The 57671-nt window shown below is 41.4% G+C and carries 40 protein-coding genes, 1 tRNA gene and 2 pseudogenes (2 of these 43 cut by a window edge); 15 read left to right on the top strand and 28 right to left on the bottom strand.

Features of this window, described 5'->3' with window-relative positions:
• From J4856_RS10685 to J4856_RS10665, 5 genes are all read right to left on the bottom strand, one after another.
• On the bottom strand, nt 1–854 hold the 5' end (the start) of the coding sequence (locus J4856_RS10685; RefSeq protein ID WP_025838258.1) for a DEAD/DEAH box helicase family protein. 955 nt of this gene lie to the left of the window's left edge; only the first 854 of its 1809 coding nucleotides appear in the window; it begins with the start codon at nt 852–854; its stop codon lies off the left edge, out of view.
• A gap of 52 nt (nt 855–906) precedes the next feature.
• A complete protein-coding gene (locus tag J4856_RS10680) occupies nt 907–1392 on the bottom strand; it encodes a hypothetical protein (protein WP_044081115.1) in 486 nt (161 codons plus the stop codon).
• Between the two features lie 316 nt (nt 1393–1708).
• Nucleotides 1709–2635, bottom strand: coding sequence for a hypothetical protein (locus J4856_RS10675; protein WP_025838263.1), 927 nt, complete (start codon nt 2633–2635; stop codon nt 1709–1711).
• 124 nt (nt 2636–2759) lie between these two features.
• Nucleotides 2760–4028 (bottom strand): phage integrase SAM-like domain-containing protein, encoded by a 1269-nt coding sequence (locus J4856_RS10670; RefSeq protein WP_025838265.1) that lies wholly within the window; start codon nt 4026–4028, stop codon nt 2760–2762.
• A gap of 240 nt (nt 4029–4268) precedes the next feature.
• Nucleotides 4269–4342, bottom strand: a tRNA-Ile gene (locus J4856_RS10665).
• A 38-nt stretch (nt 4343–4380) separates the two neighbouring features.
• Between J4856_RS10665 and J4856_RS13350 the strand changes: the two genes are divergently transcribed.
• The 3 genes from J4856_RS13350 to J4856_RS10655 are packed head-to-tail and all read left to right on the top strand — an operon-like array spanning nt 4381 to nt 6316.
• The gene (locus J4856_RS13350) at nt 4381–4509 is read left to right on the top strand and encodes a hypothetical protein (RefSeq protein WP_262502747.1); all 129 of its coding nucleotides are present in this window, start codon (nt 4381–4383) and stop codon (nt 4507–4509) included.
• A complete protein-coding gene (locus J4856_RS10660; RefSeq protein ID WP_025838267.1) occupies nt 4506–5477 on the top strand; it encodes a bifunctional riboflavin kinase/FAD synthetase in 972 nt (323 codons plus the stop codon). The genes J4856_RS13350 and J4856_RS10660 overlap by 4 nt, the downstream gene beginning before the upstream one ends.
• Nucleotides 5478–5488: 11 nt before the next feature.
• A complete protein-coding gene (locus J4856_RS10655) occupies nt 5489–6316 on the top strand; it encodes a CPBP family intramembrane glutamic endopeptidase (protein ID WP_065367733.1) in 828 nt (275 codons plus the stop codon).
• Between the two features lie 218 nt (nt 6317–6534).
• Here J4856_RS10655 and J4856_RS10650 read toward each other — a convergent pair whose 3' ends face one another.
• From J4856_RS10650 to J4856_RS13475, 5 genes and pseudogenes are all read right to left on the bottom strand, one after another.
• Nucleotides 6535–7614 (bottom strand): DUF4876 domain-containing protein, encoded by a 1080-nt coding sequence (locus J4856_RS10650; RefSeq protein WP_025838269.1) that lies wholly within the window; start codon nt 7612–7614, stop codon nt 6535–6537.
• 132 nt (nt 7615–7746) lie between these two features.
• Nucleotides 7747–9153, bottom strand: a complete 1407-nt coding sequence (locus J4856_RS10645) for a hypothetical protein (protein ID WP_065367734.1) — start codon at nt 9151–9153, stop codon at nt 7747–7749.
• A 16-nt stretch (nt 9154–9169) separates the two neighbouring features.
• Entirely contained in the window at nt 9170–10627 is a 1458-nt protein-coding gene (locus tag J4856_RS10640) for a hypothetical protein (protein ID WP_025838270.1), read from the bottom strand.
• 16 nt (nt 10628–10643) lie between these two features.
• Nucleotides 10644–13067, bottom strand: a complete 2424-nt coding sequence (locus J4856_RS10635; protein ID WP_025838272.1) for a TonB-dependent receptor — start codon at nt 13065–13067, stop codon at nt 10644–10646.
• Between the two features lie 1067 nt (nt 13068–14134).
• Nucleotides 14135–14328: pseudogene (locus tag J4856_RS13475) on the bottom strand (IS4 family transposase); the annotation flags it as partial.
• A 531-nt stretch (nt 14329–14859) separates the two neighbouring features.
• On the opposite strand from J4856_RS13475, the gene J4856_RS10630 reads away from it, so the two are divergent.
• From J4856_RS10630 to J4856_RS10620, 3 genes are all read left to right on the top strand, one after another.
• A complete protein-coding gene (locus tag J4856_RS10630) occupies nt 14860–17166 on the top strand; it encodes an outer membrane beta-barrel family protein (RefSeq protein WP_025838276.1) in 2307 nt (768 codons plus the stop codon).
• A gap of 14 nt (nt 17167–17180) precedes the next feature.
• On the top strand, nt 17181–17345 hold the full coding sequence (locus tag J4856_RS10625; RefSeq protein ID WP_081764315.1) for a cysteine peptidase family C39 domain-containing protein: 165 nt from the start codon (nt 17181–17183) through the stop codon (nt 17343–17345).
• 91 nt (nt 17346–17436) lie between these two features.
• Nucleotides 17437–19557, top strand: a complete 2121-nt coding sequence (locus tag J4856_RS10620; protein ID WP_025838278.1) for an outer membrane beta-barrel family protein — start codon at nt 17437–17439, stop codon at nt 19555–19557.
• 107 nt (nt 19558–19664) lie between these two features.
• Here J4856_RS10620 and J4856_RS10615 read toward each other — a convergent pair.
• Nucleotides 19665–20165, bottom strand: a pseudogene (locus tag J4856_RS10615) (transposase family protein); the annotation flags it as partial.
• A 145-nt stretch (nt 20166–20310) separates the two neighbouring features.
• On the opposite strand from J4856_RS10615, the gene J4856_RS10610 reads away from it, so the two are divergent.
• From J4856_RS10610 to J4856_RS10600, 3 genes are all read left to right on the top strand, one after another.
• A complete protein-coding gene (locus tag J4856_RS10610) occupies nt 20311–21090 on the top strand; it encodes a peptidase associated/transthyretin-like domain-containing protein (protein ID WP_065367735.1) in 780 nt (259 codons plus the stop codon).
• Entirely contained in the window at nt 21056–22615 is a 1560-nt protein-coding gene (locus J4856_RS10605; protein ID WP_065367736.1) for a TonB-dependent receptor domain-containing protein, read from the top strand. Before J4856_RS10610 ends, J4856_RS10605 begins: the two co-directional genes overlap by 35 nt.
• A gap of 198 nt (nt 22616–22813) precedes the next feature.
• The gene (locus J4856_RS10600) at nt 22814–25108 is read left to right on the top strand and encodes a TonB-dependent receptor (protein ID WP_025838284.1); all 2295 of its coding nucleotides are present in this window, start codon (nt 22814–22816) and stop codon (nt 25106–25108) included.
• A 193-nt stretch (nt 25109–25301) separates the two neighbouring features.
• Here the strand turns inward: J4856_RS10600 and J4856_RS10595 are convergent, their stop codons facing one another.
• From J4856_RS10595 to J4856_RS10530, 14 genes are all read right to left on the bottom strand, one after another.
• A complete protein-coding gene (locus J4856_RS10595) occupies nt 25302–28124 on the bottom strand; it encodes a M16 family metallopeptidase (RefSeq protein ID WP_044081109.1) in 2823 nt (940 codons plus the stop codon).
• A gap of 201 nt (nt 28125–28325) precedes the next feature.
• A complete protein-coding gene (locus tag J4856_RS10590) occupies nt 28326–29927 on the bottom strand; it encodes a DUF6850 family outer membrane beta-barrel protein (protein ID WP_234967270.1) in 1602 nt (533 codons plus the stop codon).
• 45 nt (nt 29928–29972) lie between these two features.
• Nucleotides 29973–31094 carry a DUF4876 domain-containing protein gene (locus tag J4856_RS10585; RefSeq protein ID WP_025838289.1) on the bottom strand — a complete coding sequence of 374 codons (1122 nt, stop codon included), beginning with the start codon at nt 31092–31094 and terminating at the stop codon, nt 29973–29975.
• A gap of 31 nt (nt 31095–31125) precedes the next feature.
• On the bottom strand, nt 31126–31641 hold the full coding sequence (locus tag J4856_RS10580) for a T9SS type A sorting domain-containing protein (RefSeq protein ID WP_025838291.1): 516 nt from the start codon (nt 31639–31641) through the stop codon (nt 31126–31128).
• 38 nt (nt 31642–31679) lie between these two features.
• On the bottom strand, nt 31680–32060 hold the full coding sequence (locus J4856_RS10575; protein WP_025838293.1) for a hypothetical protein: 381 nt from the start codon (nt 32058–32060) through the stop codon (nt 31680–31682).
• Nucleotides 32060–35014 (bottom strand): TonB-dependent receptor, encoded by a 2955-nt coding sequence (locus tag J4856_RS10570; protein ID WP_065367739.1) that lies wholly within the window; start codon nt 35012–35014, stop codon nt 32060–32062. Before J4856_RS10570 ends, J4856_RS10575 begins: the two co-directional genes overlap by 1 nt.
• 737 nt (nt 35015–35751) lie before the next feature.
• Nucleotides 35752–36876, bottom strand: a complete 1125-nt coding sequence (locus tag J4856_RS10565) for an acyltransferase family protein (protein ID WP_025838297.1) — start codon at nt 36874–36876, stop codon at nt 35752–35754.
• Nucleotides 36877–37160: 284 nt separating this feature from the next.
• A complete protein-coding gene (locus tag J4856_RS10560; RefSeq protein ID WP_025838299.1) occupies nt 37161–39455 on the bottom strand; it encodes a RelA/SpoT family protein in 2295 nt (764 codons plus the stop codon).
• Between the two features lie 42 nt (nt 39456–39497).
• Nucleotides 39498–40520, bottom strand: a complete 1023-nt coding sequence (locus tag J4856_RS10555) for a lytic transglycosylase domain-containing protein (RefSeq protein ID WP_244885756.1) — start codon at nt 40518–40520, stop codon at nt 39498–39500.
• Nucleotides 40521–40665: 145 nt separating this feature from the next.
• Complete coding sequence (locus J4856_RS10550; protein ID WP_211817820.1) at nt 40666–42033, bottom strand: DDE transposase; 1368 nt, start codon at nt 42031–42033, stop codon at nt 40666–40668.
• An 81-nt stretch (nt 42034–42114) separates the two neighbouring features.
• On the bottom strand, nt 42115–42321 hold the full coding sequence (locus J4856_RS10545) for a hypothetical protein (RefSeq protein ID WP_072904680.1): 207 nt from the start codon (nt 42319–42321) through the stop codon (nt 42115–42117).
• A gap of 40 nt (nt 42322–42361) precedes the next feature.
• On the bottom strand, nt 42362–43141 hold the full coding sequence (locus tag J4856_RS10540) for a DUF5683 domain-containing protein (protein ID WP_025838308.1): 780 nt from the start codon (nt 43139–43141) through the stop codon (nt 42362–42364).
• A gap of 171 nt (nt 43142–43312) precedes the next feature.
• A complete protein-coding gene (locus J4856_RS10535) occupies nt 43313–44218 on the bottom strand; it encodes a ParB/RepB/Spo0J family partition protein (protein ID WP_025838310.1) in 906 nt (301 codons plus the stop codon).
• Nucleotides 44219–44362: 144 nt separating this feature from the next.
• Entirely contained in the window at nt 44363–45130 is a 768-nt protein-coding gene (locus J4856_RS10530) for a ParA family protein (protein WP_025838311.1), read from the bottom strand.
• A gap of 114 nt (nt 45131–45244) precedes the next feature.
• Here J4856_RS10530 and surE point away from each other — a divergent pair, with 114 nt between their 5' ends.
• The gene (gene surE / locus J4856_RS10525; RefSeq protein WP_025838313.1) at nt 45245–46018 is read left to right on the top strand and encodes a 5'/3'-nucleotidase SurE; all 774 of its coding nucleotides are present in this window, start codon (nt 45245–45247) and stop codon (nt 46016–46018) included.
• 12 nt (nt 46019–46030) lie between these two features.
• Complete coding sequence (gene lpxB / locus J4856_RS10520) at nt 46031–47278, top strand: lipid-A-disaccharide synthase (protein WP_065367742.1); 1248 nt, start codon at nt 46031–46033, stop codon at nt 47276–47278.
• Between the two features lie 158 nt (nt 47279–47436).
• Here lpxB and J4856_RS10515 read toward each other — a convergent pair whose 3' ends face one another.
• Entirely contained in the window at nt 47437–48969 is a 1533-nt protein-coding gene (locus J4856_RS10515) for an ATP-dependent DNA helicase (RefSeq protein ID WP_025838315.1), read from the bottom strand.
• A gap of 23 nt (nt 48970–48992) precedes the next feature.
• Nucleotides 48993–49877, bottom strand: a complete 885-nt coding sequence (locus J4856_RS10510; RefSeq protein WP_025838318.1) for a DNA/RNA non-specific endonuclease — start codon at nt 49875–49877, stop codon at nt 48993–48995.
• A 1091-nt stretch (nt 49878–50968) separates the two neighbouring features.
• Here J4856_RS10510 and J4856_RS10505 point away from each other — a divergent pair.
• Genes J4856_RS10505 through J4856_RS10490 form a run of 4 tightly spaced genes read left to right on the top strand, consistent with a single transcriptional unit; the run spans nt 50969 to nt 53872 of the window.
• A complete protein-coding gene (locus J4856_RS10505; RefSeq protein WP_025838321.1) occupies nt 50969–51790 on the top strand; it encodes an ABC transporter ATP-binding protein in 822 nt (273 codons plus the stop codon).
• A 20-nt stretch (nt 51791–51810) separates the two neighbouring features.
• Entirely contained in the window at nt 51811–52662 is an 852-nt protein-coding gene (locus J4856_RS10500; RefSeq protein WP_025838323.1) for a GIN domain-containing protein, read from the top strand.
• Between the two features lie 19 nt (nt 52663–52681).
• The gene (locus J4856_RS10495; RefSeq protein ID WP_025838326.1) at nt 52682–53485 is read left to right on the top strand and encodes a hypothetical protein; all 804 of its coding nucleotides are present in this window, start codon (nt 52682–52684) and stop codon (nt 53483–53485) included.
• A gap of 27 nt (nt 53486–53512) precedes the next feature.
• Nucleotides 53513–53872: a GntR family transcriptional regulator gene (locus J4856_RS10490; protein WP_025838328.1), complete on the top strand. Its 360-nt coding sequence runs from the start codon at nt 53513–53515 to the stop codon at nt 53870–53872.
• 274 nt (nt 53873–54146) lie between these two features.
• Here J4856_RS10490 and J4856_RS10485 read toward each other — a convergent pair whose 3' ends face one another.
• Nucleotides 54147–57671, bottom strand: partial view of a DEAD/DEAH box helicase gene (locus tag J4856_RS10485; RefSeq protein ID WP_306302197.1) — the 3' portion only. It continues 456 nt past the right edge of the window; the window shows 3525 of its 3981 coding nt (coding positions 457–3981); its start codon lies off the right edge, out of view; it ends in the stop codon at nt 54147–54149.

Here is a 57671-nt window from a genome sequence, read left to right as displayed (position 1 = left end):
ATAGCATTGTAAAAACGGCTTGTCATCCAGTTGTATTTTGCCATGTATTTCTTCTCCCAGTTTTCGTGTGCGTTGCTAAACTTCTGTGATTTCAGTTTATCCACACTGTCGGCAGAACAGAATACCGCTGATTGATCCCTTAATCCAAGTTGTTCCATCATAGCAAGGATAATGTCCGTGGAGTTTACGAAAAAGAAAACTGGTCGCTCGTCCAGTTGTAGTAACAACTGCCGTGTTCTCTCCAGTACATTGTTGGTGGTACAAACCGTTATCGTTTTTTTGTAGTTGAAGTCGGGTTGGATGATGAGAATATCAAAATTCTCAAACCGTGAGTCTGCAAACTCTGATGGAGGTGTAGCAGAAACCATAGCTTTGTCTTGACACTCAAAGAAGAAATCCATTGGCAGTGATATGTTTTTACGATAGCCACAGTCTTTAACAATCTTCTGGCACTCATCGAACAATAGGAAATAACCGTCTGTCCGAATATCTATCCCCATCTGTTCAAATGCTGTTCTCACCTTGTAGAAGCTCTCGGGAGTGGTCAGTATCTTTATCTTCTTGTTCATGTCTTGAGATTTTATGATGTAGTTAACAATGTCTTGGGTATAGATGCCCTCGTAAACTCCAAACAGATTGTCATTTTTATGTTTTGGGGCACGACACTTCCCATATATAACAGGTCTGTTCGGCTCTATGATGATAGAGTTTCTGGCAGACCGAATTTCTCCGTAAGTTGCTCCTATGCCAGTAAGTGTCTTGCAAAGGATTGTATTTGTTAGAATCAATGGCAGGACTTCTGAAAGATGTTGTACCTTGCCGTAACTCACTGAGATTTCAAATTTCTTCTCCATATTTAATTTTTTATTATGGAGGAGGGAATTTAAGCCCTCCTCCTATTCCTGTTTAGATGGCTACATTGTAATCTCGTAGTAATTCTATATTTTCTTCCGTCCTTGGAATTTGGAAATATATTTTTCCTTTCCACAACACTTTTTGAGCTGTAATGTAGTTAGACCTTCCTCTGAAAAGAGGTGTGAACTGGATGCCCCAGTCTTCTTCCAGCATCAACTTCAGCACTAAGAGGGCATAATTGGTTCCCTCTTTCAAAGGCTGAACTTTCATAGGCGAAGAGTCAAAATCAGTAACCTCACCTGATATGAGGTAGTTCATCAAACCTTTAAAACTTGTGTCTTTAAGTTCGTACCTAAATCCTGCCACTTGCTTACTCTCAATCCAAGCACATGGCTTGTTGTCCTTTCCTGTATAGAATTTGACAGATAACTTCTGCCCTGCTTTCATCATCGCTTGGAGTTGGTTGTAAGCTCCAATGTTGTCATACTGGTTTTGTGCTTTCTGTGAAGTCGGTAATGTGAATGTTTCTTTACTCATGCTTTCTTTGTTTTGAGTTACTGTACTTGCAGATGTCTCTGCATTGATTATTTCTAACTTGGATTTATTTACTAACATATTATAAAATCACTTAACCTTTACAGCGATAGGTTCTAATTTGCCAATATATTTTCAATATTGACACCAACACGTATTAAAGGAATAAGGGATTTTTACTGTCATATTCTTTGTCCCTTGTAGATAAAGATGAAGTTTGGTACAACGAACAGATAATCTCTATAATAAAGTACTGACACAAAAAAAGGAAATGACGTTCTAATTTGTCATTTCCTTTGAAAAAGTATGTAATCGTATGCTATTTTATAATATCAAAGTTACACCTGTATTCTCTTTCCTTTATATGCTTTTGAATGGGATTATTTTTGCCACTTAATAGACTTTTGATAGTTGATTGTAGGTTGTTAATTTGGTAGTTCTTGTCTTGTTTATCAAGAATCCCAAAGGTTGTTAAGTACTTCTGCAAAAAATTGCATTGTGCTATTGTAACTTTGTCTTTATCTTGAATTAAAAACTTGCGTATATAAAGAAAAGAACCCAGCATGAAATAATTGAGGTGAGGATCAGTACTTTTTCGCCCACGTTCATCAGAGTATAACTCCTTTAACTCTTTTTCAGCTTTCTCTACGGTAATATCTCCTAAATCTTTCCGTAATATTTCGAATAATTTTTGGGAGAGCCACCATTCATAATTACCCAAAAATACAGGGCTATTATTGCCAACAGATATTTTAATATTATCCCACGTCCTTTTACGTCCTTTACACAGTTCAATAAATAGCTTTAATTGGTCTGGGCGAATTCTACGTGAATAAACAAAATAGTCATTCATAATATCCTCGTGTATTTCGGAGAAAAGATGATGTTTGTCCCTATAATAGATTGCAGCCATTAGACACAGTGCTTCATAATAAATAGCACTACCGTCTAATTCAGGAATGAAAACAGATGAGAAAATGGAATAAAAATCTTTCACTTGCTTTGCAAATTCTGTTGTTATGGGAATGGCAACGCAATCGTTAGTTTCTAAAGCAAATTTCTGTATATCTACTTTACCTTCTTCGGTAGTTGCTTTAGCAAGTATTTCAGCTTCGTGCTTAAAGGGATAATGTTGCTGGAGTATCAAAGAAAACTCTTCGCTAAGTTCACTATAATCGAAACCATAGCATTCATGCAAACCTGCATACAATCGTTTTAAATCTATGATGGGAAAATCTAATGTCATTTGTCTTATTTTTCTTGCAAAGGTAATAAAAAGACTCCACCTGCATTAGAGCCGATGGAGTTTTCTTTGGGTGACATTTTCTAAACAAGGGGTATAAAACTTTTTTTCGTTATATTCTGTCACATTATTTCCCGAACACGTATTTTACGACTTTTGCATTTGCCTTATTCTCATTCGAGAAATCACGCTCAATGTAAATGTCGGTTACTCGCATAGATTCGTCAATATGATTGAGGGCTTCGTGTACCACGTATTTGCTTACTCCAACTTTGTTAAGGGCAATGGTAGCCCAAGAATGGCGTGCAGCATAATATTCTAAATCCTCAATTTTAAGAATACTACCAATCTCTTTCAATCCCTTGTTGATGGCTTTGTTAAAGGCTTTCTCATTGACATAATTCTGGTAGAAATTGAATATCCGTTTGCCTGTTGTATCCTTGTACTTCTCAAATAAAGGATGCAATATCTTAGGAACTGTTACTATCATCTTAGCTTTATCCATTCTCCTGTCTCTCGTCTTAGTACGATAGTAAGTAAGCGTATTGCCATCATATTCGGTTGCGTTAAATAAATCCACAGAATTTATTCCTATCATGCAAAATGAGAGGATAAAACAATCCTTTGCGAGATTGAAGCGGTTGGTGTGATGTATGCCTTTATAAACTGTCTGATACGGTAACTGCTCTATCTTACGGATTAATTCTGCTGTGATAGCTCTTTTTCGTGTTGCCTGCTGTTTGGGGATTTGGAAATAAGCAAATGGGGTATTCTTGATACGGATTAGCCCTTGGTCTGGCTTGTTGTATTGCTTTACAGCCTCCTTAAACAATCTACGAATGCCCATCAAGTAAAGGGAGGTGCTGCGAGTAGAGGGAACACGCTTGCCTTTCTTTTTCAATTGTTCCGCTCGTTCTTTGCTTTCATTGAGTAAGAATGCCATAAACTCTTGCAGAAAATCACTTGTAATTTGATGCGTGTACAGCTTCTCACTTTTGTTGAATCGGATGAGGCTGTTAAGTGCGGAGGTATAGTTGACTGCTCCCTTTAACGTGGAATTGGCAATCCATTCCTTAGCGAACAGGATAAAATCTACTGGTTTGTCGCTTTTGTCCCTGCTGTTCAGTCGTTCTACAATCTCGTTTACGTCAAGCGGCTCTGTTTCTAAGTGCATTTCATTAAACATCTTACGGTAATGCAGGATAAGTATGTCCGCTTCCTGCTTGATAAGAGAATCTTCCTTGATAGTAAACCTGTCAGTTAAATCGGATTTTGTTGCAAACAAACTTGTGGAAATACGCTTTACCTTACGGTCCTTCGTAAACCTGATGCGGACATTGTAACTACCATCTTGCCTTAACTTGTCTCTCTGAATTTCTGCTTTAATTGTCAGCATAATCTCTCGTTTTGAGGTCAACCTCGGGTCAACAATAGGTCAACAGGAGGTCAACAAGTGGATAAATTAGCTGAAATTTTGCTCAAAATAGCGTGATATGTGCGTTCTAAACTAAGGAGAAGATAGAGGGATTTTACAACAAATGAACCGTTATAGCCATCATAACCTACTGATGAAACTACTTGATTACCAACAAAAAAGAGCCTTACAGTATAGTGTAAAGCTCTTCTTTTCCCTTTGTGGACCAGCCTGGGCTTGAACCAGGGACCTCCAGATTATGAGTCTGTTGCTCTAACCAACTGAGCTACAAGTCCTGAATTTTACAAATTCGGGTGCAAAGATAATGAAATAAATGGAAAAAGGAGAAAAGATAGTAAGGAAATTTAATGTTTTAACACATTTTGAATGCGATAGCGTGGGTTTGTGGCTGATTTGGAGTACCTTTGCAGGTAATAAAGAATTTTTAAGACAAGAAGTTTGAATACTATATATATTAAACAGGGCGAGGAGTACGAGCTGGGTGGACAGGTGACTACCATTGGTTTTTTTGATGGTGTGCATCGTGGACATCAGTTCTTGATTCGTCGTGTCATTGATGAGGCTGAACGAGTAGGGATGGCGTCAGCTGTCATCACCTTCGACCAGCATCCGCGTCAGGTGTTGCAGACTGATTACCAACCAGAATTACTTTCGACACTCGATGAAAAGTTGTTGCTACTCTCGAAGACGCATATTGACAATGCTTTTGTGTTACATTTTGATGCTGCGTTAGCATCACTCTCTGCGTATGACTTCATGCAGGAGGTGTTATGCAAACAGTTGAATGTGAAGAAACTTGTCATTGGTTACGACAATCGTTTCGGGCATAACCGCTCTGAACGTTTTGAAGACTATGTTCAGTATGGTAAGGCGTTGGGCATTGAGGTTATCGGTGCCGATGCCTTCCTGCCGGATGATGAGAAGGTAAGTTCATCGATCATAAGAAATTACCTTCGTGAGGGAGAGATTGAGGCAGCCAATCGCCTTTTAGGTTATCATTATTCGATAGAGAGTCGCATTGTGACTGGCTATCAGAATGGGCGTAAGATGGGTTTCCCAACAGCTAATCTCGATGTGAATGATTGTCATCAACTCCTTCCTGCGCCGGGTGTTTATGCTGTGATGGTACGTCTGAAGGATTCTGTAGGCTGGAAACGAGGGATGATGAATATTGGAAGGCGTCCAACCTTTGATGGCACAACGTTGTCGGTTGAGGTGAACCTCTTCAATTTTACGGGCAATCTCTATGGGCAAGAGGTCATTGTTAGCTTCGTCAGCAAGATTAGGGATGAGCATAAGTTTGACTCCTTGGAGGCTTTATCAGAGCAGTTGAAGCAAGATAAAGACCATATCAACCGCTTATTTGATGAAGCTTATAAGATAGAAGAGAATATTATTAATAAGCAGTAAGATTCGTAAAAATGAATAATAAAAACGTGTTGAGCGCAGCGCTCTATATCATCTTATTTGTTTCGCTTTTTGTCTTGATACAAAGCCTTTCTCTGTTTGCAGGGAGTCAGTTCGTCAGTCTGTTGAGAAGTCCGCAGGCTACGAACGGCGTTGACATGATAAAGGATGGTGAAAGCCTTGCAATGACTGCGGTTGTCAGTAGTCTGATAACGTTTGTCTTATTTGTTGCAACAAAGTGGGCACCCGTCTCTCGCAACTATTTGAAAACGCGTCCATGGGGCGTATTCATTTGGTCGGGCTTACTGGCTTTAGGTTCTATTCTTCCCATGGAGTTCATCGTTGAAAAAATAAACCTTACGATGCCCGAAGGAACACAGGCGATGTTTGAAAGTATCATGAAGGTTTCGTGGGGATATATCGCTTTGGGCATCATGGTTCCAATAGCGGAGGAGATTGTCTTTCGTGGAGCCATTCAGCGGGTTCTGCAAAATGCACTGGGTGAGCGGAACCGATGGATAGCAATTGTCATCCCAGCACTCATCTTTGGCGTTATCCATCTGAACTTAGCACAGGGTCTGCATGCTTTTGTTATCGGTTTGTTGTTGGGTTGGCTGTATAGTCGTACGAATAGTATCCTTCCAGGTCTTGTCTTGCATTGGGTAAACAATAGTGTGGCTTACCTCATGTTCAACCTCATGCCACAGATGAATGATGGAAAGCTCATCGACTTCTTTCATGGCAACAACCGTATGATGTACGGTGGTTTGTTCTTCTCGCTCTGCATCTTTGTGCCTGCGCTGTTCCAACTGTGGAAAGAAACAGATAAAGGTAAAAAGTAAAAGAGCTTCGGGAAAAGTAAACAAGTGGTATAAAGGACATCATAGCATCACATTAAATTCCGGAAGATCTTAAAGGATTCCATGATGCAAATGAAAGAAGCATTTCCCCTTTCTTGCTAAGCTACGAAAAAGGCTGTATTAAACCAGGAGCAACCTGTTTTAATACAGCCTAATTTCTTTCTCAATATTTAATCTTTTCGATTTTTATCCTTTTACTTTTACTTTACCGGGTTGCCCTTCTCATCTTTTCTTGATAGCGAAGCAACTTTCACTTCAAAGTCGGCGGTTGTGTTGTTGTCATCCACGAATTTCTTACCATCCCATTTTCTGATTAGCGCCAGACCAGAAGAGATGGGGTAATCGCTTTGCTTTAAGCTAGAGAAGGACACGTCAGTGACAGCATTGTAGCCTCTGTCGAGCTTACTTGGTCGCATCTGGAACATACGACGAGGACAGATGGTGATACAGTCGATAACACATTCGAATGGTATTTCGATAGCATAGAAGTCGCCGAACGCACTACTTGTCACGGTGATGTAATGCAGGTAACCCTTGCCATCCTTTGTGTCAGCATAGTTCTTCTTAAACTCCTCTGGTGTCCACGGCAGTTTTATCAGGGCAATACCATTACTCTCAGAGATGTGAGAGAACTCGTAAGCAGGACCAATGTTGCCACGCGAATCAGTTGATGTCAGGATGGCGTTCATGTCTGGCACGTCAGGATTGTTCTTCTTTCCCGGGTCATAATTGATGTTTGTCCACTCGAAATCAGCCTTACTCAAGTCTAAGAAGGCATTCAATCCGCCATACATACTCAAGTCCTCACCTTCCAATTCAGCTTCAAACTTAGCCTTATGGTCAATGGCATACTTTGCCACGATGATGGTTTGTCCCGGTTTTACGGGATAGTCAGTACCCTTACCAGGGAAGTAAGAGATACCCGCTGCACCATAGTAACGATTAACGAAATCGTCTTTCGGTGCAAATTGTATGGCTTTACTTGGTTCGATGGCATTATCGCAGAGTGCCAATCCATCAAGATATTTCACCTCATCAGTTGGGTTAAAGATGGCAATATACTGGTCGTCATTGTACATTTGGTTAAGGTTTTTCATACCCCACGCCCGCACATCACGATACCAATAGTGTCCTACATAGAACACCTCTTTAATAATCAGATGGTCTAACTTCGTCTTAGAGGTGGATTGCTTCACCGGCATTTCATTACGCGTACAGCTATTCAAACCTAAGAGTGTTAGCCCGAAGAGCAGGCACACAGCTATCTTCTTTTGTATCATTTGTTTTCTTCTTTTTATGTTTATATCATTGTGAGCAGTGGGAGGGACGGTTGTCCCGAGGAGAAAAGCTTGTGAGTTACAGACGTATTGTTTCAATCAATGTGACAACGTTATCCACTCCCTCTGTCCATGTTACAAGAACCAGTTTCCGAAACCAGAGCCACCACCAATGCCGTGGGTCTGTACATTCTGCGAAGCTTCCAACGCATCTAATGATGACAAGCCTATTTCGTGACCTAAGTAGAAATAGAGTGGATCGTTCGGGTCGATGGTTGTAGGGTCAGTATCAAAGCTACTGCAGAACACTTTGATAGGGATATTAAAGCGGAAAAGTTCCTTCCATTCTGAATCTGCCCCATACTCCTTCGGTTCATCGGGGTTGTAAGCCTCCGAACAGATGAACGGACTGCGGAAGACATAGGTTGAATGGCGATTAAGATACTCGTCCTTCGGTATCAATGCCTTCTTTCCTTTCGGGCATTTCATCACTCTTACAGACAGATAGAACTTTGGTAAGAGGTAAGACGGACGTGTATAACGGCCCGCTTCACCCGTTGCAGGGTCCAAACGACGTGTAATCTCTAATGGCCACTCTTGATGAAGCGCATCGTTTTCATCGGCATCAATATCGAAATTGAAGTGTCCCTTCAGTCCTACACGGTCTTGGTCGTAAGGTGCAACCGCCCAGTCAGCATCCTCACGGGTCAACGGTGGGAGCAGACGTTGGTTGAACAACTCACGCGCTCCGTCAGCCATTGCGTTATGAATCCACGTGTCACGATAGGTATATTCAAATATCTTCGGAGTCAGTTCGGCACGTTCTTTCCACGTTGTCTTATTCGCAAAGAGTGGAGAAGGTACTGGTGTCGTGTCGACAGTACCGCCCTTCTTCCAGTCACCAAACTTGTTCTTCTTAGGTTTCCACGTACCACGGCAGTCCATTACCTCGTAAGGATTACCCTTATCGTCGACCTCGCTCACCGTGAAGAATATCTGATATTCATCAGAGTGGTCGAGAATATCATCGTTCATCAGCTTACCCTCCTTATCGAAGAAGTAGAGGCAGAGTCCCCAACGCTTCAGTTTTCCACCGATGATACGGATGTAATCGGGTCCAGTCTTACCATCGCTCTGTTCAAGATACGTCACCGTACTCTGGCGCTGCACCTCAACCGTAGGCCATTTTGCCGTATTGTTGCGGATAATGACAAACTCCTCCTGCTTCCAAGGGGCGTTATGATAGACGAAGTTACCGTGCATCATACCGTCACCGTGGGAGTGTCCCTCCTTAAACATAGCCAAGCAGGTAGCCCAACCATTGAAAGCTCCGTCTGGGTCAGGGTTATTCACCTGCCCAGAAACCTTAATCTTCGACAGACTATCTACATAACGGTCTGCACCGCTACGTGCTAATCCCTTACTTTCTAAGGGATTTTCGTTATAATCAACATGTACATTGCCAAACACAAAGTTGTCACATGAAGTGAAAACTGCGGCAACGCATGATAATAAAAGAATGTTCTTGAATATCTTATTCATCTTTCCCAATTCGTTTTTACATCAATACTACGTTATGTCTGTACTGTGTGAAGAAGTCTTGTGGCTGTGTCAGCATACGCCAGAGCTGTGCCTTGTTGGCAGCAGGATAGAATCGCTTAACATCCTCAAAACACTTGTCTTCACCGTCCTTGGTATTGGCTATCACACGAACAGACAGCGGATAGTCGATATCAAAGCTATCCCAACCGGGTTGTAACTGGTTGAAATCCCATAGGAAGCTATGCTCGCTATTGTTCGTATTGCAGTACTTTGCAGGTTTTTCCGACTCTCCCACGTGCTGCTGTCCTTTGTTAAGAATGTGGCAGATACGCACCTGCAGCTGGAAAGCAATGTCTGATTTGTGGAACTGCATGACGCCCTTAAAGCCCAAGCGGTCCATGTCTGAGCCGAAGTCTAAGCTGCGTTTCTGATGTAGTAAACCCACGGTATGACCATAACGCTGGCGTGGTGCCTCTGTGTCTGGGTCGGTGAAGTCATCGTTATAAGCTTCTGTAAAAAGTTTTCCGAGTTCTTCTTCCACTGGATCTGTGTCACGATACTCGTAGGTAAAGACCTCTGGCGTAATCTTATTTAGCTCCATTGGATCAATAGTTTTGTAGAGATGATAGGTCTTTCCACCGAAGTTATAAGGCTGCAAAGCCTCTGGTTTTCCCGATACCTCAATCGACTTCCATGCCAACTCACTATCGAACGGCACCAAATTCTGTCCCAATGTGTAGCCATCAGGGACATAGATGTTAGAAGTTGAGAACTTTGTGGCAGCTTCCATTGCTCCTCCTTTCTCCTTAAAGGTGTATCGGTCATAATAAGTAGGTAGTGAAGCCAACGAACGTGGGTATGCCATTTGCAATCCACGCACCTCCTGTCCGTGTCCTGCAGAGCTACTATCTGCCACTGCTTTGTTCAAAGATGCGTTACCAATACCGAAGAAGTGCTGGTGAACAAGGAGTGTTGCATTGTCTTCATCAGGCACGTTATAACCGTCTTTATCCTTCATGAAGGGATAACCTGAGAACTGATGGTTGATGAGCATACCGTTTTGATCGTAGTACTTCAGCTCCAATCCATAGTAGATATCGTCTGAAGCTATTACGTCAAAGCAGTCGCGCTCTGTCGTAATCGTCATCTGTCCGTCGTCATCTTTGGCAATATCAATCTCCTGCATGACTGGGATAGAGGTCGCACCACTCACGAGATGATAGGTGTTATACGCTTGAATAGAGTCGTTTCCGTCTGGTCCAACACCAATCATTCCCCCCTTATAGCCCATTCTTAAGATGGCATGAACCGCATAAATCTGCTCATGTCCCTTCACATCTCGCTCAATAGAGGAAGGTGGGGCTACTATAATCTTTTTGAAGAAATCGTCAACTTGGTCGTTAGAGCAACTTCCGAAGAGAAGTCCCACTGCTGCCGTGGCAAGTATGAGGCGTATGTCTTTATATAGTTTCATATTCTTTTTCAGCTAATTAGAACTTAAACAATGTGCGTAAAGAGAAGTTTGATCCGCGCTCATGGGCGTAGTATCTGAAGCGGTCGGTGTACTCCTTATAGAGTGCGTTGAGGATGTTATCACCGACAATCATAAACTTCAACTCTCTATTCTGTGGTAACGCGATTCGGAACTCAGCCGTACCATTCAGTAGGAAATAGGCTGGTGGCGAGTCGGGAACAAGGTCTTTATCGGGATCAAAGCGGGTCTGCTTGGTCACGTAGATACCTGAGAGCGACAGCGAAGAACGATACTTATGATTCTTCGTCAGCGGTAGGTCGTAGGTAGCTGATAGTCCGTAACGGTCTGATGGCATGAAAGGTAGCCAGTCATTATGGGTCAGGTTGCGTGCAAACATCCATTCTCCCTTGCCGACAAAGGTCAGTCCTTGCAGCGGCTTCACGGTTGCTTCGATGTCACCACCATAGAGTTTCACATCGTCTTGGTCGTAGATAAACTTCGGATACTTACCACTTGGATGGTTGTGGAAGCGGTCCTTACCTGTTCCGATGTGGTCGTAGATATAGCTATTGATACGCTGGAAGAAGACACTTGGCTCTACAGAGAACCATGTGTTCCTATACTTCGTACCTAACACGAGTTTATAACCACGCTCGCTGGCAAGATTCTTGTTGCCTACTACCCAATAGGAACCGTCTTGCAAGCCAATGGCATAGAGCTCGTTGATATCTGGTGGACGCCATGACCAACCGATATTCGCACGTGCATCCCACTTGTCACTGAACTGATAGTGGGTGGCAAGGCTCATGGTGAAGTTACTATAGAGTTTGAAGTCGTCGTAGTAGGTATAGTTGCTGAGGCTGCTATAGCCATTAACCGACAACACACGGAAGTCGTAACGCATACCGAGGGCACACTGCAACTTACCAAACTCTGCCTTATGAAGGAAATATCCACCCATCGACAGGGCTGCAAAGTTAGGAACAAAAGCAGGCTGTTTCGTACCTGGATAGTTGAAGTTCGTTTGGTAGGTATTAGAAAGACCAGCATCAGTTGTCATCTTCCATAGTTTCCATTTCGCTTGCCAAAGTACGTCGAACTTATAGGTTTTCAGCATCAGGTCCTGCATTGGAATCCAACTCCATTGTGTCTTCTTTCGGTTTTCGAACTCTTGACGGAGATTCTCTTGGAAAGATAGCGTGAAATTGAGGTGATGGTTAGGATTAAGTTCCCATTTCAGTTCACCCTTCAACGTCACGTGTTGCGACTGCTGGAACGGCGGTTTGATTTCGTAAGAGAAGGGTTTAACGGTCTCTGGATCAGGGCGTCCGTATTCAAATCGCTTGATCAACTGTGATAGGTCGGATATCTTACTGGCGTAATAGATTCCGCTTCGCTGATAGTAGATACTTGAGAAGAGCGTTGCCGTGAGCTTCTTTCCTTGCCAACCAGCTAAGGCTGAGAAGCTGATGGTGTTATATCCCGTATTGTTCAGTACGTAGTCGGCTGTATGATAGTCGCCTCCTTTGGTGTACATTCCGTGTAGACGCAGACCAAACTGCTTATAACCAGTCTCGATAGTACCCGATCCACTGAAGCCACGCGCATTGGTATCGTAACCCATATTGACGTTTCCATTCACCTTAATCTTCTTGTTTTCGTAGGGTAGGGGCGCATCATTCAAGAGTACCACACCACCCATTGCACCGAAGCCATAGCGAATACACTCGGCACCTTTCACCACTTCTACCATGCTCGAACCTGTATAGTCAAGCTCTGGTGCGTGGTCGGCACCCCAACTCTGGCTTTCTAATCGTACTCCATTGTTCATCAAGAGAATACGACTACTGTGCATACCTTGTATAACAGGCTTTGCAATCGTGTTTCCCGTACTGATGGAACTGACGCCAGGAATGGTTTCAAGGAGTTTTGCCAACGACGTTGCACCGCCTTTCTCCAATGCTTCCTGACTGATAGCTGACGATTGTTGTAGGACGCTCGTGTGACGTTTCAGTGCGGTGACAGTGACATTATCTAATTGTTTAGAATCATCCTTCAGCTGTAAGGTTATCATGCGGCTGTCGGGGATGCTGACAACACGTGTCACCGTCTTATAACCTACGTAGGAAACCGTCAGTTTCATGCGGTCGGTAGTGCGCTTGAGTTTAATCGTACACCTACCATCGATGTCCGTCACCGAAGGGTTGGAAACGCCTTCGCAACGAACAACGGCACCGATAAGCGGTTCTTGTGACACTTCGGAGACAATCCGAATGGTTACAGATGTCTTGGCATCTTTGTCTTCTTCCGCCATAATCTCCTGTTCATGCACTGACGCAGCTTGGGCGTAAGTGGGCGGGAATAAGAACAGCGAACTTAAGAGAGTGGCGGACAAGTAGTATTTGACACGCCTTTCATAGTTCAAATTTGATTTGTTCATATACTCAGATTACAAAATTGTTTGTTAGTAAATAGATGCAGAATCCCCCAATTGTTACATCGGAGGGGAGTGAATCTATATGGGTTTACTCAGGCCTCAGACTAAGCCGCAGGTGTCTGCAAAATAAGTCAGTCCTGTGTTTTCATTTTTACGAATTACGGCTGCAAAGGTAGGGATAATCTGTATATTGCCCAATACTCATAAATAGTGATTTTTTCTTATCACTATTTCTTGGTATGGGAAGAAACTACATTATAAAGCCATCTCAGTGCCTCTTTTTATAAACATAAAGTCATGGGAAATTTTTAATTGATGCTCTTGAGCATTTCAATTAACGCCCAATGACCTTCTAAAAGGTGCCCTTTAAGCTTCTTGTTGACGCCCTTTAAGGCCCTTGTTAACGCCCTTTTAGAACCGCCTTTGTAACCTCTTGAATATTAACAGCTTACAAAGGTGCAAAAATCGCATATTTTTTGTGCTTTTTCAGGCTAACGACTTGTAAACTTGTAAAGATAATTCAAAGAATAAAAGCAGCTCCATGCCGCTCCTCCCCGACGGGATAGGGATACAAATTTGCTATAGTTTAGGGTCGTGTTTTCAGTAGGACGAGTTTATGAATCGTTTCCAAATTACGCTCCCTTCTCCTTTTTCGTGTAGGGTAGGGCTGCGCCTTTTCGGTTTAGAAGTTCTGTGTCTTTTTTCTTTGGCTCTATAACGAATCGTGTGTGTTGATATTCCATCGGTTTGGTGCGGGTGCTCAGCACGTTTGGTGCGGGTGCTTAGCACATGTGGTGCGGATGGTATGCACAACATGTGCGAAGGGTTAACACCATTGCTGTATATGGAAGGGTAGGGATTTAATGTGCGTTAAGCATATTGAAATGAAGGTCAATCTGGAGTTGTGTCTAGTTGGAGGCTATAGCTTTCAACAATATTTTATGCTCTATGACGAATTACCCACACGATTCGTTATAGAGCCTTTTCTTTCTTTGCTATCTGTGAGCAAGGTTTCGCCCTTTGCATTTTCGACTTTCCTCTTTCTCCTTCGCATTTTGAACTTCGAATTAACCATTAATACGGAAATGGCAAAGAGGAAGAATCAGTTTTACAGCGGAGATTCCATCGAGTTTCTCCAAAGAAAGCCTACAGAGTAGATGACCAAGACCAAATGTTGAGAAAAGTGAGAAAATATCGCTGCTTATATTTCTTTAACATTCAAAAACTTGGAAGTTTTGATTAAATTGTCTAGATTCGCATCCATCAAAGTTACTCTTAAATTTAAAGATAATCAATGCTGTATAACACTACAAAGTTACCAACAATTATTGAAAAACAGTTGTTTCAAGCTAACTTCTTGAGGGTGTGAAACTTTAGTAAATATATTTACAACAGAAATAATCAAATCGACAAGATTATAAAACAGCCCTCGCTGCCAAAAGGAGCAATGCTGGAAGCTTTAAGAAAGTGATAATTTTTAAACAAAATGGAAATAGATAAAAAATACTCTATTGATGCTTAGATATGAATAATTCATTGGAGGATATATGGAACTCAAATGAAAGTTATAGTCTTTACTATATAAAATCAACAGATATCCCAAAAGACTCGAATAGCCACTCTTGCAAAGATTTTCAAAAGTGCAGAGAAGGGAGACAAGTATGTTATCGGGATATAGTTATGGAATATGGCAAGGATAAATGGTATTACCCAGACACTAAATGTCCATATATAACCAAGAATTAGAAACTCTATTCAGTTCGTAATTATGCAATAATAAATAAAGATAAGAAAAATGACCCCGAAACGTGTATTTACCATCGCTCTCTTTTGTTGTATATGTTTTATGACATACGCACAGAAAAGTTATTACGGAAAAGTTGTTGATAGCGAAGAATGTGCTATCTCTTTTGCGAATGTAGAATTACTCAACGACACTGATTCTTCATTTGTAACAGGTGTCATAACAAACGAAAAAGGAGAGTTTAAGATTGAGAATGCAGCTAAAGGATTACTGAGAGTGTCGTGCATTGGATACGTCACCAAAACAATCCGTGCAAAAACTGATGAACCTCTTTGTATAACCCTGATAGGTAGTGCTGCGAATCTAAACGAAGTAGTCGTAAAATCCGACAGGCCTATAACACGCATTGAAGGAGACGCTTTAGTTACGACGGTAAAAGGAACTATTCTTGAACGATTGGGTAATGCAAACGATGTCATCGGCCGTTTACCGGGTGTGGTCAGCAATCAAGGTGGTATAGAGGTGTTCGGAAAAGGTACACCAATAATCTATATCAATGGTCGTAAAGTAAATAACAACAATTTGTTGGAACAACTCAAATCAAATAAAATAAAGAAAGTGGAAGTTGTAACAAATCCTGGAGCACGCTACGATGCCACTGTAAAGGCGGTGATACGCATTACAGCAGAAAGGGAGCAAGGCGAAGGATTGGCAATTGATAACACCACTAAAATAGGTTATAGTGACTATCTTTATGGTTCTGAAATTGTCAATATGAACTATCGCCTCAACAAACTTGACATTTTTGCAGATGTGGAATATTCGAGAAGAAAAGTAAAAGGCACAAGCAACAATCAGCAAAACACTTGGCTTGCCTCTCAATACAGGCAAGATATTGATATGCAATCAATAGGGCGTTCACAGACATACGATGGGCGGATAGGCTTCAACTATACGTTCTCGCCAACTCATTCACTGGGTTTGTATTATAAACTAACTCACACACCAAGTAAGGCCTGGAACTTCTATCAGTCGAAGTCGTGGATAGACAATGTATTGGAAGAAGAGAGTGCCATTGTTCACAATACCGATAATCGCACTACGATGCATAATATTGATGGATATTACACCAATACCATTGGCAAATGGACACTTAACGTAGCCTTCGACGTATTGTGGAAAAAAGGGAAAGCAGAAGAGCACAATCAGGAGGTAAACCATAACACAAACAATAGAGCCATCACATTGAACGATAATAGCAATGCCCGAATGTTTGCAGGCGAGGTGCATCTGTCAAGACCATTATGGAAAGGACAAATCAGTTTTGGAACGGAGTATTCTAATAGTCGTCGCAATGAACGTTTTATCAATATTGAACATGTATTGGCAGATAATCTACCAATGATACAAGAAAACAATACAGCTGTATATGTGGAGTTGATGCAACGATTTGGTAAAATTACTTTCCAATTGGGCAGTCGCTACGAGCATATAAACAGCAACTATTATCAGAATGGACTTAGAATTTCCGAGCAATCTCGCATCTACGACAAACTCTTCCCAACGGCTATGCTGGCAATGCCGATAGGAAAGGGTATGATACAACTGAGCTATGCCAAGAAGTATAATCGTCCGCTGTATTCACAATTGAGCGGTACTATCTCGTATGTCAATCGTTATCTCTACGAAAGTGGCAACCCATTGTTGCGTCCGTCATACATCGACAATATCTCGCTCAATGCACGCTACCGCTGGGCAATGCTGATAGTAAACTATATGCACACAACAGACAAGATTATGACATCGGCAGTAAACTTTAACGGAAGCACTGCAACCTTGTTCAAGAAAGCAAACTCAGAGTATAATATGGACGAGTTGCAATTGATGATGCAACTTGCACCTCAATTCAAACGCTACTATCCTGCATTGATGGTTGGTATTATAAAGCCTTTCTACAAAGAAATTTACAGGGGCGAAGTGAAGCATTTCAACAAGCCGATGGGTATTGTTCGCTTCAACAATCTCATCGTATTAAGTCCTACTTGTATGCTTAGTGCCGATTTGAGCTGGCGAAGCAAAGGTAATGGTGAGAATTTAGATGTGGGGAAAACATGGCAAATCAATGCTGGCGTAACCAAGCAATGGGGACAGCACTGGAAGGCGAAGCTTTTGTTAAATGACATTTTCAATACAGCACGCAAAAATCAATTCACACTTTATAGTGGTGCAAGAGAAATCAACACAGAGAAACGCTTAAATACCCGTGCTATAGAATGTATCGTTAGCTATAGTTTCAATTCCATCAAGTCGAAGTATAAGGGAAAGGGAGCTGGTAATAAAGAAAAAGACAGACTTTGACAAAAACATATAGAATGAATTGTATTTTACAACATGACACAATGGAGTGTGGCACAGCATGCTTAGCAATGATATGTTCTTACTTTAAAAAGGATAAAAGTATGAACTATCTATCAGAACAATGCTTTGCAACTACAGAAGGTGTTTCGCCACTTGCTATTGACAAAGTTGCTTCGTAGTTGGGATTAGAAAATAAAAAAACTGTTCAATGTATAAAAGGAATTTATCAGAATTTCTTCCTGATTTTTACATGTATAAATATTTAAGTCGATGAAAAAGATAGTAACCTTATTAGTCTTTTGTGTAAACTTTTCCTTTTGTTTCGGTCAAAACGAAGTAAAAGACAGTACTTTTCTTACAACCATAGCATTGGACAATGTTGTGGTGAAAGGACATATGCCACGTGTGAAAACTAAAGGGAGTGTTTCCAAGATTCAGGTTGCCAATACTGTGCTATCGAAAATGGGTACGGCAATGAGAATGTTGTCGCATACACCGGGTCTGCATTCGGTTAATGACAATATAGAAGTAAATGGATTGGGCGAACCTATTTATGTTTTGGACGGACGACTTTTGTCCGATGCGAAGGTTCTGTCCACGTTGCAAGCCGACAATATTAAGAGTATAGAGATAGACAGAACCCCCTCTGTAAAGTACAGTCCCAACGGACAACCCATTATTACCATTACAACCATTAAGCATATTAATGATTTTATATTTCTTAGTGTTGGCAACTACTTGAAACAAACAAGAATGTTTTCAGATGTAGGCATCCTCAATGTGATGGGACAATATAAGGGTTTTTCTGCTAACCTATCCTATATGGGTGGCAAAGATGGTAACAAGAATAAGGAAACATATTTTCGCAACATCTATCGTGATGACATATTCTCCATTGAGCAAAAGCGAGAAACGCCTATAACAACCTTAGCTCATAAGGTAAACTTCTCTGCGGATTATCAGTTGAATGCCAAAAGCAGATTAGGACTTTATTATTTCTATCAATTCAGCGATGAGGATAATAAGGCATTTGGTACAAATTTGACGAGGTGGCAGCAACAAAAGCAATGGAGGAACATAGATAGACAAGGTAGAAACTTGGAGAACATACATAGCGGAACGTTGCAATATGTTTATGCAAGCAATAATTATAATATTGACATTTCTCAGGAAATAGCTTCCACGAATATTAATCATAATCTGCAAACTTCGGAAAGCGATGCAAGCTTGTCTTCGCTTACCAAGAGTCATGGCAACCGCCGTTATACTGTCTATACAACAAGTATTGACAATGGATTTAAACTTCCATGGAATATCAGTGCTATGGCAGGAGTTCTATATAATTATGTAGATTCAAAGTCCAAAACAAATTCAGAAATACCATATTTGAATGTGCATAGTTATATCAACGATATCAATGTAAAAGAATCAAATCCGCAAGCCTATTTGTCATTCACTAAAAGTTTCGGCAAATGGATAGTCATGCCTGCGATGCGCTATCAGTATGTGCATAGAACCATTAGCAGTGTTTCGGGAATAAACATGGTGGCAAATCAAATCAAACAACACTTTTCTACGTTCTGCCCTGTAATCACTATAAAGTATCGACCGAATGATAATTGGTTCTTCCAGTTTAATTATAGAAGAAATCTTACACAACCTAACTTTGCCCAACTAAACTCTGGACTTGTTTATCAGGATTCACTTCTATATAGCAAGGGGAATACAAATCTTGAAAACGAAACTATGGATCGCTACACACTAAGTTCTACATGGAAAGACTTAACCCTTTCATTGCGTTATACTTATAGAAAGAATCCACTTGTGAGTGTGCTTGAACAGATAGACGCAACGAGCAATATCCTCTCTTCTTATTCCATGAATATGAAGAAAGCAAGCGATTTCAGGGTGATATTGAATTATTCTAAAGCTATTGGTAATATTGAACTCTCATGCGAGGGTGAGGTGGTGTTCTCACATGGAGAATATGTGTTTAAAGAACAAAAATACAGAAATGACAAAGTTGCTTTCAATGGGCAGGTGAATATCAATTATGCTCTGACCCCGAGTATTTATTTGTTTACAGATTATACTTATCAAGGTAGAAATGAGTATTTGTTGTATAATCAGAAGAGTATTCATAGTTGGAATATGGGTGTTGCATCGTCATTGCTGAAGAATAGGCTGAATATCAATTTAGCTGTAAATGATATTTTGGGAAAGGCTAATTACAACAACATTCTGTATCACTTCAATAGTATAGATTGGGGAACGAGAGGTAAAAATGATATGCGAGGCGTGGAACTTACAATATCTTACACAATCTTCAATAAAGAAGTGAGTGTTAGGACAAGCAGGAAGAATGAAAGTATTATACAACGTACCATGTAATGAATGAGATGCGGAAACGGCACGATCTATAGGACTTGATTTTGTTTCTGTTCAAATAACATTAGTCGAATTGATGTCCAATAAATTATGTTCAATTTCGCATTGGAACCAAAATCCTGCTTGTAAGAATACTTTGCATCGAACTTGTGGGCAGGAATAAACTGATGATCAAAGTCCAAGTCAACATGGCTGCCCACCTTTATAAGCCCCATTCTTCGTATCATTCTTAAAAGTAAGATGTTTAACTTCTCTGCCGTGTTGAAACTGTAAGATTTGCCGGAGGTTTCGCTCTTATAGACAACATTCTCTTCGGCAAGCTCCTTCAGTCCGCGCCCCACTGTGTCGGCACCAGGTAATTGCGTATCAGGTCTCTGTCTGAACTGTTCTATAAGCACATTGATGTCCTCAAGGCATTCTCCACCACAAAGGTAGCTGAAGAAGAGAGAACCGAAAATGCTTCCATGACTAAAAGCCCTATCACTACACCCACGTTTGCCCAATACAGATTCTGTGAGTTTTTCAAAGCCCAACTTTGAGAAGACATCCATAATATGATAAATTCCTCCGAAAGAAGTGATATTCTCGTTTTTAATAGCTACCTTTGTCATGTCAGATTTTGTCTATTTGTTATGTTTGCAGCACTAAGATAGGTGAAAATTCTGACATATCCAAGTGTTTTGAGGATATTGTTTCTCAGGCACTTGGAGTTCTTAAAAGATTTTACGCTGCGGAATTAAGGAAACAAAAGAAATTATGAATACTAATAATAATAGACGAAGCATATTAATTATAAAATTTCTTATGCTTTCACTTTGTACTTTTGCACAAATAAAAGGAATAGTAAGAGAAAAAGATAGTAATTTACCTATGGAGTTTGTAAATGTTACTCTTCTTTCCGTATCTGATAGTGCTTTTATAACAGGAACCACTACGGACTCTTTGGGCATGTTTATAATTCCAAACACCATAACCAATGGTATTATAAAGGTAAGTTACATTGGCTGCAATACTCAATTTAGGGAAATAGTACCTGAAGACACCTTATATAATTTCTTCTTACAGCCCAATGAAAGCCTTTTAAAAGAAGTTGTAGTAAAAGGAAGAACCTACTTACATACAGCAAAAGGTATTATTGCAAATATAGCTTCTGGACCATTGGCTAAACTTGGTAATGGTTTAGATGTGTTATCTCATCTTCCCTTTATTATAAACAAGAATGGAAATATTAGTGTTTTGGGTAAAGGAAAGCCTTTAATCTTTATCAATAATAGATTGGTGCGTAATCTAAGCGAATTGAATCAAATAAATTCTTCTGATATAAAGCGAGTAGAAATCATAACCAATCCTGGAGCTGAATATGATGCTACGATAAGTGCTGTGATAAAAATAATCACATCAAAACCCATAGGAGAAGGATTTGGCTGTTTGGCTAATGCAGGTTTAAGTTTGGAACGTAATTTGTCTCATTATAGTGGACTAAACATAAAATATCGCAAGAATGAATTTGATTTTTTTTGCGGATTTACGATATAATCGAACATCATCAGAAGCTAAGCAGCTCTCAAATCGAAGTTTTTTAACTCAGCAGGTAAATGAGAACATAGATATGCAAACAAACGCTTTCTCTTGGAATGGCTCAGTAGGGCTTAATTACGAACATAGAGATAAGTTGGCTATGGGTGCTATATATAAGTATACATCTTTACCTAATGAAACTTTCACAACTAATGATTATGTTGAAGTTAAATATATGGGACATCTTAAAGATTTTATCTCAAACGATAAAAGGAAATCTGTAATATACAGTCATTATATAAATAGTTATTTCTCTTATTATTTTACAAAAGAGGCATATCTAAAGGTTGATTTTGATTATATGAATTCATCTAATGAGAGTAACCAAGAGTATTCTCTTAAAAGCGAGGAAATCCATTCAAAGAATCATAGTAATAATATGCTATATGCATATCGTGCAAAGGTAATAAGTCCTTTGTTTGGTGGGACTTTGATATCTGGAACAGATGGGGCATTTACTACAAATAAAAATCGTTATTCAATACTTGATGGTACAACCTTGCAAAATAGCTTATTACCTACTTCCAATGTGGCTAAACAACAGCTATATTCTATTTTCTCTGAATATGAAAAAACTTTTGGCACACACTGGGATATAAGTATGGGAATCAGGTTTGAATATATGAATTTTAATTATTATAACAATAGCAATAATTCAACAAAAGATTCTCAGAAAGATAAAGGCTTTTATCCTTCTGCTGCTATTAATTATAAAAACGATGATGTACAGATGACGCTTGCATATCGTTATACGACATTACGTCCAAGTTATTTTATGCTAAGAAATTCTGTTGAGTATAATAATCCTTATGAATATGAAGGTGGGACTCCTAACCTTTTACCACAGAAAACCAATATGTTTTCATTTTCATTAGGATGGAAAGATTTTCAAGTAATGGCAAATTATTCGATGATGAAAAATAGTACAATGTATGTATACGACAGATACAATGGAAGTGATACCATTGCTATTTTTCATACTCAAAACATAAAAAGTTCTCAAACCTTTGATATTGCTTTATATTATTCACCAGTATGGTTTAAAATATGGAGACCATCATTTACAATAGATTTTACTAAACCTTTTTTGGTTTACAATAATAGTAAATATAATAAGCCCATTTATTCTTTTGTGTTTGATAATATAATAACCCTGCCTAAGCATTTCCAAATAGGAGCAGATATGAGCTTTAATACATGTGGAAACTTAGATACAGACTTAGCTTATTATTCTCAAAATTTCAATTGTAATGTTCATTGTGTAAAAGAATTATTTAACGAAAAGCTTCGATTAAAATTTGCAGTTAATAATTTATTTAACACAAGTCGTGAAAAATGGAGTAAAAACACCAATAATATAATTTTAAATAAATGGAACGATGCTAATAGATGTACGTTTGTCTTCACTGCAAGTTATCAGATAAATCCAACTAAAAATAAGTACAGAGGGGAAAAATCAAGTAATGAGTTAAATAGACTATAAATGAGTATTGTATTTATAAAGTAACATGATCATATTTTGGTGTAAAATTTAAGCTAATAACTTAGAATTACACTTTTGCGTAGTGAAAAGGAAAAAATATTACCTTTGCAACATCGAAAAACAAGCGAGGTTGTCGGAATCTTATGATGTTGACTCCAAAATTATAATAAGACAATACATATAATAAATAATATGTTTATGAAAAAGGAAATTCTCACGTTGCTTATGTCTGGCTGCTATGGTATCCTTGCTGCACAAACTACGGGAACGGTCGTAGATGAAAACAAGCAACCATTACCAGCTGCAACTGTTTCGTTATTTCGTGAAAGCGAAAATAAGATGATTAGTGGAGTGGTAACTGATATGAATGGCGGCTTTGAACTGAATACGCATGAAGGAGAAAACTATAGAATAAGGATATCTTTTGTTGGGTATTCTACGCAGGAAATTAAATGCCAAAACATTTCTAAGCACCTTTCGGTGGGTACAATCGTGTTGAAGCCAGAAAGTAAGCAGCTTAATGACGTTACAGTGACCGCCAACAACGTAATACAAAAAGCTGACCGCCAAATAATTATCCCTAATCTGCTTCAGCAAAAAACATCAAGCAATGGTTTAAATTTGTTGCAGCATCTTCAGCTTTCACGAATCTCTGTAAATACGCTCGACAGTAAGGTGACTACCACTATGGGGGATGCCGTAGAGTTACGTATTAATGGTGTAAAGGCAGAGATACAGGAGGTGAAGGCTCTCTTGCCGGCAGACGTATTGAGAATAGAATATCATGATAATCCTGGTCTAAGATACGGAAATGTAGCTGCCGTAATTGACATTATCTTAAAAGAAAAGAAGAATGGTGGAAGCATCTCCGGAGAGTTTATGAACACTATCAATCCCTTAGGTATAGGAGATTATCAGTTATCGGGTAATTATCATGTAGGTAAGTCAAACTTCAAGGCATCTGTAAACTGGAATCGACGTGATGTAAACTGGTTACGTGAAAACATGGAGGCTTTCAATGCAACGCCCCCCAGTATCAGTAACTATGAGATAGGGCAAAAGACAAAGGCACGATATGATAACATCAATCTATCCATAGGATACGATTACATAAATAGCGGAAACATATTGAGTGTTACTTTTCGTGATTTATATAACAATACGCCTCATGCGGTATTTGATAGAAATTCCAAACTTATTCAGAATAGCAACACATTCGATATCATGGACCGCACCAAGTCAAGGAGTAACAATCCATCCTTAGATATTTATTATCAACATGAGTTTACCAAGGATAAGCACCTTTTCTTTGACCTGATAGGAACATATATCAATACTAAGAACGACCGTTTATATCGCCAATCTCAGGGGAATTCTGTACAGGAAATATCTTCCCATGTTGATGGTAATAAATATTCGGCTATAGCTGAGGTTATTTACGAGCAGAAAATCAAGGATTCGCGGTTGTCATTCGGTCTGCGACATCAGCAGATGTACACAAAAAATGAGTACGATGGAAACACATCTTCAAGCGTAAAGATGAATACAGGTGAGAGTTATGGTTTTGGAGAATGGGCTTCAAAGTTAGGAAAACTGGATTATATGGTAGGTGTAGGTGCTATGAGAACCTATGTTAGCCAAGGAAATGCCAAACAGGTAAAATATATATTTCGCCCAACTATTCAGCTGGGGTACCGTTTCAACAATTATCTGTCAATACGCTACAAAGCCTACATGGGAGGGTACGCACCCTCACTTGCCGAATTAAGCGATGTTGAACAGCACATAGATATTTACCAAATACGGCGTGGAAATCCAAATCTACAAGCGGTCAGATTTTTCTCTAATGAACTGTCAATTAGCGTAGGAACAAAGTATATTAGTGCAGAATGGTTTACCCGTTACAGCTATGACGACAAGCCATATATGGAAGAAACGACCTATTCGAATGGCTTCTATGTTAGGAGTTATGCCAATCAAAGAGGCTTCCATCGTCTGAACTCTCAAATAAACCTAAAAGTACAACCTTGGAAGGATTATATATCCATTCAATTAACCCCATTTGTCAATCGCTATATCAGCAATGGTAATACCTATACGCATACACATACCAACTGGGGTTTGCGTGCCAACTTAATGGGAATGTACAAGAATTGGTATGTAGGCGCCAATCTTGAGACAAGTTTTCATAACCTGTGGGGCGAGACACTTAACAAAGATGAGAAATCACATAGTATAGTCTTTGGGTACAATAGAGAAAAATGGGGTGTAGAACTCCAGTTGCAGAACATCTTCAGTTCACGTTATGAAATGTCTGTAGAAAATCTTTCCCATCTTGCTCCTTATAATCAAATGGTATGGTCGAAAAATCTATGTAAGGTTTTTGGCATAGACTTTCATTTCAACCTTAATTTTGGAAAGCATGGCTCTGAGGTGAACCAACGTATTCATAACTCTGATACTGATGCAGGTATTGTACCAACAACGAAGTAGCAGATAAATATAAATCTACACAGATAAAGAGAAAATCGAAAATCTTTCAAAGTGTAAACGTTATATTAGTAAGGTCAGAGATAAATTCTCCCGAACACCAATAGCAAAGAAGAACAGCCATATCAAAGCACTCCGGCTTCGATATGGCTGTTTTAAGTAGGTTTACTTTGTGCAACCTATAATATAGAACGGCTTACATTTCCTTTTCAGACTGCATCGTCACTTCTATTCGGCGGTTGCTCTTGATAAGGTTGCGGGCAATACGCTGGATGTCAGCAGCTGTGATGTTGCGCACGATTGTCTTGTAGTCCTTGTCAAAGTCAACTCCATGGCGCAGCTGGTTGTATATCACGTAGAGCCAGTAGTCATTGGTAACAGAAGACTGGTCATACTGCTTTAAGAGATATTCCTTCACTTTCTGCAGACTTACTGCCTCTGGACCCTTATTGGCAATGTGCTCAATCTGCTTTGTGATGATTGGCATAACCATGTTATATTTGTCAGGATCGGTATCAAAGGCAATCTTCAACAGAGCGTGAGGATTGCTTGTTGCGTTCAGACTCTGCTGCAGTTTCACACCATACACCCCACCTTTCTCCTCACGGACAGAGTCGGTATAGGCGATAGACAATACACGTTTGAAGACGTCGAGTTCCAAATCAGACTTCGCTGTATAAGGTTCGTCCCATGTATAGAAGACGGTTACACGTGCCAATGGGGTCTTCATCTTCTTTTCAAAGCGGTGGGTTTCGTTGCAGTTGCGCACGTCAGGATAAGTCTTCGCAAAGGTTTCCTTTTTGCCTGTTGATGGTAGAGAAGCAATGTACTGCTCTAAGAGAGGGCGCAACTGAGAGATGTCAATGTTACCCATGATAATCATCTTGAAGTTAGAAGCATTGCTGAAGCGCTCCTTATAAATCTCGAGAACACGGTCATAGCTTACCTTGTCAAGTGATGCAGCCTTGAGTGGTTGTACACGTGGAGAATTACCATAAACGATGGCAGCGATAGAGTCGTTGTAGCTAACGTTAGGACTTGCTTCACGGTTGGTGAGGAAAGAGCGCATGCGGTTGAGCTCTGACTGGAAAGCCTGATCATCACGACGTAAGTTCGTAAAATACAAGTAAGTAAGTTCAAAGAGTGTGCGGATGTCTTTGATAGACGAGTTACCGCTGATAGACTGTGTTTCATCACCTACACCAGCATTGATGCGAATGGTTTTACCTGCTAAGAACTTGTTGAGTTCTGTTGCACTGAAACGTCCTACACCACCTTCTTTTACAGCTGCTGAGATAAACTGTGTGTTAATCAAATCCTTGACAGGATAGAGGGAAGAACCACCTTCTGCAAAGAAGTTCAGTGTCACAGCATCCTTCTGATAGTCAGTCTTCTTGAAATATACCTTCACACCATTGCTCAGCGTGATTTCTGTTGTTCCATGCAAACCTTCTTTCTCACTCTTGATACGTCCCTTCTTAGGAAGTGTCTCAATCAGCTTATCGTCCAACTTCTTCTCTACATACTTAGGATAGGTCTTTGCCTGTGCATCGAGAACCATCTGCTCAAACTGCGCATCTGAGGGAACATTTACGCCTGCTTTGTCTGGTGCATAGACAACAAGCACTTGATTCTTGTTAGTGATAGCCTCACGCATAGCCTCATTAACCTCATCGAGTGTTACCTCATTAAAGAACTGGTCGTCGAGTTGCTTGTCGTATGCTTCGGTGGTGATGGGTTCATTATCGAGGAAGTTCTGCTTTGCACGACGCACATAATATGAATTGCGACGATCGTTGCGCTCATTGTATTGACGGTCAATCACCTTCTGGCGGAAGGCTTTGGCACGAGTGAGTTCTGAAGGAGTAAACCCATGCTGGCGAATCTGCTCAATTGTTCCCACTGCAGCATCAAAAGAACCCTTTACATCTTCCTGACGAGCACCAAAGGAAAGAACAAAGGCGTCTTTTGTACGACTGATCAAGAACTGACCCATACGTGCAGAAGCACTCAAGCAAGGCTTTGGATTCTTGTCCTGCATCTCGTTAAGGCGTTCGCCAATCATATAAGAAACTAAGTCGTCAACATATCCGTCTCGCTGATACTTTACCGAAGACTTCTCTGAATCAGGCGTAGCCTCACGCTTCATATAAAGTGTAACGAGCATAATAGGTTGTTCTGAATCCTTCAATGATGCTACAATCATCTTGTCGTTGTCATTCACTGGGAAGTATTCACGATGAGCAGCATTCTCAGGCATTGGAATAGCTGAGAAGACAGACTGTATCTTCTGTTCCATCTTGTCTACATCAATATCACCCACAACGATGATTGCTTGCAGGTCTGGGCGATACCACTTGTGGTAATAGTCGCGAAGTGCCTTGTAAGGGAAGTTGTCTACAATCTCCATCTTACCGATTGGCAGACAGTCTTCATACTTCGTACCACGATAGACGATTGGCAATGCCTCCTCCATCAGGCGTTGTGAAGCCATACCTGCACGGCGTGTACGCCACTCCTCATGAATAACACCACGCTCTTTGTCAATCTCCTTGTCCTCAAGGTCCAAGTAGTGACTCCAGTCATGGAGGATAAGTAGGGTAGAGTCGATGGTTGATTCCTGCTTTACAGGTACGGAACTGACGTTGTAAACGGTCTCGTCAATCGAGGTGTAAGCATTGAGGTTGGTACCGAACTTAATACCATGTGCTTCACACCAATGTACGATACTTGGTGAAGAAGGTGTATTCTTGAAGTTCTTACTTCCATTGAAAGCCATGTGCTCAAGGAAGTGAGCCAGTCCTCTCTGGTTTGGTTCTTCGAGAATACTTCCCACACGCTGTGCAATGTAAAAGTCGGCTATCCCTTTCTCTTTGGCATTGTGGCGTATGTAATAAGTCATACCATTCTTCAACTTACCTATACGGAAGCTGTTGTCGGTACTGACATTCTGCGCCATAGCACCTGTCACAAGGAGCAGGAGTACAAGCGCATTGATGATTCTGTTGTTTATTAACATAATATGTGATAGATTCCTTTTATAATTCTTTTATGTCTGTCTGATTTTGATTCTTGGTAGGGTATTGTCTTACTAACGATTATTTGCCTTCGTCTTAATAACATATTGTACTCTATTAAGTACTCCGCACGTGTGGTGTGGAGGCTCAGCACCACTTGTGCGAACGCTTAGCACCACTCGTGCGGACCAATAGTAAGACTGTTAGAAGGTGCAACCAATAGTCAGCCTGCCCGTTGAATAGTTCCTACCTACAAGGTAAGCGTTGCCGTCATTGGTGTGACGATGGGTGAAGTCGAAGGCAGTGTAGGTCTTCATCTTGGTGCCTGGGAATACAAAGGCGTACTTAACGCCAAGATGGAGGGAGTATTGTGGGTCAGTAAGATACTTATACTCACGATACATCAGTACATCCATCGTAGGGAAACCGTTCTGCTTGTCAGATGGTTTAGCTAATGTTCCATCTTCGAAAGCATCGCCCTTTCCCTTCTTATAGGCAAAGCCCGCCTTTAATGACAATACTCCTTTGCGGAAAAGGAGGTTACGCGTAAGACCTGTATAAGCCTCCATCGTGCGGATATCCTGACGGCGGAAGTAAGGATAGCTGTAGCCTGTCTGCTTACGTTGTGCGATGTTCACACCTGCTTCTACCGTCCAGAGAGATAACTCGTTTATAACGCCATAATAGCCAGTATAGCCAAGATGTACATCATTCCACGCCTTATTGGCACTCTTTACGGGGTCAAGATACTGATAGAAGTAGGCTCCCTGTTCATTCTTGTTAGAACGATAAGCATTCATCTCGTTGACAAGGTTCTCACTTGAGAAACTAAAGTCAAGATGATGTACCTGCTTGTCGAGGTTCAAAGTTAGGCGTGTTTGGTAGTCATAGATGTTGCTGTGATGATTGGTGTGAACAATCGTATAGGGTGACTTCCTACCATAATAACCCTTTCGATAAGCCATATCCAAGTGGTTAAACCATGAGAGGTGTGGGAGGATTTCCCAGCCAAGTTGTAGACCTAATCCATGATATTCATTGAGCATAGGTTGCTCCCTATTGCTATCAGTAAAGCCCGAACTACTGAAGGGTTCAGTCTTACCAATCCAGGGACCATAGTTGATATAAGACGTAAACTCCTGTGCATTTGAAGCGTAGGTACTAAAGATTACGCTCTCTGTGTTCCGTCGGTAAGTATAGTTAAGACCAAGACTAAAAGGCTGTAACGGTACATAGATGCCAGTAGTGAGGGCTAAATCCATTAGCTTTGTCTTATGTCTTAAATCCTTATACTTAGCAACGTTTGCTGCAGTGAAGTCCACCTTTGTACCAATGGCAAGTCCTTTATATATCTCCCAAGACAATGCGCCCATAAGATTATAGGTGTCACGATGCTTTGTGCCAGCATTATTTAGCGAGTCTTCGACAATATCGAACGGCAAACGTTGGGTCTGTATGAACGCTGAACCAGTCATATTACGTCCAGAGAAGTTGTCATAACGCATACTCCCCGATAGGACAATCCTGTCTGTTAGGCGATAGAAAGAAGACACGTTGGCACCCGCTTGCACGGAACGTGGCGACTCGTCATAGTTGACAAAGCCTCCCTTGCCATATTGTGCATAGACTTCAGCCAAGGAAATGTTCTTTGTCTTAAATCGTGTCAAAGCTGCAGCATTGTCACTTCTCAGCCATGCATCGCTATTGGCAACGAAGCTAAAATCACGATGGAGCAGACTATCCTTAGCCTGCTCCTGTGCGTTGAGGCTGGCAGAGAGGGCTACTCCTGCCAGTATAAGTGTCATGAACCTATATCTCATCTTACAGGTTATGTTCTTTTATCATCTATTTTACTTGTCTCTAAGTGAGAACTGTTTGCGCTCGTGGAAGTCAGCAGTAGAGTTATTTGTGTCCATGTAGACAATCTTTGCTCCATTCTTCATAGAAGCTTCAGCATCAATGCCACTTGGGTCTGTACCATACTTGTAGTTATAAACTAATTTAGCAGTATTGCCTTCAATCTTCTTTGTCGCTTCAGCATCCACGTTACGATATACGCTATGACCAAGTTTGACAGTCTGCATGACGTAGCCAGCATCTACATCAGAGCCGAAACGCTTCTTACTCTTGCTCTCATTAATTTTCTCATAAATCTCAACACCGTCAATAATCCAGTCTGTTGGGACCTTCAATACAGCATTTATTTTGTTCTGAGCTTTGCCTGGTGCGTATGTGATATTACTTGCATCGTTTGCGAAAGCAGCAGGCGTTGTGTTCTTTGTTTGGAAGATAAAGAAGCCAGGAGAAGTTACACTAAGTGGCCAAGCATTACCCTGTCCATATTCTACTGCCTTAAGGTATTGGCTGGTAGGGATAACGTCTGCTGGTGTTGGATAGTATTTTGGATTCTTAAAACCAGACTCTGGGTCGTACATAGTATAGTAGTCTTTATTGGCATAGTTGATACTCTGTGGGTAGGTCTTAGTATTATCTATTGCCCCCATACAGCAGATAACAACCTGTGAATAAGGCTCGATAATCAATGAATTAGGGAAGTACCATATACCACAAGCTGCTGGAACCCAGCCCTTAGATAAGTAAGAAGGCTCTGTCGCTCCTGTGCCGTACCATTCGTTCGCAACAGAGTGTGCATTATAGGGGTCTAATATACCAATTGCCAAGTTGCTGATTACTGCTGTCTTACCACCATTGTTATAGAGGATAAAACCCTTGTCCATCTGGAAGAAATTCTTGGGATCGTTTTCAATTGGTACACCTGTCGTGTACAATTCCTTGATGATAACTTGGTCTGCATTCTGATCAGGCAATTGGAAAGTAACGTTCTTTACATCTGATACTTTGATGACTTGTACAGTACTATCGTTATGTTTCACAATCATATTCCATGTTTGTGCGTTGATGTTGCCAATGAAAGCGAACAGGGCAACAAGGAGAAGTAATATTTTCTTCATATCTTTTTCTATTTAATTTCTAATGTTATTCTTACTTGTTCATAAACTTAAAGCTCTTGGTAGGTGTACGGAGGATGTAGACACCCTTTGGTAAAGACGAGAGGTCAAGTGCAACTCGTCCCTCACCATCTGCTGTTACTGAGCTGATTTGTGTACCATTTAGATTGTAAATGGCAACTCTTGCGCCTGCTTTCAACCCACTTACCTCAGCATTATTGAATGAGAAACTTGGAGTCGATGTCTCACCTTTTGGATCATTTTTAGGAACGCTACTGATGCTTGTTGTAACTTTCTTCTCATTGAAATGGTAGTCCTGTACTCCTGTCAGTGCTGTTGACAACTTCTTACCCTCACAAGTAATAACAAGGTCATTACCCTCTATGGTTATAACAGGGTATGAATCCAAAGCAAACTCGGTCTTGGTACCATTCGTTTCGGTCAAGACAAGGCAGGTTATCATCTTCTCTTGTACTGTCTGTGCAAAGCCACTAAGGGGTATGAACGACAGTGCTAAAGCGATAAGCCCTATAAAACTTATTTTCTTCATAAACATTGTTTTTAATTTATACTATCTTTATTTCTCTTTTAATTTACGATACGTTTCTTCGACATTACTAATGGTAAGGTTACTACGCGAGGAGAGTCTACTGTAACGACGACCTGCGACTTGGCACCATTGAAGAAGTAACGATAGTCTTCGGTTTCCTTTCTTGCTGAACTGCTGACCTTATACAAGCCGGAAGGAACGCTGAAGTGAGCTACTCCTTGTACGTCTGTACTATCAACGAAGGTGCTTGCCACAGCGTCTTGTAACTCTACACGTAAGCCTTCATACGCGCCATCGTATGTGCTTGGAAACTCTAACTTCACATCAAAGTTGACTAAATCAAGTCCTTCATCATAGTCAGCACACGAAATTAACAGCGTTATTACGCATACTGCAAGTAAACAAAATATCTTTCTCATTATATCTTCAATCTTAATGAAAGTCCATAATAGAAACTCGGAACATACCCACTACCAAAGAGACTTGTTTCAAGTCCTGTCTGAGTAGAGTGTACCTGAGCAAGCGTGTTGAAGAAGTTATTGGCATAGAACGATATAGATACGTGCTTGCCAATTTCTTTTGTCACACTCAAATTAGCCGACCAGAAGGCACTGAGCTTATTTGGATTCAACGTGTAAGGATAGTTTGTTCGCACAACCAACTGTGTCAAATCGTTGTATAATCCTCTGTCATTCGTTGCTGCCCAACGTAGTTTTTCAGCAAAAGGAACCAACGTTTCTGGTGCATCCCATGTGCTATAATACTCTGGATAAACAATCACTGTTTGGTTCTCTGTCTTACCATTATACGGCTCACCAAAGTATTCATTACCACTATTCACAACATATCCTCGGCTGCTGGTAGCTCTACTATAAGTATAGAGTGAACTTTCCATACGCAAAGCAATGATGAGTCGAATCTTTGGTATATGTGTCGTCAGTGTGATATTCATATCCACTTGACCGCTGACAGACCCATTTGATGGTGAAGCATTAGCGGTATAGTTAGTTGATGTGGCTGCACCACCACGGTAATAACCAATATATTGATAGAGTTTCCCGTCTGACTGACGTGTGTTAAGTCCTACAGGAATATCCGTAAAGAGCGTTTCGTCCTGTGCCTTGTAATGATAATACTTACCATCTACACGCACCTGTGTACGGAGAGCCTTAATCTGTTTGAAGTCTACTATCCATTCTAAACCATAGCGACTCAATGGGTCAGCATTCACATATTTCGTGTTGGTGACGTAGGTGTTACGTTCGTCATAACCGAGAACGACTGGGGCTTTCGTCCCACTGGCATCACTTACCGTCACAATACCTGTCTGTGGGTCAATCGCAAAGAGTCGATTAGCCGCATCAATACCGCTCGCTTGAAGTTTAGCAGGTGATGTGTACTTATAGGTGAAAGGTGTGTAAGTGTTTGTTGCCATGTAAGGATTGAAAGTCTTACTATGGAAGAATGAAAGGTTGATGTCTGCTATCTTCGTTCTCAGTTCCACACCTAAATCCCACTGGTTGGCATATTGCCATTTCAAGTCAGCATTGTATCGTGCCTTTGAAGGGTAGGTGTAGTAGGCGTAATAAGAACGATTATTAGCATCACTGGTAGATGAGAATGCTAACATATCACGATAAGATGGAGAAGGGTAGAGTACTTGGAAACTCGGAAGCTTCACGCTCTTTCCCCATCCTGAATGCACGCTAAGACTATTCACCCAACTTTCTTGTCCGAAGCGAAGCATATAGCGCATATTCAGTCGTGGTGAAAAACTACCCACTGTTCCATATTCTGAGCCTGAAATCGAGGTGATATCCTCACGTACACCTGCTGTCAGTTCAATATTCTGTTTGGTATTAATAGCCATTGAGAGCTTATCCTCGGCATAGAGTGCCATGTTGTTCAAAGCGGGTAGGGCATCAAAACGATATTCACGCCATGTCGGTGCGTAGCGCATATCTTCGTAGTGTGTACCCTTTCCCTTATTCCTACTGCTGGTCCATTCTGCACCAACAAGTAAGCGGTTGCGGAACTTTCCAAATGATTTATTCCAATTAGCTTTTAGCTTCAAACTATAGGTTAACGGCTTGGAATCGCCAAAACCACGCAGATACCAATAGCCTGTAGGACCAAGAATGATGTTGGCAGAAGGGTTCTTATCGTAATCTTCTGCAATGTTATATCCTTCTGTCAAAGTGTGGATATAAGGCTGTGTAGAACTACTACTCTCATTGCTATAGCTTTCTGAGCGTTTATCAGCGTAGGTGAAGGCTGCTGTAAAATTAAGATTGGTTATCCATGACTTGTTCAATAACCAGTCAAGGCGCACATTACCACCCACGTTATTGTCCTTAACCTTATAATAACTGTCCAAGTTGCGGTCTAGGTCAGCCTTTGAATCATAGCCTCCCACACCGCCATTCAGCCCTATATCCAACGTCAGAGGCTGTGTCTTTTTCATAAAGACATTCATATAATGTAGTGACAGCACATTGCGCTGATAAGCTGTATAAGGCGATGCTGCATCCGAGAAAGAGCGTGCATGCTCAAGGGAGAAGTTGATGAGTCCTGTATTCTTGCCCAAGTCTAATCCTTTGTGAAGGGCTATCTGGCGGGTGTGTTGGTTGATACTTCCTTCTAAGATGAAAGGCGAACTACCTCTACGGGTCTTCACTTTTACTACACCATTGGTGAGGTCGCCGTATTCAACAGAGGCAATACCGGGTACGACCTCCACACTTTCAATGTTAGAAGCACTGACACCACGTGTACTCACACCAGCCGTCTCGCCCATCATCGCATTGTTGTTCAGACGAACACCATCCACTTCAATGGCTGTACCAAATGACGCGTTGCCTCGCTCTGACGAACCGCTTCGCAAGGTCAATTTGCTATCATTCATCAAAGAAGGGTTCACACTCTTACCACCCGGTAAAAGCTGAGCTATATCACCCAAAGTCATTATCTGTTGATTGTCCAACGTCTTACGGTCAATGGTGTAAGAGGTTGTTATCTCGTCTTTCTTTCGATGCGCAACAACCTGTACTTCATCGAGTTGAAGGTTGTCTTCGGCAAGGCGCACGTTGAGCGTGGCACCATCATTATTAATGGTGACAACTACTGTTTGTTCTGCGTAACCAAGGCAGGAGATAACTGCAGTACACTTTCCTTTCGGTACGTTTTTTATCGTGAAACAACCTTTTTCGTCCGTAAAAGCGTATAAGCGATTTTCCTTCAATGTGACTGATGCGTAGGCTATAGGCTTACGATCATCCTTCCCCACAACACAACCAGTAAGTGTCTGGGCTATACCATTGATGCTTAGTCCGCAAAATACAATAGACGCTATTATCCTATTCGTGAAGTCCATGACTTGCAAAGGTAGGACGAATCTACTAACTCTACAATACTCAAAAATAGGTATTTGTTGACTTTTTTTATGAATAAAAATTGATTTTATCGTATTACCTAAGGTTCTTCTGATATATGGAGTGATAAGGAACACTCAAATGTGTGAGAAGACGCGATTCAAAAGGTTCAAGGAGAAACGATACCTAACACTTAAATATTAGTAGATTTTTGTAAGTTTATAAACTGCCTAAATGATTGGTGTTAAGCCTCCGCACTATTGGTGTTTACCGTCCACACCATATGTGCGGAGCCTCTGTACGTTAATAATAAAAAACGTTCTAATTGATTAAATATCAAATCCATATAGATATGATATCAATTTTATTGCACCACTAGTAATTTTGAATTAAAAAGATATGAATGCACAAAAGTTTTATCGGACACCAATAATTTGAAGTTGATGCCGCTACCGACCCGCGCGACAAATCGTACTTGATGTACGGTAGCCGAATAGGACTTGGCGATGCCGACCCGCACTACCAACAACTGCCCTTACGCGCCGCCATAGGCAAGCTTTCCACACCCTTCGCCTTCAAAGAGAAAACCCAACTGCTGAACAACTATTTGGCAGAACGCAAACCAAGGGGCGATGCTGCAAAACTACTGGCGAAAGAAATGCGCCAATAGTGTGCATCGGCAGTTGTTTAACAAGGGGATACTATGCAAAATCAACTGTACGGTGTTGCTTCGTTGCGCTCACACAAATCGCTTTTGCAGCCATCGCCTTACGGGCATATCGTAAAATTTAAGGCATACCCAAGCCAAGGCGATGCAGGCAAACACAAGGGCTAGGACCTGCGGAATGGTTTGGCAGAAAGGTAGGTCGTTTCTCTTTGCATAAGCAAAACAGGTGTAGATAAGAGGAAAATGAACGATGTAAATAGGATAAGAAATGTTGCCAAGGAAGTTGCATATACGCGTAGAAAGGGCATCGGTGGTTTCTCCCGATGCGCCTATCCACACCACAAGGGGGAAAACCAACAGCACACAAAGCGCTTCGTAGATGCCGTTTGCCCACATCTGGCTTTCTCCGCCTAGGCGCGGAGGCACAGTAACGGCCACAATAATTAGCGCACACCACCAAAAAGCACCGCGCACCTTGCGCTTATGAAACACGCGCGAAAGCAGCAAACCCGCAGGGAAGGCAAACATAACGCGGAGCAATCCGCCCCAAAAACCATAGTTGCCGAAGGTCCACCCTGCACCTAGATTGCCATACTCGTTGGTTATGGCATAGCCAAATAGCGCGCCACCTGTGGCGAATACCAGCATGGCGAGCCAACGCGTAGACAACTTGCGAATGGCCAAGACATAGAGTAGGTTGGCTATATACTCGAAAAACAATGACCATGTAGGGCCGTTAAGTGGAAAAATCTCGCCATAACCACGTACCTCAACCTCTCCCCATGCAGGCACTAAAAACAGATTCAGCAGCGTTGCGAAGGTCAAAAGGACCACAGGCACTTCGGAAACTTTTAAATATTCGGTGCCTTGGGCATAAAACAACAGTCCGCCAAGTAGAGCACCTATCACCACCATGGGATGCAGACGGATAACCCTTCGCTTAACAAAGGCCATAATGCCCATGGTGTTTAGGCGGTCGTCGTAGGCATAACCGATAACGAAACCCGATAGCATAAAGAAGAAATCTACTGCCAAATAGCCGTGATTGACACACTGCGTGAGGCAGTTTGTGGCAAAATCTTCGCCTATATGGTAACAAATAACGAGGAGGGCGGCAACGCCGCGCAACCCGTCTAGCAAGTGATAGTGTGGTTTGGTGTCGGCAAAAGCTGCCGCAGAGGTGTTGTTTGGGGTCATTGGTGAAGTTATGCGTTTGGTTTTTATTAGGCACAAAGGTAAACAAGTATGCTGATAACAAAGTAATTACACTTAAAATTAATTTTGCTGTCATTTCTGTCATTCAATGTTGTGCCCTAACTGATTAGTTTACAGTAGGGTTATATGAAATGTTAAAAGTGACAGCAAATTAAAACAAAACTTTTTTTGCAAGCTGTGTAATAGCCCCCACTCTTGTTAGGGGCTTTATTATTCCGTGTGTTGGAAGGACGATTTCTCTTGCGGTTAGATAGTTTTTTTGAGGACTAAAGAACCTCTAAAACCTCTTGTATATCCTTGATATTCTTCATACTTTCAACGATAAACTGTACGTCTTTGCGGTCATGGACTTGCATCTCGATCGTTCCCTCAAAGATTCCATTATCGCTGGAAATTGTTATCTTACGGATATTAATGCCTAACTGGTCGGAGAGGACATCAGAGATGTCGTGTAGCATACCGCTGCGGTCAATACCACGAATCTCAATTGTTGCGTCAAAGAATAATTGGCGGTGCATGTCCCACTTGGCATCTAAGATTCTACCACCATAGCTTGCTTTTAGCTTTGCAGCCACTGGACAGGCACGCTTATGAATCTCGATGTGGTTCTTGTTGTCAATATATCCGAGGATATCATCACCAGGGATAGCATGGCAGCAATGTGGGAAGAGATAGCGATGTATGTTTTCCTCGTTGATGAAGATAGGCTTCTTTTTGTTGAGTTCTTTTGTAACAACAATTAAGCCCTCAGTATTTTCTGTGTCCTTAGCTTCTGCAGTCTCTGTGGCTTTCTTATCATTCGACTTCAAGAAAGGGACGTAACGACGCCAACCGCGTGAGGTAATAGTCTTCTCTGATTTTGACTTTCCACGAAGTTCGTTTAAGTCAGTATCGCCAAGGATGACAGACTTGTTCCCGACAGCAAGGAAAAGATTGTCATGCTTACGAAGGTCGTGTAAATCGCAAAGTTTATCCAAGGTAGATGTGGTCATCTCTAGGTCATGTGCCTTAAGCCAAGTTGACAGCTGTGCTTCTCCTGTCTTTTGTAACTCACGGCTCTCACGTCGCAAGATAGCTTGTATCTTTGCCTTCGCCTTCGCTGTAGATACAAAGTTGATCCATGACGGATTGACATGTTGTGACATAGAGGTCAGGATTTCTACCTGATCTCCACTGTTGAGTTTATGACTCAATGGGACAAGTTTATGGTTGACCTTTGCACCGATGCAATGGCTGCCGAGGAATGTATGAATTTGGAATGCAAAGTCGAGCGCCGTACATCCAGCAGGCATGGTCTTAATCTCTCCTTTCGGTGTGAATACAAAGATTTCAGATGCAAAGAGGTTGAGTTTGATGGCATCGAGAAAGTCCATGGCGTCTGGTTGTGGATCATCAAGAATCTCCTTTATCGTTCTAAGCCATTCGTTCAATTCACCCTCATCTTCAGTAATCTCTCCACCATCTTTATATTTCCAATGTGCAGCAAAGCCCTGTTCAGCCAGTTCGTTCATGTGTTCAGAACGTATCTGTACTTCAATCCAACGACCTTTGCTAGACATTAGTGTGACATGCAACGCCTGATAACCATTAGCCTTAGGATGGTTCACCCAATCGCGAAGTCGGTCGGGATGACTCTTATAAATCTGACTGATCGCCACATAAATCTGGAAGCAGTTGTTGATTTCCTCTTCTTGTGATTTTGGTTTATAGATGATGCGTACAGCCAGGATATCGTAGATTTCCTCAAAGGTGACATGTTTGTTTTGCATCTTATTCCAAATAGAATAAGGACTCTTTACGCGTGCTTTAATCTCATATTCGAAGCCCATCTTGTCAAGTTCGGCACGAATAGGTGCGGTGAACTGCTCAAAGAGGGTGTCACGCTGCGCTTGCGTTGATGCGAGTTTCTTCTCGATAGAGGCGTACGCATCTGGATGTTCGTAGCGGAAGCTAAGGTCTTCTAACTCAGTCTTAATCTTATTCAGTCCCAATCGGTTCGCAAGTGGTGCATAGATGTAGAGCGTTTCACCTGCAATCTTATATTGTTTGCTGGCAGGCTGAGAAGCAAGAGTACGCATGTTGTGCAGACGGTCGCATATCTTGATGAGGATAACGCGAATGTCATCGCTCATGGTGAGCAATAACTTCTTGAAGTTTTCAGCTTGTGCTGAAGCTTGCTCGCCAAAGATACCACCTGAAATCTTGGTCAGTCCGTCAACAATCTGTGCAATCTTTGGACCGAATATGTTTTCAATATCCTCCACCGTATAGTCGGTATCTTCTACGACATCATGTAAGAGAGCAGCACAGATACTTGTAGCACCGAGTCCCATCTCTTCACAAGCAATCTGAGCAACGGCAATAGGGTGCATGATATAAGGTTCGCCAGAGAGTCGGCGCACACCCTTATGCGCTTGTCGTGCGAAGTTGAATGCCTTGGTTATGATATCAACCTTTTTTCGATGACGTGAAGCAAGATAGGTGTCGATGAGATGCTGAAAGGCATCATCTACCATCTTCTCATAGTCAATCTCCTTAACTTCCATATTGTCCTTTTCCATTGTGCATCCTCCCTTTATATATAATAAGGTGAAAGAATTGTTTTAGTATAGTATGGCTTTTTGGCTTATGTGAGTAGCCGCAATAGTCATGTTAGGTTCTTCGTTGGTTGTTTCGTTCTGGTAAATCTGATCTTTGTAGTTTTTGAACTTCTCAACCATTTCAAGAGGTAGGCGCAACTTAGCTATGCCATTGGTTGCAAATGCCTTGATTAAGCCTTGTCGATACTGTGGGTTAAGTGTCTTCAAATCATCGACATTCATTCCTAAGACGTTAGCCACCTTAGCTAGTGTGATGTCCTTTTCAATAATGACTGTATCACAGCGGATAGGCAGACCCGTTGATAAAGGTGTGATGTTATAATCAGCATAGTAGTTCATCACATAATTTGCTGCGATGAAAGCGGGTACATAACCACGTGTCTCCTTTGGTAAATGCTGATAGACCGCCCAGAAGTCTGCGCCACCACCAGCCTTTGTGATAGCACTGTTGACGCGTCCCGGTCCACAGTTGTAGGCAGCGAGAGCCAATGTCCAATCACCAAATTGCTTGTAGAGGTCGCTCAACATACGTGCTGCAGCATAAGAAGACTTCTCTGGGTCGCGACGTTCATCAATATAATTATCAATCTGAAGGTCGTATTGCTTACCTGTTGTTGCCATGAACTGCCATAATCCAACAGCTCCTACCCGTGACGTTGCATTGGGGTTCAGTCCCGATTCTATTACAGGAAGATACTTCAGTTCTAGCGGTAAGCCATAGTAGCGCAGAGCTTCCTCGAAGATTGGGTTATAGTAACGTGCACGTCCTAACAAATAGGAAGTTGATTGGCGTCCTGCCTTTGTGTAGCGATCAATATATTTCTTAACTTCCTCATTACAGGTCATTGTCATCATGTTCGAAAGGTTGCGTATCTTTCGATCAATGATTTCTATGTTATTGTCAGGTTCTGATATACCTGTTGTTGGCGTATCCTTTAGTCCTGTCTGTATGCCGCTGTTATAGAACTTGTCATCTATATAGGGAATTTCAGTTAATTCACTCCTGAACCTGCCAAGAGCATTCAAAAACTGGATTCTTTTTCTTGGAAAAGTTCCTAGAAAAAGAATTTGCAGTGTTTTCTGCTCAAAAATCTCAAATGTTGAGCCGTATGGGCATACCTGCCCCTTCCATACCTGCCTATGGATGGATATAAATCACCTTATCTTTTTATCAAGCCACCTTCTTCATGTCCCTGGCCATCAGCCTTGCGGCAAGAATGGCGGCATTAGCCGTATGGATTCCGAAGAAGAGCAGTAATGTTTCGCTGAACATGTTACGTGCCTTGATGCGCCCAACGGCATAGTGCTGTTTCTGATTCCCGAAGCTGCCCTCCATTACAGTGGCCCTGAGGTTTCCAATAATCTTTCTCGCCGTCCTGAGACATTCTGATTCTTCTTTGGGCTTGGGACCTTTTCTGACGAAACAGGTGGTTATGCCTTTTTCCGTACACATTGTTCGGTTGGCATTGTTGGCATATATGGAATCGGCACCGACACGCTTAACTTTGACCCCCGTCAGAGATTCCTGATACTCAACACATTGCTTAAGACGAACACCCTCGTTGAAAGCCTCAAAGCTGTGGTGCTCTATGAATGATATGCCGTCAATCTGTATGTTGTTGACCTTTGCCCCAAACTCCACACGCTTGTTTTCCTTGCCCCTGACAATGGGACGGAGGTAGGGACGGTCGATGCTGACAATACGGTGCCTGACTTCCTTGCCTGAAAACAAGGCTGACTGTTGGCGGAATACGGCACGTATGGCGGAGAGACGCTTTTCCTGTTCTGCCGACAGGCTGATACAAGGGCTATACAATTTGCAAAGACGGTACCACTGAGAAAGAAGTTTGGAGAGCAGTTTCAGAAGTCTTCTCCTGAGCTTGCGCGTGGATGATGCTGTGTGCTTGCGCTGCTTGGCGTATGCAAGCCTAGCCTTCTCAACATCATTATACTTGCTCCTCGGAACACGCTCCGACAGGTGCTTACACTCGGAGACAAGCAGCTTGTGAAGCCAATGGCAACACTCCCAGAGTAGCTTGATGTCTGTCGGGAAGCGCAGGTAGCTCTCATAACAGGTTGCATCCGTCAGGCATAGGTCCTTGTCCTTGAGGCTGTCTTTCCATTTGGCGTACAATATGCCCTGAAGGCTGTCTATGTCAAGAAGACGGGCAAGACGGTTGCGTATGGCACTTACAATCTTTCCATCCCTAATGGGACAGGAAGGGTCTATCAGAGCGTCACAGAACATCTGCATGTGGATGCTTCCGTTAAGCATCTCTATCAAGCCATCGTCAGACAGACCTGTGTATGACTTGAGGAACATCAGGGCTATTTCTCCCTCACACGAAAAAAGAGGCTTTTTGCCCCGCTTGCTCTTATGGCTACGACTCGTACATGCTGCTGCCAACTCCTTAAGTGGGAGCTGGGAATGGATACGTCCAAGTTCGCTTTTTGCAAAGCTGTCACGATAGCTCTGTAAAAAATCAAACTCTGTAAAGGGCAAAGTTGGTGTTATATCAGAAATTTTTTGTATCTTCACGACGTTTTTTTTAAATTTTTCCCCCGATTCTGCCCGTGAAGGGTCGTTCGGGGGATTTTATGTAAAGGTACAAATAATATATTACACTGACAAACAATTAGTTAGAAAAATTCTGAATATCCCTATATAGTCAACATCAACATATCCTGCCATCGTTGCAGATGCTGTTGGAATCATCACATTCACAGCTTTACCACGATTATCAACAACAGTCTGTTGTTGTGCATATAGACTGCAGGTTGCTCCTATTGTAATAAGGAAGGAAACAAAATATCTCTTTCTACTCATTCTGTCTAATTTAGTTGGCGCAAATCCAGTGCGCTGCGGCTTAGAATGTCAGACTACATCCAATGCCGATTGCCGATGAACGGAAGGGGTTGTTGGGTGTAGCGAAACTCTTATCTGATATGACCGCTGGTGCAATATGCAGTGAGAGGTCATCTGATATGTCAAAATCGGATAGCGAAGCATCTACGTATGCATCAATAACCGATAGTGCATAAACGGCAATCGTGGCAAAGATACTCATGTCACGCCAGCGACGATAGCGGTCTTTGCGTTGTTTAAAGATGGTTTTATAACGTTCTTCATTGGCAGAGGTGATAGTCGCTCCGAGGTGAAGAAAGTTGTTGTAACTCTGCGTTGTAGGGTCATTATCCATGATGTCCATATACGCCTGAGCGTAGTCGTGATACATCTGGTTGTTCCAAGTCATAGCGTAGATACAGCCCACAAAGCCTCCGTAGAAGATAGGCAATTTCCAATACTTGCGGTTATAAGCTTGTCCAGCACCCGGAAGAACGAGTGCAAGCCATAAAGCACGCTTAGGATTGGGTCGCCACTTGGACCAATCACGTCCCTGCTTCTTTACCATGCTGATACTATCTTTCCGCATAACAGAAGTGAGCTTACCCTCATCATCTGGTGTAAGGATGGCTTTTTCTTCTATATATTTATCCTGCGAACTAGGTATCTCAATAACTGCAGAGTCACCTGGATACATCACCTTTATCGTGTCATGGGGCAGAACTTGTGCCTGCATGACCGTTATACTGGTGAGCATTCCGGCTATCAACAGTCCTTTGAGGATTCTATTCTTCATCTTCATTACTGCCCTTTATATTGTTCAAGTTGCTGGTTTGAATGTTTTCTTATTGGTTTTCACTTTGTAATGAGCATTGTGTGCTCGCTTTTTACTTCGTCTGAACCATTCTCTCGAACCAGAATATTTACTTTTTCTTACGCTTACTAATACCTTTATCTTCCTGTTTGAGAAGTCTTACTTCATCTTATCCATCACTTCCATGATGTGAAGCAACTCTTCCTCTGATGCAAAGGGAATACTGATTTTACCCTTACCATCTGCATTACAACTCATTTGTACCTTTGTGTCAAAGAATGATGAAAGACGCTGTTTAAGGATATTGAACTCTTCCGGGAGACGAGTGCGTGCAGAAATCTTCTTCTTTGCACTCTGTATATCTTCTCCGTTATTCAATTGCTGACAAAGTTCTTCAACCTTGCGAACGCTATAGCCATTTTTGAGAATCTCACGATAGAGTTTTAATTGTAGTGAAGGACTGTCCAAAGAGAGCAATGCACGAGCATGTCCCATGTCTATTTCTTTCTTTTGCAGGCCCATCTGTACCAATGCAGGAAGCTTCAACAAACGAAGGTAGTTAGCAATAGCTGCGCGGCTCTTACCCACACGTTCTGCCACACGCTCCTGTGTCATGCCGCTCTTTTCAAGTAGATGTTCGTAAGCCAAAGCAATCTCAATCGCATTCAGGTCTTCACGCTGGATATTCTCAACCAGTGCCAACTCCATTACGCTCTCATCTTTAATCGTACGGATATAGGCTGGAACAGCTTTTAAGCCTGCCAGCTGACTGGCACGCCAACGACGCTCGCCGGCTATAATCTGGAAGCGGTTCTCGTCTATCTGACGTAAGGTAATTGGCTGAACGAGTCCTAATTCACGAATACTGTTAGCCAACTCTTCCAACGCAACAGGGTCGAATTCACGACGAGGTTGGTTAGGATTAGCTTCAATCTGGTCTAAGGCAACCTCGTTGATAGTAGAACTTCCTTGTGTACTGACAGCTTCAGTAGATATTAAGGCATCCAGACCACGGCCGAGGGCATTGGTCTTTGCGTTTCGATTATATTTCTTTTGTACAGCCATAGTCTTTGTTTGGGAGTTAATTGAGATAAGGAGTATAGGTGAGTTAGTGATTTTTCTGCAAGAGAAACAATAGCTCTGAAATCAGGAAATAACACATCTGAAAGCGTTAAAGCACTACGTTTATACTCCGTTTGTTTTCCCTATTTATTTCTTATTCTTTTCAATGATTTCCTTTGCGAGGCTAAGATGATTCTTTGCACCCGTAGAGTCAGCGTCATAGAGGATAACTGGTAATCCATGACTTGGACTCTCTGAGAGTTTCACGTTACGCTGGATCACTGACTTGAAAACTAACTCTTGGAAGTGGCGCTTTACTTCATCGTAAATCTGGCGAGCAAGACGCAGACGACTATCGTACATCGTCAGCAGGAAGCCCTCTATCTCTAACTTCGGATTCAGTTTACTTTTAATTATCTTTATCGTATTCAGCAGTTTGCTGATACCCTCCAACGCGAAGTATTCACACTGCACAGGAATGATGACAGAATCAGCTGCTGTCAATGCATTGACAGTAATCAAACCAAGTGACGGACTACAGTCAATCAGTATGTAATCGTATTCATCACGAATTGGAGCAAGCAGATTGCTCATAACCTTCTCACGACCATTGAGCTTTAACATTTCAATTTCAGCTCCAACAAGGTCGATATGGCTCGGAACAATGTCCAAACCTTCTATGTCAGTTGTGTAGATAGCGTCTTTTATGTCGGCATGGTCAATGATACATTCGTAAAGCGAACAATCCACCTCTTTGATGTCCACGCCCAGACCGCTTGAGGCATTCGCCTGCGGATCGGCATCAATCACCAGTACTGACTTCTCAAGTGTTGCTAAAGAAGCCGCCAAGTTGATGGTGGTAGTCGTCTTTCCGACGCCGCCTTTTTGGTTGGCAAGTGCGATAATCTTTCCCATTTTTCTATTTAATCCTATACATTTATTAGGCTACAAAGATACATATTTTATGTGAGATTGGAGGGCTTTATAAACCTTTTTTCGTACTTTTGCACTGAAATCAAAGTGAAATTTATGAATTCTAAGAAACCACTCATACTTATATCTAACGATGATGGATACCAGTCTAATGGTATTCGTACGCTCGTTTCATTCCTTACAGATTTTGCAGATGTTGTTGTCTGTGCTCCTGAAGCAGGACGTTCGGGTTTCTCGTGTGCTTTCTCCGTGGTTGATTATCTGTTGTTGAAGAAGCGTCATAATATTCCTGATTGCGAGGTGTGGTCATGTACAGGTACGCCTGTCGACTGTGTGAAGTTGGCGTTAGACCAGATTCTTGTTGATCGAAAACCAGACCTCATCTTGGGAGGTATCAATCATGGAGATAATTCCTCTGTGAATAATCATTACAGTGGAACGATGGGTATTGCGTATGAAGGTTGCATGAAATATATCCCTTCTATTGCTTTTTCAAGTTGCGACTATGACCCTAATGCTGACCTTTCTTACCTACGTGATTACGTAAGACTTATTGTCAAGAAAGTTCTTACTGATAGTTTGCCAAAAGGTGTCTGTCTAAATGTGAACTTCCCTAAGGTTGAGAAGTTTGCAGGACTGAAGGTTTGCCGTATGGGTTGGGGTAGTTGGACAAGAGAGGTTGAGGCTTGCAAGCATCCTCGTGGCTTTGATTATTATTGGATGACAGGGCATTATCGTAATGATGAGCCTGATGCAACCGATAATGATCAATGGGCATTAGCGCATGGATATGTAACTGTCACGCCATCGAAGATTGACGTAACTGATTATGAAGTGCTCGATAAGATGAAAACGTGGGAATCTCTTTAATTCTTTGATGTTATGAAGTATTACCTGATAGTTGGTGAAGCATCTGGCGACTTACATGCATCACGCCTTATGCAGTCGTTGCTACAATATGACTCTGAAGCAGACTTCCGTTTCTTTGGTGGTGATTTGATGGCGAAAGTGGGTGGCACACGTGTGAAGCATTATCGTGAACTTGCCTATATGGGCTTTGTGCCAGTGTTGCTGCATCTGCCTACCATTTTTAAGAATATGAAGATGTGTAAAGAAGACATCGTGCGTTGGAAGCCTGATGCTGTTATTCTCGTTGACTATCCGGGGTTTAATCTTAACATCGCTAAGTTTGTAAAGAAGAATACAAATATACCAGTCTATTATTATATCTCACCAAAGATATGGGCATGGAAGGAATGGCGCATCAAAGCTATCAAACGTGATGTGAAAGAAATGTTCTCTATTCTTCCGTTTGAAATTCCTTTCTATGAGAAGAAACATAATTACAAAATACATTACGTAGGTAATCCAACAGCCGAGGAGGTTGATAATTTCCGACATGTCTATACAGAGTCAAAAGACGAGTTCTGTCAGCGTAATGGATTGTCTTCTAAACCTATCATCGCCATTCTCGCAGGTAGCCGTAAGCAGGAGATAAAGGATAACCTGCCTTCTATGCTTGAGGCTGCACGTCATTTTGAAGATTATCAGATGGTGGTTGCTGCAGCACCTTCTATCACAGAGGGTTACTATAAGAAGTTTTTAGGTCATAGCGAAGCGAAGATGGTGAAGACTCAAACGTACGAACTTCTTTCTCACTCTACGGTAGCTCTTGTGACGAGTGGTACTGCAACGCTTGAGACAGCTTTGTTGAATGTTCCGCAGGTTGTATGCTACGAAACCCCAGTTCCAAAGCTGATTCGTTTTGCCTTCAAGTATATTATCAAGGTTCGTTTTATCTCGCTTGTCAACCTTATTGCTGATAAAGAGATTGTGCAGGAACTTCTTGCCGACCGCTTTTCCATTCGTAATATAGCCAATGAACTCTATCGTATCCTTCCTGGACAGAGTGCTCGTGAATGTATGCTGACTGATTACCAGCTAGTGCGTCAACGACTCGGTAATGAGATTGCACCTGATAATGCGGCGAGAATCATGGTTGAGAAGTTGATTAGTAGTCATGCTAATCAATATGTGAACAGACAGATAAATGAATCGACAAATGAGCAAGTATACGGGCCAGTAAGTGAACAATATGAGACGTTTACACATGAGCACACTGATGAGTAGGTTTATTATTGGTAGCCACTTAGCTTCAAGCAAATAAGCTATACAAACTCTTTTCGTATAGTTTTAATCCATGTTGACGTCATAATCAGAATGTAGTAAGCAATAGATCGTTTATGAGAGTTCATGAACACAAGGTAGCTATTTACTTTTATCACTAGCTATTCCACTTGCGTTTTGGGCCAGTTGACGAGGTATAGATGTTCTGTGGCGCGAGTAAAGGCAGTGTAAAGCCAATGAATATAATCAGGCGTAAGCATTTCATCGGTCATATATCCTTGATCAAGATATATGTGTGCCCATTGTCCGCCTTGTGCTTTATGACAGGTGATGGCATAGCCAAACTTCACTTGTAAAGCGTTGTAATATTCATCTTCACGCACTTTCTTCATACGATCAGTCTTTAATGGGATGTCCCCATAGTCCTCTAACACACGCTGGAAGAGCTGCTCGTTCTGCTCTTGTGTCAAGGCTGGGGCTTCTGTCATCAGTGCATCAAGGATGACTGTCATCTCCTCTTCAGCATTATTATAGTCTGGAAACTCCAATGATACATCAGCAAAGCGGAACCCGTAGAATTCACGAACGTTACGAACACGTCGTACTACAGTGCGGTCGCCATTGGCAATGAAGGTAAGTGCTGGTTGTTCTATCTCCTTTCCATCTCCTGAAGGGAGTTGCGTAACCTGTTTTGTTGCTTGTGTAGTAAGGTTGTTTACATTATTTATAGCACTGTTGAGGCTGCCTTTGAGGGATGGGGAAGGGGTGGGATTGTTCTTATACTTATTCTTCACCACCATCAGCATGTCGCCTGTCGTTAGTTCCTCCTCACGTCCAAGAACCATGTTGCGAATGCCTTGATTGAAGACATTAGCACGTTTGTTGGAGCGAGTGATAACCATTGTTTCGTCTATTCCCACCTCAGAATAGCTGGAAGCAAGTCGCTCGATAAGTTCATCTCCTGGCACAATAGAGATGTCAGCAAAGCCATTAAAACGAATCTTAGGTAGCTGTGTAACCTCATCATGGGTTATCATTTGGCGAATAACTGTGGCATTATAGAGGATTCCAGAGTCTTGACTCTGACGGAGAACCTCGTTTAAATCACACTCATAGACAGTCAGGCCATAAGCACGAAGGACATCTGAACGTAGTGCAGGACTCTCTTCTTCACCTACAGGAGGGAGCTGTGCCTTGTCACCAACAAGCAACATACGGCAATTACGATCGTTATAAACATATTGGATAAGGTCGTCAAGTAGGCAACCACTGCCAAAAGTGCTATTGTTTGAGGACAGACTAATCATAGATGCTTCATCAACCATAAACAAACGGTCATGGAAGAGATTGACATTCAGATTAAATTTTCCGTCAAGTCCTGTAAATGCTTTTTCTCGATAGATTGAGCGATGAATCGTTGCTGCAGGCTGATTGGCATTCAGTGAGAATACTTTCGCAGCACGACCTGTTGGAGCCAATAGTGTTACCTTCTGTCGTAACTCCTGCATTGTACGCACAATCGCACCTGCTAAGGAGGTCTTACCCGTACCAGCACTACCTCTGAGAATCATTACAGCACGTTCATCACGGTCGGTCATAAAGCGTGCAAAGATTTCTACAGCATTTAACTGGTCGGCGGTAGGTGCAAAGCCGAAGTTCTGTAATATTCTGTATTTCAGTTCTTCATTTGTCATCGCTTAGAGTCTTTTCTCCTTCGTTAATTCCAATCTTTAATATCTGCTTGACCTTCTATCTGTTGTTCGATATCATCTGGAAGTTGTGATAAGAAGTCCATCCCCGTGATTCGTTCTACCTCATCTACAGAATTAACGTAATCGGTCTTCTTATGTCCTTTGGCAGATGCGTTCCTACAAATAAAACCAATAGCCTTCGGTTCGTCTTTCAAACGGAGGATAACCTTGAAGAAAGCTTCAGGTACTTGTATCTTATTTTTACCAATTGTCTTATGCTTTTGATTGAAATAGATAGGTCCACAGACGATATAGACATCGCCATATTCTTGTGCCCATGTGCGACATTGCTTCTCTATAGTGTTCCATAGACCACTGTTCAAGGCTGGTACTTGTGGACAAATATTCGTCATCAGGAAACTCTGTTCCATTGCTTTTTGGCTCCAATGGTTATCACCAGCAGGACACATGTGTCCACGATCGTATCCCGAACGCATATAATCATAGGTGTCAACGCGCGGTTCTGGTACCTCTTCATCTGCTTGAAAGTTAATCCCATTGCGCTTAGCTGGCCCGTTGGTATGGCTTGCAGTTAGGTGCCATGCCACCCAGTTAGGCGTACGTGTTTCTACATTGTATGAGGTTGTATAGCCCTCACGATAAAGTAGGAGAGACGGAACATTGGCTTTTCCGATAGGAATCTCCAAACCTTGTTTTGCTTCAAAAGACTTCTTTTGATTGGCATTCTTTTTTCTATCTGATGTGTTGAGAACATCAGCCTTATCGCTGTTATAGGATTCTACAAAGGGTTTGTCTAATGTTGAGAAATCTCCCTTCTTTTTCTCTCCTTGGCATGCAATTGCCAATAAGGACAGAGAAAGTATGATTGTTTTTAGGAATATACGGCTCATTTATTGTTGTTTTGAATTTAATGCTATTTATGAATAGGTGCGACTCTCCCTCATTAATCCTTTCCTAATGAGAACTGGAGAACTTTTCCGCCTCAAATAGTTGGTTAAGTATGTATTGGAAGTGCAGTATCTGCTTGTTGAGTTTCAAACTTTATGGTAAATTGTTTATGTTTACAAAGTTACTATTTTCTTATTATTTAATTGATGCTTTTCATTAAAGACTTCACTTAAAAGCTGTCTTTTATTTGCTTTTTGGGGTTTGGAGTATGGTTAAGAGCTTATTCTTTGATAGAATATTTTAGGCTCTATAACGAATCGTGTGGGTAATTCGTCATAGAGCAAAATATTGTCAAAAAGTATAGCCTCCAACGAAACATAACTCCAAATTGACCTTCGTTTTAATACGCTTAACGCACATTAAATCCCTACCCTTCCATATACAGCGATGGTGTTAATCCTCCGCACATGTGGTGCATACCATCCGCACCACATGTGCTGAGCACCCGCACCACTCGTGCGGAATATCAACACACAACCCACACGATTCGTTATAGAACCATATTTTACCTTTTAAGGTGTGAAATATGTTTACATAATTTCTTGCTTTTAAGTCTTTTGAAATGTATAAAAGTGGGTTTTGTGTTGTCTTTGTAACTTCCTTATATTCTGATTGTTATAAGGTCGAATTTTAAAAGGTGCTTAGTTGGCTTCTTAAAGGGCGTTAGTTAGACCTCAAAAAGGTATCTTTTGGGAGCTAACTAAGGCTTAATTCAAATGCTATTAAGCATGAATTGAAAATGAAATGAGGAAAATTTATTACAAAACGTGTTTTATAGTTGTCGCTCTATTCCATTTATACCTTATTGATATATGGCTATCTTTTTTCTTATAAAACCTATAGAGTATGATTGTTTAGTTGAGGCTGATTCTGAAAAAAATATTATTTTTTCATCACTTTTTTACTAAAATCCTTGCAAGTATTGATTTTTAATCTTACATTTGCAGTGTACTATTATAGTGGTACATATGAGTTAAAAACTGAGAATAAAAAATGCAATCAAATAAAACAATCTATTAAAAAGAAAAGCCTTATGATTCAAGTAAATGAACTGACTTTCAGCTACCCAAAAAGTAAGCATAACGTGTTTGAGGGACTGAATCTACAACTCAATGAGAACCGAATTTACGGTCTCTTAGGCAAGAATGGTATGGGAAAGAGTACGCTGCTTTATCTTATAGCAGGACTTCTGAAACCTAAGAAGGGTAGTGTAATCGTTGACGGTTACACTGCTTCGTGCCGCTATCCAGAGATGTTACAGGAGTTGTACATTGTGCCGGAGGAGTATGACCTACCCAGTATGTCACTCGCAAAGTACGCAAAGATTCACGAAGATTTCTATCCCCATTTCAACCAAAAGACCCTCAAGAAGTGCCTGACCGACTTCGAAATGCCTGTAGACATTGACCTTAAACAACTCTCTATGGGACAGAAAAAGAAAGTGTATATGAGTTTTGCACTTGCTACCAGCTGCCATCTGCTCCTGATGGACGAGCCTACTAACGGACTTGACATCCCGTCAAAGGCTCTCTTCCGTAAGGTTGTGGCAGGTAATATGGCAGAAGATTCATCGCTGATTATCTCTACCCATCAGGTGCGCGACGTTGAACAGTTGCTTGACCATATCATCATCCTTGACAACTCACAAGTAATTGTGAACGCATCAACTGAGGATATAACAAATGATTACACCTTCGGTATTCGTCAACCTAACGAGATGGATGACAGCGTACTCTATGCAGAGCCGTCCATTCAAGGCAACAACGTGATTGCACGACGTCAGAAGGGTGACAACGAGACTACTATCAATCTTGAATTGCTGTTCAATGCAGCAACAACAGGTAAACTTAAATAAAAACAAGGAGGACAACTTTTATGAATACTACATTATCAAAAACAATCAGAATCAGTCTTATTCTCGCTGCCTGCCTGTTCGTTTTCAGTTCCTGCATCCGTAAGAAAGCAGACTATGGGAAGGTGGTAGTCAAGAATATTCCTGTTGAAAAGTTCCATGAATTAGAGGTTCCAGCATCAGTTCCAGTTCATATCATACAAGGCAAGGAATGCTGTATAAAGGTAAAAGGACCGGAAGGACTGCTTTCATTTGTGAACTTCCATGTTGTAGAAGGAAAACTGGTTATCCAAATGAAGGAGTTGGATTCTGCATTTGGTATACCTTTCTATTCCTTCAAAACAGATAAACTAACCAGCAGAGTTGAAGTTTATGTCACTGCTCCTACCTTTACACAAATGACATTGTATGGTGCCTCACCCATCTTTTTCCCAGACTCTATTACACTTGACAAGCTGAATATTACTTCACCTGGTGCGAATAATATCAACATAAATAAAATGATGATAAATCAGCTGAACATTTCCATTGAGGGTGTTACTGATGTAAATATCAAGAATCTGACCGCCAAGCAAGCCAATTTTGACATCTCTGGGAACAGTGATATTGAAATGAACTCCGGATATGTAGATAATACCTCCTTCTCCATAGCAGGTAATGCTGACCTGAAAATTAGAAATCTGACAGCTAAGAAAGCCCGCTTTTCTGTTCCTGGGAATGCACGCTTAGACGTAAACTTCAACCGCACAGACACGGCATCCTTCTATATAATGGGTAATGCTGATGCCAAGGTCACGGGAACAACACGTCAGCCTATACAAACGATAACAGAGGGTAAAGCCGTTATCAAAGATGAAACAACAAGAATTAAATAAACATAAGGAGGATATAAATATGAAAAAAATTGATATAAACCGCTTCGGCAAAGTATTGAGCCGGCTCATTCTTGTTCGCCACCGCTCTATCGTTAAACTCTTCGCAGGTTTCCTTATAGGTTTCTTTGTCATTGCAATAATGTTTCTTCCGTTCTTTAACAGACAGCCTATGTCAGATGCTGATATAAGAATTAGGTTATGGGGAAATTCACCTTTTATCAGTGTAGTATTTGCAATGTCATTCTTCATAATAGCTACATTTATTATCAGCGACCTCGGTAAACGCCAGCAACGTATAAATGAAATGATGTTGCCTGCCACAAATCTTGAGAAGTTCCTTGCACGTGTCATACTCGTTTCCGTGGTTTATCCATTGCTTATTGCCATCGCCTTTATCGCTGCCGATGGATTGCAACAGCTGGCAACAATGCTTATTTTCTATGGTGGAAGAGCTTCCTTGGTCGCAACGTGGTATGAATACTGCCAAAGTTTAAGAATAGGTTCTCCATTATGGGTTAGGGTAGAAATAGTTCTTCTTACCAATTCATTCGCACTCTTAGGTGGTATGTTCTTCCGCAAGGCTGCATGGTTGAAGACGCTAATCAGCTTATTTGTCATCATCAGTTGCATTGCGATAAGCCTCACGATTTTTGCCTATCTTCTTTACGAGCACACCGACTACGAACTTGTCTTAGATGATAATGCACTCACCATTGTTATAAGCAACCTTATCTGTATCGGATTAACAGTCTTGATGTACTGGAGTTCTTACAAACTCTACACACGCCTGCAGGTTATCAACAACAGATGGAAGAATTTTTGATAAAGCGCTGATTAAATATTAAGGCTTATGAATTTTGAAAATAATAAGGCTATCTATGAGCAAATGGCTGACCGCCTATGCGATGAGATTATAGCTGGAACATATAAAACTGACGACCGAATACCATCTGTCCGGGAGTATGCCGTTATGCTGCAGGTGAATACCAACACAGCAGTGAAAGCCTACGAGCTGCTCTCTCGTGAGGAGATAATCTACAATCGGCGTGGTCTTGGCTACTTCGTCTCAGCTGGTGCACGCGAGCAGATTATGACAGCAAGGCGCAAGACTTTCCTTACCCAGTCTCTTCCCGCCATCTTTCGTGAGATGATTCTGTTAGGAATAACAATCGAAGAGATAGAGAAAGAGTGGGAGAAAGCGCAACAATAGTGACTTTTCTAAAAGCGTAATAAGTGAGAGTGCAGATTTTCATTCACGCAATCTGAATACAAAAATAGGGATGCATATACTTGTGCATCCCTATTCGTTGATACTTATTTCTTGAAGCAACTGAAGATAAAACTGAGTTTGCTGTCATTTCTGTCATGAAAAACTAAAAAGTAAGGCCCTTATTTTTAGCTTGTTATGAGTAAATGTTAAAATGACAGCAAACCTCTATTAAACATATAGTAGTATCTTAATATGTTTTCTCTCATTTTCCTTCTTATCTGTTATCTTGCAGCAATTCGAGTAGTTCTTCCTGTGTCATTGCATGAGACATATCAGAACCCTCAAGAAGTGAGTCGGAAAGGTTACGTTTTGTTTTATGTAAGCGTAGAATCTTCTCCTCGATGGTGTGCTGGCTAATAAGATGATAGACTGTTACGTCCTGTTTTTGACCGATACGATAGGCACGGTCAGTAGCCTGCTGTTCGATAGCAGGATTCCACCAAGGGTCAAGATGAATAACATAGTTAGCTCCCGTAAGGTTTAATCCCAATCCTCCAGCCTTTAGACTGATAAGGAAGAAAGGACATTTTCCAGTTTGGAACTCCTTTACTAACTTCTCACGCATAGCCATTGGTGTACTTCCGTCAAGGTAAAGATATGGAAGTTTTGCCTTATCCATCGCCTTTCTCACCTCTTCAAAGAAACTGGTAAACTGACTGAAAACAAGCGCACGATTGCCACTGTCGTTAAGACTTTCAGCCAGATCAATGAAAGCTAAGACCTTGCTGCTTGGTAGCTTCCATTTCTTGTCCACCAACGAACAGCTGCATGCCATCTGACGCAAACGAGTAATCTCAGCCAACGTACTCACTTTATCCTTATTATTTTTAAGGACCATAGCCTCCGCCTCACGTCTTTTAACCTCATACATCGACATCTCTTCTGATGATAGTTCGACAGGGAGTTTTATATCGTTCTTGGCAGGTAACTCATCAACAACTTCTGCTTTCGTTCTGCGCAAAAGGAAGGGAGATATCAGACGGCGTAACTGACTTTGACGTGCTTTGTCGTTTTCACCTTCAATAGGCAGGATAAACTTCTTCTTGAACTGTTCTGCACTTCCCAAAAGACCAGGATTAATAAACTGGAAGAGATTCCACAACTCTGCCAGATGGTTTTGGATAGGTGTACCCGTAAGGATAACTTTGCGTTGGGCCTTTAACTGCATGGCCGACTTTGACATTTTTGTGTTGGCATTCTTTATGGTATGGGCTTCGTCGAGGCATACCACATTCCACTCTCTTCCTGCAAGGTCTTCTTGTTGTGTATTCAATATACCATACGTCGTGATAATGACATCTCCTGCTTTTGCGTCTTTGATATCTTTTGAACGATCCTCACTCTGATTGAGAATGGTGAGGTTTAAGGATGGTGCGAATCGCTGAAGCTCATTGCGCCAGTTAGGTACGACAGAGGAAGGTGCAACAATCAGTGATGGTCCATTCTCGCTCTGTTCAAGCAGCAACGTGATCGTTTGAACGGTCTTTCCCAATCCCATATCGTCAGCCAAACAGACTCCTGCTCCCCATGCAGTCAATCTTGACATCCATTCAAATCCCTCCTCCTGATAATCGCGTAATTGTGCTTGTAAGGTCTTGGGAATGGTAGGAACTTTCTTACTACTCTCTTCGATGCGTTGGCGTAAAGCGTTAATACCATCATTATTCTGAATGTTCAACGCCTCATCGTTCCACAAATCACCTAACAAAGCTACGGCAGCTGGCGCCATCTGCAGATGTGAACGGCTCTCTGTCGTTATGGTGTCAAGACGTTTAAGAATGCGTGAAAGCTGATTGCTTAGCGTTATGAACTCATTATCACTAATGCGTATATACTTCTGCTGAACACTTTGATGCATTACTTCGAGCAACTTCTGGAGTGAAATAACGTGTCCTTCGCTGAATTCTACATCACCTTCTATCTCAAACCATCCATTCTTTGACTTGAATGAGATTTGTGCAGAGCTACTGCTGATGCCTGGATAAAACTTTATCTTATTTCCTTCAGCCCATTCCATTGTACAGATCTCTTTGTGTTCCTTACACCATTGAATAAAAGGTAAGAACGTGTTGATAGGAAGTGTTAGCGTTTCTGAAATACTTTGTGGTTTCCATGTTTCGCCCTCTTCAAAGAATTCTGCTTCAGCCAACCCCTCACTAATCATTTTAAGGTTGTTACGTTCTTTCTTTAGGTTGCGAACCAATTGTACTTTTTTACCCTCTTGTTCGGCAATAGTAGTGACATTTCCTTTCCCTGGCACATAGCAAAGGCTATCAGTGATACGCACCATGGCAGCAAGTTTAAAACAGTTGTCAGCAGAAGAAATAACACGGAGTGTAATCCAGGGTTCTACGTCAATACGCTCCAAGTCGTCAAGTTCAGCCACCATATTAGAGTGTATTTCTGTCTTTCCGCCAACAGCCTTAATCAACTGAATGAGTAAGGATTCCGCTTCAGCAGGATAAGTTTCTTGTGCTAATATTTCTTTATAGGTCTTATATTCAAAGTCAGACGGAGTAAAGACAGAATAGTCTGTTTCTGAATTCTTCTTATAAAAGAAAGATGTTTTTTCACCATTCTGCAATTCTATTACATTTGTAGAGACACTGAAAGAACCATCCGAACGTTTATCTATGATAAGGTGTGGATTGTCCTTATGAATCTTCACAGGCTGCAAGTCGTAGGTGGAACCAGTGTAAATATGGTCACAATCCACAAAAAGGTACAGATACTTCTCAATATAGATACTATAATCCCACGAAAAGATTCCTTCTTTAATACGCTGGTCAATACTATCTAAGCCCGGAATATCTAGATTTATAAGTTCACGAATAGAAAGCTCTTTACCTACAGACCAACTACCATTTTTCAACCTACGTTTAAGAATGGGAACAACAATTCCATAACGCAACAGATATACGAGCATTATGTCTCGAATAGTCTCTGTTGTTTGATTCTCTGCTGTTTGATTCTCCGCAATTAGCGTTTCAAGTCGAAGCTGCCAAAGAGATTTTACTTCTAATCGGCTCAATAGTGATGTACCACCGAAGTTTTTCACCAAATTTGCTTCAGAAGAACTACTCTCCATAATGCCAGTCTCCAGCTGTAAGAAAGCCCAATTAGGTGGGTCAATAGGCTTAGTTGCCTTTGTCGGAAGTATTCCAAAAGTCGGATACATCGTCCAAGTAAGCCATGAAACCATCTGCATATTAGGCTTCTTACACATGTCAAGGTAAGACTCTTTTTGTATGTTTGCATCAGACTTATCATAAAAATAAGCCTTCAACGGTTGTACAAGGAAGTATGTAGGCGTGTATTTTCTATCCCCATTACGCTTCATCATCGTTTCTAACTTCTTCAGAGAGGTCTCAGTGTTAGTAAAGATTGCTGCAAGCGAGAAATAATAATTAGCAATTGGATTTACAAAGATTCCCTTAATAAGAGCTACCTTATTATTAGCGGTCATCACCTTGGTGTATAGCCTATAGGCCAAAGCGTAATCTCCTTTATACAAGGCATCAATCGCAGCTATCTGAAGTGTAAAGATGTCGCTTACAGATGTTTTAAGATTAATACAGATTTTACCCGTTCCTAAATAGTAATAGTAAGCAAAGACTGATTCTAATTCACTTCTTTTAGCTACACTATTGCCTGTTTTTTTACGGTTGAAAACAAGTCCTTTTAAATATTCCCAGTCCATTATTCTATCCTGAGACATTGCCATACGAAGAGTTGCATT

Origin of the sequence: Prevotella scopos JCM 17725 (genome assembly GCF_018127785.1) — a bacterium.
Lineage (GTDB): Bacteria > Bacteroidota > Bacteroidia > Bacteroidales > Bacteroidaceae > Prevotella > Prevotella scopos.
Note: the sequence above shows the minus strand (reverse complement) of the source record. Positions and strands in the feature narration are given on the sequence as shown.

Bases quoted from the DNA above. Each gene is read 5' to 3' on its own strand.
- J4856_RS10680 (WP_044081115.1), bottom strand. From the start codon at position 1,392: ATGAGTAAAGAAACATTCACATTACCGACTTCACAGAAAGCACAAAAC.
- J4856_RS10675 (WP_025838263.1), bottom strand. From the start codon at position 2,635: ATGACATTAGATTTTCCCATCATAGATTTAAAACGATTGTATGCAGGT.
- J4856_RS10670 (WP_025838265.1), bottom strand. From the start codon at position 4,028: ATGCTGACAATTAAAGCAGAAATTCAGAGAGACAAGTTAAGGCAAGAT.
- J4856_RS13350 (WP_262502747.1), top strand. From the start codon at position 4,381: ATGGAAAAAGGAGAAAAGATAGTAAGGAAATTTAATGTTTTAACACAT.
- J4856_RS10655 (WP_065367733.1), top strand. From the start codon at position 5,489: ATGAATAATAAAAACGTGTTGAGCGCAGCGCTCTATATCATCTTATTT.
- J4856_RS10650 (WP_025838269.1), bottom strand. From the start codon at position 7,614: ATGATACAAAAGAAGATAGCTGTGTGCCTGCTCTTCGGGCTAACACTC.
- J4856_RS10645 (WP_065367734.1), bottom strand. From the start codon at position 9,153: ATGAATAAGATATTCAAGAACATTCTTTTATTATCATGCGTTGCCGCA.
- J4856_RS10640 (WP_025838270.1), bottom strand. From the start codon at position 10,627: ATGAAACTATATAAAGACATACGCCTCATACTTGCCACGGCAGCAGTG.
- J4856_RS10635 (WP_025838272.1), bottom strand. From the start codon at position 13,067: ATGAACAAATCAAATTTGAACTATGAAAGGCGTGTCAAATACTACTTG.
- J4856_RS10630 (WP_025838276.1), top strand. From the start codon at position 14,860: ATGACCCCGAAACGTGTATTTACCATCGCTCTCTTTTGTTGTATATGT.
- J4856_RS10625 (WP_081764315.1), top strand. From the start codon at position 17,181: ATGAATTGTATTTTACAACATGACACAATGGAGTGTGGCACAGCATGC.
- J4856_RS10620 (WP_025838278.1), top strand. From the start codon at position 17,437: ATGAAAAAGATAGTAACCTTATTAGTCTTTTGTGTAAACTTTTCCTTT.
- J4856_RS10610 (WP_065367735.1), top strand. From the start codon at position 20,311: ATGAATACTAATAATAATAGACGAAGCATATTAATTATAAAATTTCTT.
- J4856_RS10605 (WP_065367736.1), top strand. From the start codon at position 21,056: ATGAATTTGATTTTTTTTGCGGATTTACGATATAATCGAACATCATCA.
- J4856_RS10600 (WP_025838284.1), top strand. From the start codon at position 22,814: ATGAAAAAGGAAATTCTCACGTTGCTTATGTCTGGCTGCTATGGTATC.
- J4856_RS10595 (WP_044081109.1), bottom strand. From the start codon at position 28,124: ATGTTAATAAACAACAGAATCATCAATGCGCTTGTACTCCTGCTCCTT.
- J4856_RS10590 (WP_234967270.1), bottom strand. From the start codon at position 29,927: ATGACACTTATACTGGCAGGAGTAGCCCTCTCTGCCAGCCTCAACGCA.
- J4856_RS10585 (WP_025838289.1), bottom strand. From the start codon at position 31,094: ATGAAGAAAATATTACTTCTCCTTGTTGCCCTGTTCGCTTTCATTGGC.
- J4856_RS10580 (WP_025838291.1), bottom strand. From the start codon at position 31,641: ATGAAGAAAATAAGTTTTATAGGGCTTATCGCTTTAGCACTGTCGTTC.
- J4856_RS10575 (WP_025838293.1), bottom strand. From the start codon at position 32,060: ATGAGAAAGATATTTTGTTTACTTGCAGTATGCGTAATAACGCTGTTA.
- J4856_RS10570 (WP_065367739.1), bottom strand. From the start codon at position 35,014: ATGGACTTCACGAATAGGATAATAGCGTCTATTGTATTTTGCGGACTA.
- J4856_RS10565 (WP_025838297.1), bottom strand. From the start codon at position 36,876: ATGACCCCAAACAACACCTCTGCGGCAGCTTTTGCCGACACCAAACCA.
- J4856_RS10560 (WP_025838299.1), bottom strand. From the start codon at position 39,455: ATGGAAAAGGACAATATGGAAGTTAAGGAGATTGACTATGAGAAGATG.
- J4856_RS10545 (WP_072904680.1), bottom strand. From the start codon at position 42,321: ATGAGTAGAAAGAGATATTTTGTTTCCTTCCTTATTACAATAGGAGCA.
- J4856_RS10540 (WP_025838308.1), bottom strand. From the start codon at position 43,141: ATGAAGATGAAGAATAGAATCCTCAAAGGACTGTTGATAGCCGGAATG.
- J4856_RS10535 (WP_025838310.1), bottom strand. From the start codon at position 44,218: ATGGCTGTACAAAAGAAATATAATCGAAACGCAAAGACCAATGCCCTC.
- J4856_RS10530 (WP_025838311.1), bottom strand. From the start codon at position 45,130: ATGGGAAAGATTATCGCACTTGCCAACCAAAAAGGCGGCGTCGGAAAG.
- surE (WP_025838313.1), top strand. From the start codon at position 45,245: ATGAATTCTAAGAAACCACTCATACTTATATCTAACGATGATGGATAC.
- lpxB (WP_065367742.1), top strand. From the start codon at position 46,031: ATGAAGTATTACCTGATAGTTGGTGAAGCATCTGGCGACTTACATGCA.
- J4856_RS10515 (WP_025838315.1), bottom strand. From the start codon at position 48,969: ATGACAAATGAAGAACTGAAATACAGAATATTACAGAACTTCGGCTTT.
- J4856_RS10510 (WP_025838318.1), bottom strand. From the start codon at position 49,877: ATGAGCCGTATATTCCTAAAAACAATCATACTTTCTCTGTCCTTATTG.
- J4856_RS10505 (WP_025838321.1), top strand. From the start codon at position 50,969: ATGATTCAAGTAAATGAACTGACTTTCAGCTACCCAAAAAGTAAGCAT.
- J4856_RS10500 (WP_025838323.1), top strand. From the start codon at position 51,811: ATGAATACTACATTATCAAAAACAATCAGAATCAGTCTTATTCTCGCT.
- J4856_RS10495 (WP_025838326.1), top strand. From the start codon at position 52,682: ATGAAAAAAATTGATATAAACCGCTTCGGCAAAGTATTGAGCCGGCTC.
- J4856_RS10490 (WP_025838328.1), top strand. From the start codon at position 53,513: ATGAATTTTGAAAATAATAAGGCTATCTATGAGCAAATGGCTGACCGC.